This is a genomic window from Actinomadura rugatobispora (assembly GCF_055379765.1).
In genome coordinates this window covers 1,654,431-1,712,101 of the sequence record NZ_AP029191.1, presented here as the reverse complement: position 1 = coordinate 1,712,101, position 57,671 = coordinate 1,654,431, and the positions used below count along the sequence as shown (strand labels likewise).

The 57,671-nt window shown below is 73.5% G+C and carries 47 protein-coding genes (2 of these 47 cut by a window edge); 28 read left to right on the top strand and 19 right to left on the bottom strand.

The features are described from left to right. The 11 genes from ACZ466_RS07030 to ACZ466_RS06980 all read left to right on the top strand — a co-directional run. Positions 1 to 731, top strand: the 3' end of a protein-coding gene (locus ACZ466_RS07030; RefSeq protein WP_378283806.1) for an MFS transporter. Its footprint begins 829 nt before the window's first position; only the last 731 of its 1,560 coding nucleotides appear in the window; its start codon lies beyond the left edge, outside the window; it ends in the stop codon at positions 729 to 731. A gap of 16 nt (positions 732 to 747) precedes the next feature. Further along, positions 748 to 1,830, top strand: a complete 1,083-nt coding sequence (locus ACZ466_RS07025) for a serine hydrolase domain-containing protein (protein WP_378283805.1) — start codon at positions 748 to 750, stop codon at positions 1,828 to 1,830. Between the two features lie 324 nt (positions 1,831 to 2,154). Then, positions 2,155 to 2,628 (top strand): transcriptional regulator NrdR, encoded by a 474-nt coding sequence (gene nrdR, locus ACZ466_RS07020; RefSeq protein ID WP_378283804.1) that lies wholly within the window; start codon positions 2,155 to 2,157, stop codon positions 2,626 to 2,628. A 140-nt stretch (positions 2,629 to 2,768) separates the two neighbouring features. Further along, positions 2,769 to 5,600, top strand: a complete 2,832-nt coding sequence (locus tag ACZ466_RS07015; protein ID WP_378283803.1) for a vitamin B12-dependent ribonucleotide reductase — start codon at positions 2,769 to 2,771, stop codon at positions 5,598 to 5,600. Between the two features lie 200 nt (positions 5,601 to 5,800). Beyond that, positions 5,801 to 6,175, top strand: a complete 375-nt coding sequence (locus ACZ466_RS07010) for a hypothetical protein (protein ID WP_378283802.1) — start codon at positions 5,801 to 5,803, stop codon at positions 6,173 to 6,175. After that, positions 6,175 to 7,125, top strand: a complete 951-nt coding sequence (locus ACZ466_RS07005) for a hypothetical protein (RefSeq protein ID WP_378283801.1) — start codon at positions 6,175 to 6,177, stop codon at positions 7,123 to 7,125. Before ACZ466_RS07010 ends, ACZ466_RS07005 begins: the two co-directional genes overlap by 1 nt. Then, positions 7,125 to 11,882, top strand: a complete 4,758-nt coding sequence (locus tag ACZ466_RS07000; RefSeq protein WP_378283800.1) for a CHAT domain-containing protein — start codon at positions 7,125 to 7,127, stop codon at positions 11,880 to 11,882. The genes ACZ466_RS07005 and ACZ466_RS07000 overlap by 1 nt, the downstream gene beginning before the upstream one ends. A gap of 161 nt (positions 11,883 to 12,043) precedes the next feature. Beyond that, a complete protein-coding gene (locus ACZ466_RS06995; RefSeq protein WP_378283799.1) occupies positions 12,044 to 12,202 on the top strand; it encodes a hypothetical protein in 159 nt (52 codons plus the stop codon). 226 nt (positions 12,203 to 12,428) lie between these two features. Next, positions 12,429 to 13,340, top strand: coding sequence for a MerR family transcriptional regulator (locus ACZ466_RS06990; RefSeq protein WP_378283797.1), 912 nt, complete (start codon positions 12,429 to 12,431; stop codon positions 13,338 to 13,340). 69 nt (positions 13,341 to 13,409) lie between these two features. Then, on the top strand, positions 13,410 to 14,381 hold the full coding sequence (locus ACZ466_RS06985) for a pirin family protein (protein ID WP_378283796.1): 972 nt from the start codon (positions 13,410 to 13,412) through the stop codon (positions 14,379 to 14,381). A 69-nt stretch (positions 14,382 to 14,450) separates the two neighbouring features. Continuing rightward, entirely contained in the window at positions 14,451 to 15,500 is a 1,050-nt protein-coding gene (locus ACZ466_RS06980; RefSeq protein WP_378283795.1) for a lipoate--protein ligase family protein, read from the top strand. A gap of 24 nt (positions 15,501 to 15,524) precedes the next feature. Here ACZ466_RS06980 and ACZ466_RS06975 read toward each other — a convergent pair whose 3' ends face one another. Beyond that, entirely contained in the window at positions 15,525 to 16,334 is an 810-nt protein-coding gene (locus tag ACZ466_RS06975) for a DoxX family protein (RefSeq protein WP_378283794.1), read from the bottom strand. A gap of 192 nt (positions 16,335 to 16,526) precedes the next feature. Between ACZ466_RS06975 and ACZ466_RS06970 the strand changes: the two genes are divergently transcribed. After that, positions 16,527 to 17,951 carry a TerD family protein gene (locus ACZ466_RS06970; protein ID WP_378283793.1) on the top strand — a complete coding sequence of 475 codons (1,425 nt, stop codon included), beginning with the start codon at positions 16,527 to 16,529 and terminating at the stop codon, positions 17,949 to 17,951. Between the two features lie 41 nt (positions 17,952 to 17,992). Here ACZ466_RS06970 and ACZ466_RS06965 read toward each other — a convergent pair whose 3' ends face one another. Then, the gene (locus ACZ466_RS06965; RefSeq protein ID WP_378283792.1) at positions 17,993 to 18,622 is read right to left on the bottom strand and encodes an HhH-GDP family DNA glycosylase; all 630 of its coding nucleotides are present in this window, start codon (positions 18,620 to 18,622) and stop codon (positions 17,993 to 17,995) included. Positions 18,623 to 18,695: 73 nt separating this feature from the next. Beyond that, the gene (locus ACZ466_RS06960; RefSeq protein WP_378283881.1) at positions 18,696 to 19,454 is read right to left on the bottom strand and encodes a ribonuclease HII; all 759 of its coding nucleotides are present in this window, start codon (positions 19,452 to 19,454) and stop codon (positions 18,696 to 18,698) included. A 293-nt stretch (positions 19,455 to 19,747) separates the two neighbouring features. Here ACZ466_RS06960 and ACZ466_RS06955 point away from each other — a divergent pair, with 293 nt between their 5' ends. From ACZ466_RS06955 to ACZ466_RS06945, 3 genes are all read left to right on the top strand, one after another. Beyond that, positions 19,748 to 22,384 carry an AAA family ATPase gene (locus ACZ466_RS06955; protein ID WP_378283791.1) on the top strand — a complete coding sequence of 879 codons (2,637 nt, stop codon included), beginning with the start codon at positions 19,748 to 19,750 and terminating at the stop codon, positions 22,382 to 22,384. Positions 22,385 to 22,430: 46 nt separating this feature from the next. Continuing rightward, positions 22,431 to 23,534 (top strand): DNA glycosylase AlkZ-like family protein, encoded by a 1,104-nt coding sequence (locus ACZ466_RS06950; RefSeq protein ID WP_378283790.1) that lies wholly within the window; start codon positions 22,431 to 22,433, stop codon positions 23,532 to 23,534. Positions 23,535 to 23,621: 87 nt separating this feature from the next. After that, complete coding sequence (locus ACZ466_RS06945; RefSeq protein ID WP_378283789.1) at positions 23,622 to 24,329, top strand: histidine phosphatase family protein; 708 nt, start codon at positions 23,622 to 23,624, stop codon at positions 24,327 to 24,329. Positions 24,330 to 24,420: 91 nt separating this feature from the next. On the opposite strand, the gene ACZ466_RS06940 is transcribed toward ACZ466_RS06945, so the two are convergent. The 10 genes from ACZ466_RS06940 to ACZ466_RS06895 all read right to left on the bottom strand — a co-directional run bounded on the left by ACZ466_RS06940 (position 24,421) and on the right by ACZ466_RS06895 (position 34,565). Then, positions 24,421 to 25,284: a 5-oxoprolinase subunit C family protein gene (locus ACZ466_RS06940; RefSeq protein WP_378283788.1), complete on the bottom strand. Its 864-nt coding sequence runs from the start codon at positions 25,282 to 25,284 to the stop codon at positions 24,421 to 24,423. Then, positions 25,281 to 25,901, bottom strand: a complete 621-nt coding sequence (locus ACZ466_RS06935) for a 5-oxoprolinase subunit B family protein (protein WP_378283880.1) — start codon at positions 25,899 to 25,901, stop codon at positions 25,281 to 25,283. Before ACZ466_RS06935 ends, ACZ466_RS06940 begins: the two co-directional genes overlap by 4 nt. Before the next feature lie 35 nt (positions 25,902 to 25,936). Further along, positions 25,937 to 26,689: a LamB/YcsF family protein gene (locus ACZ466_RS06930; RefSeq protein WP_378283787.1), complete on the bottom strand. Its 753-nt coding sequence runs from the start codon at positions 26,687 to 26,689 to the stop codon at positions 25,937 to 25,939. A 79-nt stretch (positions 26,690 to 26,768) separates the two neighbouring features. Next, positions 26,769 to 27,137 carry a hypothetical protein gene (locus ACZ466_RS06925; protein WP_378283786.1) on the bottom strand — a complete coding sequence of 123 codons (369 nt, stop codon included), beginning with the start codon at positions 27,135 to 27,137 and terminating at the stop codon, positions 26,769 to 26,771. Then, positions 27,134 to 28,906, bottom strand: coding sequence for a TY-Chap domain-containing protein (locus tag ACZ466_RS06920; protein ID WP_378283785.1), 1,773 nt, complete (start codon positions 28,904 to 28,906; stop codon positions 27,134 to 27,136). The genes ACZ466_RS06925 and ACZ466_RS06920 overlap by 4 nt, the downstream gene beginning before the upstream one ends. A 112-nt stretch (positions 28,907 to 29,018) precedes the next feature. Next, positions 29,019 to 30,773 carry an SseB family protein gene (locus ACZ466_RS06915; protein WP_464043033.1) on the bottom strand — a complete coding sequence of 585 codons (1,755 nt, stop codon included), beginning with the start codon at positions 30,771 to 30,773 and terminating at the stop codon, positions 29,019 to 29,021. Positions 30,774 to 30,896: 123 nt separating this feature from the next. Beyond that, positions 30,897 to 32,513: a hypothetical protein gene (locus tag ACZ466_RS06910; protein WP_464044006.1), complete on the bottom strand. Its 1,617-nt coding sequence runs from the start codon at positions 32,511 to 32,513 to the stop codon at positions 30,897 to 30,899. Positions 32,514 to 32,754: 241 nt separating this feature from the next. After that, positions 32,755 to 32,982 (bottom strand): hypothetical protein, encoded by a 228-nt coding sequence (locus tag ACZ466_RS06905; protein ID WP_378285997.1) that lies wholly within the window; start codon positions 32,980 to 32,982, stop codon positions 32,755 to 32,757. A 166-nt stretch (positions 32,983 to 33,148) separates the two neighbouring features. Beyond that, positions 33,149 to 33,904 (bottom strand): cytochrome b/b6 domain-containing protein, encoded by a 756-nt coding sequence (locus tag ACZ466_RS06900; protein ID WP_378285996.1) that lies wholly within the window; start codon positions 33,902 to 33,904, stop codon positions 33,149 to 33,151. Continuing rightward, entirely contained in the window at positions 33,891 to 34,565 is a 675-nt protein-coding gene (locus tag ACZ466_RS06895; protein WP_378285995.1) for a molybdopterin-dependent oxidoreductase, read from the bottom strand. Before ACZ466_RS06895 ends, ACZ466_RS06900 begins: the two co-directional genes overlap by 14 nt. Before the next feature lie 185 nt (positions 34,566 to 34,750). Here ACZ466_RS06895 and ACZ466_RS06890 point away from each other — a divergent pair, with 185 nt between their 5' ends. The 4 genes from ACZ466_RS06890 (at position 34,751) to ACZ466_RS06875 (ending at position 41,332) form a co-directional block, all read left to right on the top strand. Then, positions 34,751 to 35,341: an HhH-GPD-type base excision DNA repair protein gene (locus ACZ466_RS06890; protein ID WP_378285994.1), complete on the top strand. Its 591-nt coding sequence runs from the start codon at positions 34,751 to 34,753 to the stop codon at positions 35,339 to 35,341. Positions 35,342 to 35,799: 458 nt separating this feature from the next. Further along, positions 35,800 to 37,917: a SpoIIE family protein phosphatase gene (locus tag ACZ466_RS06885; RefSeq protein WP_464043030.1), complete on the top strand. Its 2,118-nt coding sequence runs from the start codon at positions 35,800 to 35,802 to the stop codon at positions 37,915 to 37,917. 298 nt (positions 37,918 to 38,215) lie between these two features. Continuing rightward, positions 38,216 to 39,955 (top strand): RNA polymerase sigma factor, encoded by a 1,740-nt coding sequence (locus ACZ466_RS06880; protein WP_417281732.1) that lies wholly within the window; start codon positions 38,216 to 38,218, stop codon positions 39,953 to 39,955. A 387-nt stretch (positions 39,956 to 40,342) separates the two neighbouring features. Next, on the top strand, positions 40,343 to 41,332 hold the full coding sequence (locus ACZ466_RS06875; RefSeq protein WP_378285992.1) for a hypothetical protein: 990 nt from the start codon (positions 40,343 to 40,345) through the stop codon (positions 41,330 to 41,332). A gap of 45 nt (positions 41,333 to 41,377) precedes the next feature. Here ACZ466_RS06875 and ACZ466_RS06870 read toward each other — a convergent pair whose 3' ends face one another. The 4 genes from ACZ466_RS06870 to ACZ466_RS06855 form a co-directional block, all read right to left on the bottom strand. Then, positions 41,378 to 42,139, bottom strand: coding sequence for a YaaA family protein (locus tag ACZ466_RS06870; protein ID WP_378285991.1), 762 nt, complete (start codon positions 42,137 to 42,139; stop codon positions 41,378 to 41,380). Positions 42,140 to 42,301: 162 nt separating this feature from the next. Further along, positions 42,302 to 42,532 carry a DUF7455 domain-containing protein gene (locus ACZ466_RS06865; RefSeq protein WP_378285990.1) on the bottom strand — a complete coding sequence of 77 codons (231 nt, stop codon included), beginning with the start codon at positions 42,530 to 42,532 and terminating at the stop codon, positions 42,302 to 42,304. A 127-nt stretch (positions 42,533 to 42,659) separates the two neighbouring features. Then, positions 42,660 to 43,733, bottom strand: a complete 1,074-nt coding sequence (locus ACZ466_RS06860) for an ABC transporter permease (RefSeq protein ID WP_378285989.1) — start codon at positions 43,731 to 43,733, stop codon at positions 42,660 to 42,662. Beyond that, a complete protein-coding gene (locus tag ACZ466_RS06855; RefSeq protein ID WP_378285988.1) occupies positions 43,730 to 44,632 on the bottom strand; it encodes an ABC transporter ATP-binding protein in 903 nt (300 codons plus the stop codon). The genes ACZ466_RS06860 and ACZ466_RS06855 overlap by 4 nt, the downstream gene beginning before the upstream one ends. 284 nt (positions 44,633 to 44,916) lie before the next feature. Between ACZ466_RS06855 and ACZ466_RS06850 the strand changes: the two genes are divergently transcribed. Further along, complete coding sequence (locus tag ACZ466_RS06850) at positions 44,917 to 47,007, top strand: DNA gyrase/topoisomerase IV subunit B (protein ID WP_378285987.1); 2,091 nt, start codon at positions 44,917 to 44,919, stop codon at positions 47,005 to 47,007. Between the two features lie 330 nt (positions 47,008 to 47,337). Then, positions 47,338 to 48,699: an APC family permease gene (locus tag ACZ466_RS06845; protein WP_378285986.1), complete on the top strand. Its 1,362-nt coding sequence runs from the start codon at positions 47,338 to 47,340 to the stop codon at positions 48,697 to 48,699. A gap of 25 nt (positions 48,700 to 48,724) precedes the next feature. Here ACZ466_RS06845 and ACZ466_RS06840 read toward each other — a convergent pair whose 3' ends face one another. Further along, positions 48,725 to 49,294: a thioredoxin family protein gene (locus tag ACZ466_RS06840; RefSeq protein WP_378285985.1), complete on the bottom strand. Its 570-nt coding sequence runs from the start codon at positions 49,292 to 49,294 to the stop codon at positions 48,725 to 48,727. A gap of 97 nt (positions 49,295 to 49,391) precedes the next feature. On the opposite strand from ACZ466_RS06840, the gene ACZ466_RS06835 reads away from it, so the two are divergent. From ACZ466_RS06835 to ACZ466_RS06825, 3 genes are all read left to right on the top strand, one after another. Beyond that, on the top strand, positions 49,392 to 49,757 hold the full coding sequence (locus tag ACZ466_RS06835) for a steroid Delta-isomerase (protein ID WP_378285984.1): 366 nt from the start codon (positions 49,392 to 49,394) through the stop codon (positions 49,755 to 49,757). A gap of 376 nt (positions 49,758 to 50,133) precedes the next feature. Then, on the top strand, positions 50,134 to 50,787 hold the full coding sequence (locus tag ACZ466_RS06830) for a hypothetical protein (RefSeq protein ID WP_378285983.1): 654 nt from the start codon (positions 50,134 to 50,136) through the stop codon (positions 50,785 to 50,787). 79 nt (positions 50,788 to 50,866) lie between these two features. Then, positions 50,867 to 51,697, top strand: a complete 831-nt coding sequence (locus tag ACZ466_RS06825) for a hypothetical protein (protein ID WP_378285982.1) — start codon at positions 50,867 to 50,869, stop codon at positions 51,695 to 51,697. A gap of 192 nt (positions 51,698 to 51,889) precedes the next feature. Here ACZ466_RS06825 and ACZ466_RS06820 read toward each other — a convergent pair whose 3' ends face one another. Then, the gene (locus tag ACZ466_RS06820; protein ID WP_378285981.1) at positions 51,890 to 54,388 is read right to left on the bottom strand and encodes a DNA gyrase/topoisomerase IV subunit A; all 2,499 of its coding nucleotides are present in this window, start codon (positions 54,386 to 54,388) and stop codon (positions 51,890 to 51,892) included. A gap of 162 nt (positions 54,389 to 54,550) precedes the next feature. Between ACZ466_RS06820 and ACZ466_RS06815 the strand changes: the two genes are divergently transcribed. The 4 genes from ACZ466_RS06815 to ACZ466_RS06800 all read left to right on the top strand — a co-directional run. Continuing rightward, entirely contained in the window at positions 54,551 to 55,714 is a 1,164-nt protein-coding gene (locus tag ACZ466_RS06815) for a lactate 2-monooxygenase (protein WP_378285979.1), read from the top strand. A 17-nt stretch (positions 55,715 to 55,731) separates the two neighbouring features. Next, positions 55,732 to 56,166 carry an ATP-binding cassette domain-containing protein gene (locus ACZ466_RS06810; RefSeq protein WP_464043024.1) on the top strand — a complete coding sequence of 145 codons (435 nt, stop codon included), beginning with the start codon at positions 55,732 to 55,734 and terminating at the stop codon, positions 56,164 to 56,166. Continuing rightward, complete coding sequence (locus ACZ466_RS06805) at positions 56,120 to 56,494, top strand: ATP-binding cassette domain-containing protein (RefSeq protein ID WP_464043022.1); 375 nt, start codon at positions 56,120 to 56,122, stop codon at positions 56,492 to 56,494. The genes ACZ466_RS06810 and ACZ466_RS06805 overlap by 47 nt, the downstream gene beginning before the upstream one ends. Before the next feature lie 73 nt (positions 56,495 to 56,567). Then, positions 56,568 to 57,671, top strand: partial view of a sensor histidine kinase gene (locus ACZ466_RS06800; protein ID WP_378285977.1) — the 5' portion only. Its footprint extends 63 nt past the window's final position; 1,104 of the gene's 1,167 nt are visible here — the first part of the coding sequence; the start codon lies at positions 56,568 to 56,570; its stop codon lies off the right edge, out of view.

Below are 57,671 nucleotides of genomic sequence, written 5' to 3'. Positions count from 1 at the left end.
CGACCCTGCTGATGGGGTCGATCATGATGTTCCTCACCCAGCACCTCCAGCTCGTGCAGGGGTTGTCGCCGTTCCGCGCGGCGCTGTGGATGCTGCCCGCGCTGGCGGCCAACATGCTGGGCTTCCAGATCTCGCCGCTGCTGGCCCGCCGGTTCCGGCCCGGCCGGCTCATCGCCGCGGGCCTGGTGGTGTCGGCGTGCGGGCTGCTGGTGCTGACCCAGGTCGGGGCGGGGTACGGTCCGGTGACGCTGGTCACGGGCTGGTCGATGATCGGGCTCGGCGCCGGGCCGCTGGTCACGCTGGCCACCGACCTGGTGGTCGGGTCCGCGCCGCCGGAGAAGGCCGGGTCGGCGGCCGCGCTGAACGAGACCAGCGGCGAGTTCGGCTTCGCGCTGGGCATCGCGCTGCTGGGCAGCCTGGGCACGGCGCTCTACCGGGCCGGGGTGGAGGTGCCGGCGGGCGCCGGCGGGGCGCGTGAGGGCCTGTCCGGCGCGGTGGCGGCCGCGGCGGGCCTGCCCGCGCCCGTCGGCGAGGCGCTCCTCGACTCGGCGCGCACGGCGTTCACGGACGGGCTGCACGTGGTGGCGCTGGCGAGTGCCGTGCTGGTGGCGGGCATGGCCGTGCTGATCGCCGTCATGCTGCGCCACGTGCCGCCGATCGGCGCGCCGGCCGCGGCGACCAGTGAGGCCGCGGAGGAGCCCCGGCCCGAGACCGCCGCGGTGCGGCACTGAACTGAGAGGGATGGTCATGATGCAGAAGCGCATTCAGGAAGCCGTCGACCGGCTGGTCGAGACCGGGGCGGAGACCGGTGTGCAGGTGTCGGTGTACCGGCACGGCGAGCCGGTGGCCGAGGCGGTGGCCGGCGTCGCGGATTCGGAGACCGGGCGGCCGGTCACCCCCGGCACCCCGTTCTACAGCGCGTCCACGGGGAAGGGCGTGACCGCGACGGTGGCGCACGTGCTGGCGGAACGCGGGCTGTTCGGGTACGACACGCCGATCGTCGAGCTGTGGCCGGAGTTCGGGGCGCACGGCAAGGAGAGGGCGACCGTGCGGCACGCGCTCACGCACACGGTGGGCGTCCCGGGGCTCCCGGACGGCACCACGACCGAGGACCTGTGCGACTGGGACGGCATGTGCGCGCTGATCGCCGGGAGTGAGCCGTGGTGGGAGCCGGGTACCAAGACCGCCTACCACGCCCACACGTTCGGCTACATCGTGGGCGAGATCGTCCGCCGGGCCACCGGGAAGCCGATCTCGCAGGTGCTCCGGGAGGAGGTGGCCGGGCCGCTGGACGTGGCGGACGAGCTGTTCTTCGGCGTGCCGGAGGCCGACCTGGGACGGCTCGCCCGGATGGAGACGCCGCCGGAGGTCGCGGAGGCGGCCAGGGGCATGGCCGGGATGTTCGCCGCGCTCATGCCGCCGGAGATCGTCCCGGACGCCGCGTACGCCAACCGCCCGGACGTGCTGCGGGCCGACATCCCCGCCGGCGGCGTGCTGACCGCGCGGGCGGTCGCGCGCATGTACGCGGCGCTGCTCGGGGAGGTCGGCGGCGTGCGGCTGGTGTCGCCGGAGCGCTTCCGCGAGCTGTCGGGGGCCGCGTTCGAGGGGACCGACGCGGTGATGGGGTCCCCGGCGGTGTGGGCGCTGGGCTATTCGCTGGCGCCGCTCGGTCCGGACCGTCCAGAAGTGTTCGGGATGCCGGGCATGGGCGGCAGCGCCGCGTACGCGGACCCGGTGTCCGGGACGGCGTTCGCGATCACCAAGAACCGTTTCAACCCCCTGGAGGCGAGCGCCGTCGAGGAGATCGCGGCCATCGTCGCCGCGCACTGAGCGCCGCCGCGCGAGGGCCCCGGAGGCCCCTGCGCGCGGGGGTTCGCGGGGCCGTCCGCCGCGCCCGTTCCGGTCGTCCGGCCGGAACGGGCGCGAGTGGTTTGTGGGGGTTTGGGGGCTGCTGTGGCCGACACGCCGGAGGGGGCCCGTGAGCCTCGATGTGACCAGGGTCTTACGAGCGGGCCCTGCGATCCAGGTTGCGCAGCCCTCCGGATCCTCGTACGGTTGACCACAACATCTAGTAGTTACACGGATGTCATTAACCATAAGTTGTGTTCTTGTGGTGACTGGTTTTCCGGGTGCCGAGGGGAAGGAAGGGAACGCGTGCACTGCCCGTTCTGCCGGAACCCCGACACCAAAGTGATCGACAGCCGCGCCACCGACGACGGATCCGCCATTAGGCGCCGCCGTTCGTGCCAGGAATGCGGCAAGCGATTCACCACACAGGAGAACGTGCTCCTGATGGTGGCCAAGCGCAGCGGGGTCACCGAGCCGTTCTCCCGGGAAAAGATCATCGCCGGGGTGCGCAGGGCCTGCCAGGGCCGCCCGGTGGACGAGGATGCGCTGGCCAAGCTGGGGCAGCGGGTGGAGGAGTCGATCCGGGGCACCGGCGCCGCGGAGATCCCCTCGCACGAGGTCGGCCTGGCCATTCTCGGACCGCTCGGCGAACTCGACGAGGTCGCCTACCTGCGGTTCGCGTCGGTCTACCGGAGCTTCGAGTCGCTCGACGACTTCGCCCGGGAGATCGAGTCGCTGCGCACGAGAGGTTCCTCGGGGGAGCCCGCCCCGCCCCGGTGAGGGCGGTTCGAGCAGCACGTCAAGCAGCAGGTCGAGCAGCACATTCAGCACAGAGGAAGAGCCCGCGGCCGGGATTTTCGGGCCGCCGGGCGGGGTTGTCCTGAACAGGGCCCGGGGCGAGGGCCCGAGAGGGGGAAGGCATGACGGAGACGGTGAGCGGCTCGGCATCCCGGCGCGGCAAGGGGGGCCGCAAAGGGCTGAAGATCGAGCGCATCTTCACCACGCCCGGCGTGCATCCGTACGACGAACTGCGCTGGGAGCGTCGTGACGTCGTCATGACGAACTGGCGCGACGGCTCGGTGAACTTCGAGCAGCGCGGTGTCGAATTCCCCGACTTCTGGTCGGTGAACGCCGTCAACATCGTGGCGTCCAAGTACTTTCGCGGCGCGGTCGGAACGCCGCAGCGGGAATGGAGCCTCAAGCAACTGGTCGACCGCGTCGTGAAGATGTACGTCGACACCGGCCTGGCGCAGGGCTATTTCGCCTCCGAGCAGGACGCCGAGGTCTTCGACCACGAGCTGAAGCACGCGCTGGTCCACCAGATGTTCAGCTTCAACTCGCCGGTCTGGTTCAACGTGGGCACCAGGTCCCCGCAGCAGGTCAGCGCCTGTTTCATCCTCTCCGTGGACGACACGATGGAGTCGATCCTGGAGTGGTACAAGGAAGAGGGCGTGATCTTCAAGGGCGGTTCGGGCGCGGGGCTGAACCTGTCGCGGATCCGCTCCAGCAAGGAGCTGCTGTCCTCGGGCGGCACCGCCAGCGGGCCGGTGTCGTTCATGCGCGGCGCCGACGCCTCCGCCGGGACGATCAAGTCCGGCGGCGCCACCCGGCGGGCCGCGAAGATGGTCGTCCTGGACGTGGACCACCCCGACGTGGCCGAGTTCATCGAGACCAAGTCCCGCGAGGAGAACAAGATCCGCGCCCTCCGCGACGCGGGCTTCGACATGGACCTGGGCGGCCGGGACATCGCCAGCGTCCAGTACCAGAACGCCAACAACTCGGTCCGGGTGTCGGACGAGTTCATGCGCGCGGTGGAGTCCGACGGCGAGTTCGGGCTGCGCGCCCGGCTGTCCGGCGAGATCGTCGAGAAGATCCGGGCCAAGGAGCTGTTCCGGCTGATGGCCAAGGCGGCGTGGGAGTGCGCCGACCCCGGCATCCAGTACGACGACACGATCAACGACTGGCACACCAACCCCGAGTCGGGCCGCATCACCGCGAGCAACCCGTGCTCGGAGTACATGTCGCTGGACAACTCCTCCTGCAACCTGGCCAGCATCAACCTGCTGAAGTTCCTGCGCGAGGACGGCGCCTTCGACGTCCAGAAGTTCGTGAAGCTGACCGAGCTGATCATCACCGCGATGGACGTCTCGATCACCTTCGCCGACTTCCCGACCGAGAAGATCGCGGAGACCACCCGCGACTACCGGCAGCTGGGCATCGGGTACGCCAACCTGGGCGCGCTGCTGATGGCCACCGGGCACGCCTACGACTCCCAGGGCGGCCGCTCGCTGGCCGCCGCGATCACGTCCCTGATGACCGGCGTGGCCTACCGCCGCTCCGCGGAGCTGGCCGGGGTGGTCGGCACCTACGACGGCTACGCCCGCAACGCCGAGGCGCACAAGCGGGTCATGCGCAAGCACGCCGCCGCCAACGACGCGATCCGCACGCTCGACGAGACGGACAAGGCCGTCCACGCCGCCGCGACCAAGCAGTGGCAGGAGTGCCTCAAGACCGGCGACCGGCACGGCTACCGCAACGCGCAGGCGTCGCTGCTGGCCCCGACCGGCACCATCGGCCTGATGATGGACTGCGACACCACCGGCATCGAGCCCGACCTGGCGCTGATGAAGTTCAAGAAGCTGGTCGGCGGCGGGTCGATGCAGATCGTCAACCTCACGGTGCCGCGGGCCCTGACGAAGCTGGGCTACCAGCAGGAGCAGATCGAGGCGATCGTCGAGTACATCGGCGAGCACGGCCACGTCGTCGACGCGCCCGGGCTGCGTCCCGAGCACTACGAGGTGTTCGACTGCGCGATGGGCGAGCGGGCGATCAGCCCGATGGGGCACGTGCGGATGATGGCGGCGACCCAGCCGTTCCTGTCCGGCGCGATCTCCAAGACCGTCAACATGCCCGAGCAGGCCACCATCGAGGACATCGAGAAGGTCTACTTCGAGGGCTGGCGGCTCGGCCTCAAGGCGCTGGCGATCTACCGCGACAACTGCAAGGTCGGCCAGCCGCTCTCGGTCGCCAAGAAGGCCAAGGAGCCCAAGGCGGAGGAGGCCCCGGCCGAGGCCGCGGCGCCGCGCCCGGTCCGCAAGCGGCTGCCCAAGCAGCGCCCGGCGACCGTCACCCGCTTCTCCGTCGCGGGCGCCGAGGGCTACATGACCGCCTCGTCCTACCCCGACGACGGCGTCGGCGAGGTGTTCCTCAAGCTCGGCAAGCAGGGCTCCACGCTGGCCGGCGTGATGGACGCCTTCTCCATGGCGATCTCCATCAGCCTCCAGTACGGCGTGCCGCTGGAGACCTGGGTGGAGAAGTTCACCAACATGCGGTTCGAGCCGGCCGGGATGACCGACGACCCGGACATCCGGATGGCGACCTCGGTGATGGACTACATCTTCCGCCGCCTGGCCCTGGACCACCTGCCGTACGAGGACCGCGCGGCGCTGGGCATCCTGTCGGCCAAGGAGCGGGCGATGCAGGTCAACGGCGAGGACCCGGCCAGCCTGCAGCACGACGACCAGCTCGACCGGGAGAGCCTGGCCCAGACGGCGGAGATCACCCGTCCGGCCGCGGCGGCCCCGGCGGCGAACGCCCCGGCCGCGCAGGCCCACTCGTCGATGGAGGTCATCGAGAGCCGCCAGGGCCGTACCGCCGACGCGCCCCTGTGCCTGACCTGCGGCACCAAGATGCGCCCGGCGGGCAGCTGCTACGTCTGCGAGGGCTGCGGCTCCACCAGCGGCTGCAGCTGATGTAACGAGCACCGACACCCGTGGCCGCCCGCCGTCTCTGGACGGCGGGCGGCCACGCGCGTTTCCAGGGGCCCACCGCCGGGCGAAGCGGGCCGTTGGTGGACGTTCCCGAATGCTTCCGGGGGCCCGGTGACACCGGTTGAATGGAACGCAGCCGATATGGGGCGTTCGGGGCACCGGTGGAACGGGGTGGAAGGTTCTTGGAAGACGGGGACGTGCTGCAGGCGGCCGAGGCGCTGCGTCGGTTCCTGCCCGAGCTCGCCGGGGACGCGGCGCCCGGGCTCGACCGTGAGCTCGGCGAGCTGCTGGAGCGGGGGCGGGCGGGGGAGTCCGTCAAGGTGCCGCTGCTGCGGTTGCTGTCGGGCCATGAGGCCACGCGGGACTGGATGCGGCGGGCCTTGGAGGTTCCCCAGAAGTATCGGACGTTCCAGCCGCAGGCGGGGCGGGTCCGGCTGTCCGCCGTCCGGTACGCGTGCCCGCGCTGCGGCACGGAGTGGTACCGCTTCAGCGTGCTGGACGAGGTCCCCTCGTGCCCGGACGACGAGGTGCCCTTCGAGCCGGTCACAGACCGCTGATGCTGTCGAAGGTCTGGGAGAAGGCGGGCGAGAGGCTGGCCGGGGAGGCCACGGCCCGTCTGCTGACGCCGGTGGCGGTGTTCTGGTTCGCGGGGCTGGCGGCCTGGGCGTGGCGGCAGAGCCAGGACCGCTCCGGCGGCCTGGCCAAGGTCGGCGCCGATCTCGCCAGGCTTCCGGCCGTGCTGCAACTGGCGACCGTTCTGGTGGCGGGGCTCGCGATCGTCGTGTCGGCGCTGGTCACCCAGCGGCTGTCGGTGCCGCTGCTGCGACTGCTGGAGGGCTACTGGCCGCTCGGCCGGGGTGACGGGCGGCGGCGCCGCCTGCACGGTCGCCGCACCCGGGATCAGGAGCGGGCCGGAACGCTGGAGGCCCAGCGGCTCGCCGACGGGCGGCTGCCCGCCCGGGAGGCGGACGAGCTGGCCCGCCTCCAGCTCAAACTGCGCAACGCCCCCGGCACGCTGGAGCAGACGATGCCGACCCGGTTCGGCAACCGGCTGCGCGCCGCAGAGATGCGTCCCAGCGCCAAGCACGGGCTCGACATCGTCGCCTGCTGGCCGCACCTGTGGCTGCTCCTGGACGACCGCGTCCGGTCGGAGCTGGCGCGCGGCCGCGCCGAGATGGACATGGCGGCGCACACCGTGTGGTGGAGCCTGGCGGTGGTCGTCTGGACCCCGCTGGCCTGGTGGACGCTCCCGCTGGGCCCGCTGCTGGCGGCGGCGGTCTACTACGGCTGGTTGCTGCCGGCCGCGCAGACCCACGGGGATCTGGTGGAGGCGGCGTTCGACCTCTTCCGTCCCCGCATCTACCAGGCGCTGCGCTGGCCGCTGCCCGTCGGGCCCCAGGCCGAGCAGGCGCAGGGCGCGGAGCTGACCCGGTACGTGTGGCAGGGGCTGGCCCCGCGGCACCTGCTGTTCGAGACGAACGTCGAGGGCAAGGGGACGCCTTCCTGATGTCGTGCGGCACGGGGGCCGAGGTCATCGGCGGGTTGCGGCATCTGGTGCTCGACCTGTGCGTCGTGGGGAGCTGGCGCGCCACCGGGCGGCTGGTCGAGCGGCATCCGGTGCTGCTCGGCGACGAGGCGCTGCGCGTCCTGTCCGGTCTGATCGAGGAGGCCGGGCCCGGCGACCCCGCTCGCGCCGCGTTCGAGGACCACCGCGACCTGCTGATCCGCGTCCGCGACGACGACGCGGACGATCCGCGGGTCCGCTTCGACCGCGCGCTGCTGGGCTGCGAGATCTCCAAGACCCCCGACGGGCTGAACGAGGACGTGGGATACGTCGTCCGGCAACTCGCCGAGTTCCTGGGCACGCCGCGCCCGGACTGGGTGCGGGCCGTCGAGGAGCGTCCGCTGCTGCTGCACCACGGCATGCCGCAGGTCGTCGAGGAACTGGCCGCGCTGCAGGACGAGGAGGGCGCCGCGGGCGTCCGGCGTATGGCGCCGTTGCTCGCCCGGTGCCGCGAGGCCGGTCCCGTGCGCGCGCTCATTGAGGAGGCCGCCCACGCGTACCTGTCGGCCGACGGCGACGAGGCACGGGCCTCATTGCTCCACTACCGCCCGGAAATGCGCGAGCCCGTGGCCGACGAGGTGCTGCGCGCCGTCGCGCGGGAACGCGGCCTGGACGAGGAGTCCGCGGACGCCGCCCGTGCCTTCCGCCGCAGGTTCGTCGAGGAGAGGGCCGCGGGCAAGGTCCTCGACCTGACCACCCTCGCCCCGCTCGTGAAACCCGGCATCCAGCCCCGCGTGGACCGGCTTCTGGCGGCGGACGGCGAGGACGAGCTGATCGAGACCCTCACCCGCCATCCCGAACTGGCGTCCCAAGACGCCGGGTTCGGGTTCGCCCACCGCATGATGTCGGCGCGCTCCGCCGGGGACGACCTGGCCGCCGTACGAGCGGCGCGCCGGCAGCTTCTCGCCCGGTGGGCGGCCGAGAAGGGCGCGGCGTCCGCCGTCGCCGAGGTGGAGGCCGCGTTCCCGGAGGAGGAGGTGGCCGAGGTCGTCGCGGCCTTCCTGAACGTCGCCGACATGGGCGGCGCCTGGGCGCTCATCGAGGCGCAGCCGCTGCTCGCGGAGCCCGGCGTGGCGGAGATGCTGGAGATGTTCGGATTGTCCGGCGCCAGTCACGCCGAGCTCCTGCGGCACGTCCACGAGCGGGGAACCGCTGAGGTGTTCTCGTCCATGGGTGCCCTCGACGACGCGGTGGACGCCCTCTCCGAGTCGGCGTCGGAGGCCAGCGCGCGGTTCCGTTCGGGCGGGACGCTCTCGGTGTACGCGGTCGCGGCCGTCGTGGCCGAGTCGGTGGCGCGGCTGCGCGGCCCGTCCGACCTGCGCGCCGGAGCGTCCGGTTTCGCGGCCGAGCTGCGCGGCGACCTGAGCCGCAGGACCGGGGACGAGCGGCATTTCCAGCGCGCCCTGCGGCATTTCGAGACCGCGCTGTCCACCGGAGAGCCCTACTATCGGCGCTCCATCGACCGGTTCAACTTCGCCGGGCTGCTGTACGAGCGCGCGCTCGTGAGCGGTGGGAGCACCGAGCTGCTGGAGCGCGCCGCCGGGCTGCTGGAAGAGGTCATCGAGCACGGCCCCGCGGAGGAAGAGGAAGCACCCGGTCTACGTGCGATGGCCGCGATGCTGTTCGGTGAGACCGTCGCCGAACGTGCCCGCCGCACCCGATCGGTGGCGGTGCTCGACCAGGCCCTGGACCTGACCGGTCGCCTGCTCCCCGGCGGCGACGAGGTCGGCGCCACGCTGCGGCTGGTGCGGGGACACCTGCTGGTCGCCCGATGGGATCTGACCCGCCGGTCCGCCGACCTGGAGCGCCTGCTGGAGTTCTGCGACGAGAGCGTGCGCGCCGAGCCCGGCGACCTCGACCTGCGGTTCCTCCTGATCGACGGCCTGGTCGCGGCCATCCCCGACTTCTCCATGGACTTCGACCGCGCCGAGACCGCGATCCATGAGGCCGCGGAGCTGGCGGGCGACGACGACGAGCGGCGCGGCCGGCTGGCGCTGCAGCTGGCCGAGCTGGCGTCCAAACGCAGCCGCGCCGGTGCGGCGAGCGCAGAGGTCGCGCTGGCCGCCGCGTACGGGGCCCAGCGGTACCACTCGCGCGGCGACGCGGACCACTACGCCCATACCCTGGTGCTGATCGGCCGCGCCTACCGGGAACGTCACCACACCGGCGGCCATCCCAGCGACCTGCGCCGCAGCCTCGACGCGCTTGAGGAAGGCGCGGACCTGGAACCGTCCGAACAGGTCCGCACCGCTCTCGACCTCGACCTGGTGACCACCCTGCGGCAGGTGTACGAGCTGACCGGCGACCGGACGGCGCTCGCCCGCGCCCTCGCGATCGCCGAGGGGATCCCCGCCCGGGGCTGGGTCGGCCGGGCCTACCTCCTCCAGCAGCTCGCCCTCCTCTACGGCGACCGCTATGTCGCGGCGGGCGAGCTGGCCGACCTCGACCGGTCCATCGGCTCCGCCGAGCGCGCCCTCGACCTTCTCGTCCCCGGCAGCCACAACTGGCGCACGGTGGCCATGAGCCTGGCGAACCGGCTGATCGTCCGCTCCAGGGCCACCGGGGAGGCGCGCAGCGCCGACCTGGCGGTGGCGCTCCTCGAACGGGTCTCGGAGCAGGAGACGTTCGACCTCCACGACGAGAGGGCCGCCGACCAGCGCGCGCGCCGCCTCACCAACCTCGGCAACGCCCTGTTGCAGCGGTACATGCTCCTGAACGACGGCGCCGGAGGGGACGACCTGGACCGCGCCGTGACCGCGCTGCGCGAGGCGTCCGAGGCGACCCCCGATTCCTCGCCCTACTGGCCCCGCCGGGTCTTCAACCACGCCAACGCCCTGCAGGCGCTCGGCGATGCCCGCGGTGACGCGGCCGTCCTGGACGAGGCGGTCGCGGCCTTCTCCCGCGCCCTCGAACCCGTGACCAACGTGGTGCTGCGGGCCATGTACACCGTCCCGATGTGCTCCACGCTGCTGGCCAAGCACCGGCTGACCGGCGAGGCCGGTCCGCGCGAGGAGGCCGTGCGGATCCTGGAGGACCTGCTGGAGGCCGACCCGCCCTCGCGGGAGACCGTGCTGGGAGCCAGGCTGCTCGGCGACGCCCACGCCGCCGGCGGCGCCTGGGAACGCGCCGCCGCGGCCTATGTCCGCTGCATGGGGGCGCTGTCGATCGTGCTGCGCGGTGAGCGGCTGCGCGGACACAAGGAGGGCTGGCTGCGCGAGGCCGTGGGCGTCCCGGCGCGGGCGGCCGTCGCCCATGTGCTGGCCGGGCACCCGGCGCAGGCCGTCGCCGTGCTCGAACGGGGCCGGGCCGTGCTGCTGGCGCAGGCGCTGGAACTGGCCGGCGCCGACGTGGACGAGTTGCGCGACGCGGGCCGCGACGACGTCGCGGGCCGCTGGGAGGAGATCACCCGGCGGATCGCCGTGCTGGAGGCGGGGGAGCCCGGCGCGGACGACGTCGTGTCGGTCCGCATCGACCTGGTGGAGCGGCTGGGCGTCGCCCATCGCGAGCTGGAAGAGGTCCTGGACGAGATCCGCGCCGACCCGCGCCACCGCGACTTCCTCCGCATGGACGCGGCGGACCCGGCGGTCCCGGACGCCGCCGGCCCACCGGTGATCTACGTGACGGACACGGGCGAGCGCGGTCTGGCGCTCATCGTGCGCGGCCGGGACGACGTCACCCCGGTATGGCTGCCGGACCTGACCGAGACGGAGATGGCGGTCCGCGTGTCGGCCCTGCTCGAAGCCTCCGGCGCCGAGCACGCTCCGGACCACCGGGCCGCGGCCGTACTCGTCGGCGAGATCGTGGACTGGCTGCGCACCACGGTCTTCGACGTCCTGGCGCCCCAGCTGGACGGTGCCGCCCGCGCCGTGCTCGTCCCCGTCGGCCACCTGGCCCAGCTCCCGCTGCACGCGGCCGCGGCGATGAGCGGCATCACCGCCACGTACGCCCCGAGCGCCCTGGCGCTGCGCGCGGCGACCGGCCGTGCCGCCGGGCGGGGCACCGCGCACGCCCTCGCGGTCGCCGACCCGGCGGGCACGGGCCTGCCGCCGCTGGAGGCGGCGCGGCTGGAGGCGGACACCGTGGCGGCGCTGTTCGGCGACGCCGGCGCGACGCTGGAACGGGACGCGGCGACCCGCGAGGAGGTCCGGCGCCGGGCCGCAGACGCCGGCGTGCTGCACGTGGCGTGCCACGGGCGGGCCGAGCCGCTGTCCCCGCTCGACAGCGGCCTCGTCCTGGCCGGCGGCGAGACGCTCACGGCGCGGGACCTGCTGGCCGACCGGCTGGCCGCGCGGCTGGTGGTGCTGACGGCCTGCGCCAGCGGCGTCCCGGGCGTGCGGCTCCCCGACGAGGTCGTCGGCCTGCCCACCAGCCTCCTGCACGCCGGCGCGGCGGGCGTGCTGGCGACGATGTGGCGCGTGCCCGACGACGGCGCCCTGCTTTTCAGTATCGCCTTCTATGACGCCTGGCGGAACCGCGGACGGGAACCGGCGGACGCGTGGGCGGCCGCCGCCGAGTGGCTGCGGACCACGACCGACGGAGCCAAGACCGAACACTTCTCCCGCCTGATGGCCGACCCGCGCGCATGGCTGCCGCGCCCGGTCGCCGAACGCTGCTGGGAACGCCTCGTCCTGCGCGCCCCCGGCGGCCGCAGCCATGGCGACCCGTATCTGTGGGGAGCGTTCGCCTACCACGGCGCCTGACACCACCGAAGCCCTGGCGCGCACGGGGGAGGGGAGCGGCGCGATGCTCCCCCCCCCGTGGCGGGATCCGCGCGCCTGCCGTTCGCGGAAGGACCGCGGGCGGCGGGCGTTCGGTGCGAAGGGCGGGGCCAGGTGATGGACGGGCGGTCGGTGTGGAGCCCGTGCGGGCGGGGAGCGCCGGTTCGCGGTGGAGCGCGGCTCGCAGGGCCGGGGGGTATGCGGCGGCGCTGGCCATGTCCCTCTACCTGGTGGTCAAGGTCGTGGCGGTCGGTCTGGCGCTGGCCCGGCCGTGGGGCCGGCGGCTGCCCGCACGCCCCTGATCTTCCTCGCCTGGACGGGCTGCGGCTTCCTGGTGCCGATGCTTCCCTTCGCGGTGCTCAGCGCCGTTCTCGATGCCGCCGGAGTCGACTGCGGCGGGGACGCCTCCAGCACTCCGCGGGCATCGGCGCGGGGCTCGCCCTCTTGGCCGCCGCTCTGGCGGCCGTTCCGAAGGGCGGCGCGGCGGCGGGTTGAGGTTGCAGCGGGTGGAAGGTGCACAGTCGTCGCATGAGCACGAGCGCGGAACTGTTCACGATCGGGCAGCTGGCCGATCGGTGCGGTGTCCCGGCCCGGACGATCCGGTTCTGGTCGGACGAAGGGCTGGTCCCCACGGCGGGCCGGTCGGCCGGCGGCTACCGCCTGTACGACGCCGAGGCGGTGGCGCGGGTCGATCTCGTCCGGACACTGCGCGAGCTGGGGATCGGGCTGGAGGTGACGCGGGCCGTCCTGGCCCGCGCCGCCACGCTGTCGGAGGTGGCGGCCGCGCAGGTCGCCGCGCTGGACGCCGAGATCCGCACGCTGCGGCTGCGCCGCGCGGTGCTCAGCACGGTCGCCGAGCGCGAGAGCACGATCGAGGAGACGCTGCTGATGCACAGACTGGCCCGGCTGTCCGCCCGCGAGCGGCAGCAGATCATCGATGACTTCGTCCAGGAGGTCGTGGACGGCATCGCCCCGGACGCGCCGGCGATGGGCGTCGCGGAGAGCATGCGGCGGCTGCCCGCCGAACTGCCCGACGACCCGGCGCCCGAGCAGGTCGACGCGTGGGTCGAACTCGGGGAACTGGTCGCGGACGAGGACTTCCGCCGCCGCGTCCGCGCCATGGCGGTCGCCTCGGGCGGCTCGGACGAACTCTCCGTCGAGCTCGACTACCACGCGGTCGCGGAGCTCGCGGGGCGGGCGCTGGCGGACGGCGTCGCCCCCGGGTCGCCCGAGGGGCGGGCCGTCCTGGACCGGCTCGTCGCGCCGGCGGTGACCGCGGAGCAGCGGGCCCGGCTGGCCGGGGAGCTCGAACTGTTCGCCGACGAACGGGTCGAGCGGTACTGGCGGCTGCTGGCGACCATCCACGGCCGCCCGCCGCAGCCGCCCGCCGTCCCGGCCTACGCGTGGCTGATCGCGGCCCTCCGCGCGCACGCCGCCTGACGCCCGCGACCGCCGCGGCACGGCACCCCCGGACGGCGCCGTACAGTCGGGGTGGGAAGGGGTGGCAGGGTGAGCGATCTTCAGTTGCGGCCGGAGCCGGTGGTGTGCGGGGGACGGGACGGCGTCGCGGGCGCGCCGGTGCACGAGCTGCTGGCGCCGCGCCGGGTGCCGCTCGGGGAGAGCACGGTGGTGCGGAGGCTGCTGCCGAGCCTGGGGCGCCGGATGGTCGGCGCGTGGTGCTTCGTCGACCACTACGGGCCCGACGACATCGCCGGCGAGCCGGGGATGCAGGTGCCGCCGCACCCGCACATCGGGCTGCAGACGGTGAGCTGGCTGCACGCCGGGGAGGTGCTGCACCGCGACAGCGTCGGCAGCCTGCGGACCGTGCGTCCCCGGGAGCTCGGCCTGATGACGGCGGGCCGGGCGATCTCCCACTCGGAGGAGTCGCCGCGCGAGCACGGCCGCCTCCTGCACGGCGCGCAGCTGTGGGTGGCCCTGCCCGACGGGCACCGGCACGCGGAGCCCGCGTTCGAGCACCACGCCGGCCTGCCCGTCGTCACCGGCGGCACCGGGTTCGAGGCCACCGTGATCCTCGGCGAGCTGGACGGGGCGGCCTCGCCGGGCACCGCCTACACCCCGATCGTCGGCGCCGACATCGCCCTTCGGGCGGGCGCGGACGCGCGGCTGCCGGTCGAACCCGACTTCGAGTACGCCGCCCTGACCATGGCGGGCACCGTCGAGGTCGACGGCGAGCGGGTGGAGCCCGGCTCGATGGTCTACCTGGGCTGCGGGCGGCGCGAGCTGCCGCTGCGGGCCGTGGACGGGGACGGCGGGCTGGTGCTGCTGGGCGGCGAGCCGTTCGCGGAGAAGCTGGTCATGTGGTGGAACTTCGTCGGCCGGACCGGCGAGGAGATCGCGCAGGCCCGCCGGGACTGGACGGACGGCGACCGGTTCGGCGAGGTGCACGGCTACGACGGCCCGCCCGTCCCCGCCCCGCCGCTGCCGGAGACTCCGCTGAAGGCGCGCGGCCGCGTCCGCTGACGCCGCGTCCGTCGCGTCCGGGCGCGGCGCAGGAATCGGGGCCGCGGGCCGGCGGTTGGCATGGACGTGATGCACGGTGAGTACAAGGTGCCCGGCGGGAAACTGGTGGTCGCCGACCTGGAGGTGGCGGACGGCCTGCTGCGGTCGCCGCGGATCAGCGGCGATTTCTTCCTGGAGCCGGACGAGGCGCTGGAGGCCGTCAACGCGGCGCTGGACGGGCTGCCCGCCGCGCTGGAGGCGCACGACATCGCCGCCCGCGTCGAACGCGGCCTGCCGCGGGGCACGGTGATGCTGGGCGTGTCCGCGGAGGCGGTCGGGATCGCCGTCCGGCGGGCCGTGGCGCACGCCTCGGACTGGCACGACCACCCGTGGCGGCTCGTCCACGAGGGGCCGCAGGACCCGGCGCTGCACATGGCGCTGGACCAGGTCCTGGCGGAGGAGGTCGGGGCCGGGCGGCGGCCCCCGACGCTGCGGGTGTGGGAGTGGGCCTCGCCCGCCGTGATCATCGGCAGCTTCCAGTCGCTGCGCGACGAGGTGGACGCCGCGGGCGCCGCCCGGCACGGGGTGCGCGTGGTCCGCCGGATCAGCGGCGGCGGCGCGATGTTCGTCGAGCCCGGGAACACCATCACCTACTCGCTGTACGCGCCCGCGTCGCTGGTGGCGGGCATGTCGTTCGCCGAGAGCTACGCCTTCCTGGACGACTGGGTGCTGGGCGCGCTCGGGGACCTGGGCGTCAGGGCGTGGTACCGGCCGCTGAACGACATCACCTCCGACCAGGGCAAGATCGGCGGCGCCGCGCAGAAGCGGCTGGCGGCGGGGGCGGTGCTGCACCACGTGACGATGGCCTACGACATCGACGCCGCCAAGATGCTGGAGGTGCTGCGGATCGGCCGGGAGAAGCTGTCGGGCAAGGGCATCGCCAGCGCCGCCAAGCGGGTGGACCCGCTGCGCCGCCAGACCGGGCTGCCGCGCGAGGAGATCATCGAGCGGATGATCGGCCACTTCCGCGGCCGGTACGGGCTGTCCGGCGACGCGGTCACCGGCGCGGAGCTGCGGGCGGCCGAGAAGCTCGTCGCCGAGAAGTTCGGCACGCCCGAGTGGACGGCCCGCGTCCCCTGACCGCTGTTACGCCGGTCCGAGGGTTCAGGACGTGCCGCTGCCGCTCTGGTCCCGCTTCATCGGCTGGGTGTCGGACGAGCCGCGCCGCCGCGGCTTGCGGCGCCCGGCGACCAGCGTGTCGTCCTCGGTGCCCGTGCCGCCCGAGACGATGTCGGTGGCGAGGCGGGCGTCGCCCTCCGCCGGCGTGGACGGCGTGGACGAGGACCGGGACGAGGATTTCGGCGAGGTCTTTGACGAGGTCTTCGACGAGGAGCTCTTCGCGGCCTTCGGCGCCCGGGGCTTCTCCAGCGCCGGGGGCGGCGGCTCGTCGCCGGCGCCCCTCAGGGCCTCCACGAACTTCTGGCCGTCGTCGTCATCGTCCTCGTCGTCGACGCGAGCGCGTTCCGAGCGGCGGAGCCCGCGCCCGCGGCTCGTACGGCCTCCCAGCAGCCACTGGTCGGCGGTCAGCCGTCCCCCGGCCCCGGCGGCGAACAGCAGCCCGGCCAGCCCGAGCACCAGGACCAGCTCGTAGCCGTTGCGCGCGGTGCCGCCGTCCACCAGGAACAGGCCCTCGCCCGCGTGCACGAACACGAACGCGCCCGCCATGTCCACGAACAGCAGCACCCCGACGACCGGCAGCCCCAGCCCGAGGGCCAGCGCGGCGCCGCCCAGCAGCTCCGCGAACGCGGCGTACACCGCGGCGCCGGTCGGGAACGGGACGCCCAGCTGGTCGAACGAGCGTCCGGTCGCGGTGATCCCGGCCTCGATCTTCTGCCAGCCGTGCGCCATGAAGACGGCGCCGAAGCCGAGCCGCGCGAGCAGCGCCGCGATGTCGTACAGCGGCCGAGAGCGCATGCCGTCGACTCCTTTCGCGCGTGCGGGCCCGGGGTTGCCCGCACGTGAGTATGACGCTCGGCGCGAGCATCGCGCGAGCGTTCCAGGTGGGGGCGGGGGCGGGACGCGGGCGCCGGGACGGGGCGGCGCGGTCGCCGGGCGCGTCCGGAGGGCCATAGGTTGGGGGACGTCGGACGAGGAGGAGGAGCGTTCATGTCCATGCAGAAGGGCGCCAACACGCCGGTGCCGGTGCCGTCGGTCAGGGTCGAGCTGGGCTGGCAGGGCGGCCCCGGGGTGCCCGACGCCGACGCCTCCGCGCTGCTGCTCGCGGGCACCGGCAGGGTGCGGTCGGACGATGACTTCGTGTTCTACAACCAGCCGGCGCACGCGTCGGGCGCCGTGCGGCACGAGGGCAAGCAGCCAGGGCCGACCGTGCGGGACGTGCTGGCGGTGGACCTGAACGGCGTCGAGGCCGGCATCGAGCGGATCGTGATCGCGGCGTCCTCGGACGGCGGCTCGTTCGGCAAGTTCCAGGGCCTGTACGTGCGGGTGGTGGACGCGGCGGCCGGAACGGAGGTGGCCCGGTTCGACAACCCGGGGGCCACGACCGAGACCGCGTTCGTGCTGGGCGAGCTGTACCGGCGGCAGGGCACGTGGAAGTTCCGCGCGGTCGGCCAGGGCTACGACTCGGGCCTGGCGGGGCTGGCCACCGACTTCGGCATCTCCGTCGACGACGCGCCGGCGCCCGCTCCCGCCGCGCCGCCCCAGGCGCCGCCCGCGCCGCAGGCACCGCCTGCGCCGCCCGCTCCCGCCGCTCCCGTGCCGCCGCCGGCGCCCGAGCACCAGTTCGCCCCGCCCGGCCAGACCCCGATGCCCCCGCCGCCCGGCCAGTACGCGCCTCCTCCGCCCGGCCAGTTCACCCCGCCCGGGCAGCCGCCCGTGCCGCCGCCGCCCGCTCCCGCGGCGCCCGTGCCGCCGGTGGGCGGGCAGCCGCAGCAGGGGGCCGGCGGGACGATCTCGCTGACCAAGAACGCCCCCTCGGTGTCGCTGACCAAGCACGGCGCCACCGGCGGCAACATGCGGGTCAACCTCAACTGGTCCGCCAAGGAGGGCGCCGCCAAGGGCCTGCTCGGCAAGCTGCGCCGCGGTGTCGACCTCGACCTCGACCTGTGCTGCCTGTGGGAGCTCCAGGACGGCCGCAAGGGCATCATCCACGCCCTCGGCGACTTCGGCGCCCTGGACCGCCCGCCCTACGTCCTGCTCGACCGCGACGACCGCTCCGGGACGGTCAGCACCGGCGAGAACCTCACGATCAACCTCGACCACACCGCCGACTTCAAGCGGATCCTGGTCTTCGCCGAGATCTACGACGGCGCCGACGACTTCCGCGGCCTGGACGCGATCGCCACCCTGTACCCGCTGGGCGCCCCGCCGATCGAGATGCGGATCAGCGACTGCGTGGACGCCTCCCGCGACGCGGTCCTGGCGCTGATCGAGAACGTGGGCGGCGAGCTGGTGGTGCGCCGGGAGGGCCGGTTCGTCCTGCCGCCGCCCGGCCGGCCGCGCTGGGGCAAGATGTCGGTCGACCAGGCCTACGGGTGGAACCTCGAATGGGTGGCGGCGAAGGGCAAGGACTGACGGCACCCGGCCGTTCGGACCGGGGCCGGGCGGCCCCCGGTTCATCCCTTGACGGCGTCGGCGAGCTTCTTGTCGCGGGCCGTGCGGACGAGCGCGGCGGCGAAGCGGGCGATGTCCCGGTCGGGAACCTCGTCGGCGAGCCGTTTGGGGTCGGAGGGCAGGCCGAGCCTGTCGGCGCCCTTGCGGGCCTGGTCGTCGAAGTAGGGGCGGAGCCACGGCCAGACCTGCTGCGCCTCGCGGCAGAAGATGTCGACGCCGGTCGGGCCGATGCCCTTGAACTCCTTGAGCAGCTCGGCGGCCCGGTCGACGTCCCGCCCGGCCTCGATGGGCAGGCGGCGCAGGTCCCCGTTGTACTTGTCCTGGACGAGTTCGGCCATCTCGCCCAGGCGGGTCGCGGTGCTCTCGTCGTAGCGCACGTAGTGGCCGCGGCCGAGCGCGTCCACCCGCTGCTGCCAGGTGAGCCTGTTCATGCCGCGGGGGGTGCCGCCGCCGGCCTCGAACAGTTCCCGGGCCGCGGCCATGGCGATGTCCGCCGTGATGCGGGCGCTCATGAGGTTGGCCAGGACCAGCAGCTTGAACAGCGCCGCGGGTTGGTCCTTCAACGGGACCCCGGCCTCTTCGGCGTAGGTCTGGCCCGCTTCACGCATCAGCTTCTTCACGACGGCTTCCATGGAACGCACCTCCCTGTCTCCGGCGACGTACCCCCGGAGAGGGGGATGACTCCAGGGGCGCGACCTGGCCGTCCTAGAGGAGACTGAGCTGGCCCTCGCCCGCCGCCGGATCGCGGTGCTTCTTCAGGTGCCGCCAGCGGGGCAGGTCGTCCAGGTAGGACCACGACATGCGGTGGTGGGGCGTCGGCCCGTGCTCCTCCAGCGCCTTCTGGTGGACGGGGGAGGGGTATCCGGCGCTGTCGGCGAAGCCGTAACCCGGGTACTCGCCGTCCAGCGCCGCCATCAGCCGGTCGCGGTGCACCTTGGCCAGCACGGACGCGGCGGCCACCGTGACCGAGCGCTGGTCGGCCTTGATCTCGCAGCGGACCCGCCACGGCCCGCGCAGGAAGTCGTGCGCGCCGTCCAGGATCACCACGTCGGGCGGCTCGGGCAGCGCCTCCAGGGCCCGGACGGCGGCGCGCCGCAGCGCCGCGGTCATCCCGATCTCGTCGATCTCCTCGGGGGACGCGGCGCCGATGGCGTGCCCGGCCAGCCAGCCGGGCAGCATCGCGGCGAACCCCTCCCGGTGCGCCGCGGTGAGCAGCTTGGAGTCGGTGAGGGAGACGGTCCGCTTGCCGCGTCCGGGCAGTTCGGGGGGCGGGCCGAGGTCGGTGACGGCGGCGCAGACGACCACGGGGCCCGCCCAGGCGCCGCGCCCGACCTCGTCCACACCGGCGATCCGCGGCGCGCGGCGGCCGCCGCGGCCGAGGGCGGCGCACAGGTCCTCCTCGATCGCGTACCCGGCCGCTCGCCCCGGCCCGGCGGGCGGCGCCGCCGCGGGGACGGCCTCCACCTCCAGTCCGGGAAGCGCGCTCACGTCACTCGGGTGGCTCACGTCACTCGGGGCGCCCGGGTCGCTCGGGCGTGTCTCGTCGCTCAACGGGTCTCCGTGGGAAGCTCGCGGTCCCGTCGATGGTAGGGCCGCGGGGAGGCGGGAACGGCGGGAACCGCGGCGGTGGCGGCCCGGTGAATACGCGGTGACCTGCCGCGGCTCCGGGTGATCTTCGTGTCGCCGCCATGTCACGACTCGACGAAGACGCTCGGGGGAGTCCCGTAATCACGGTCACTGCGCTTTACTCGCCTTGTATGCCTGCGTTCCGGAGATCCCGTTCTCGCCCCGCGGTCGCCACCGCGGCGCGGGATCTTTTCGAGCGCCTGCGGTGGCGCTACTTCCAGATCCAGCCCGGCCTGCGCCTGCTCGGCGGGCTGCTGCTGGTCGCGCTGGTGGCGGCGGGCGCGGTGCTGCTGGAGACGCCGGTGGCCGGCACCGCCGTCGCCGCCGCGTTCACCCTGATCCTGCTGGTGGTCGTGCATCTGGTGCTGCGCTCCCCGGCCGGCATGGCCGTGGTGTCGGTGCTCGCGTGCTGGCTCGGGGCGTCGGTGCCGCTGGGGCGGCTGTACCCGCGGGACGCCGCCGGGCTCCCGGTGGACGCCGCGCCGCTGCTGGCGCTGCTCGCGGTGCCGGTCGCGTTCGTGGCGCTGCGGCTGCGCGGGTACGCGCCGTGGCGGACGGCTCTGCTGGCCCTGGCCGCCGCGGGCCTGCTCACCGCGGCCGTGGCGCAGCCGCTGCCCGTCCTGCACGTGGCGCCCGCCTGGGTGGCGGCGCTCGCCGTCCTGGCCTATCGCTGGGACCAGGCGCGCCGCTCGGTCCCGGCGGAGGCGTACGACACCGGCTGGGTCCAGGAGCAGCAGGCCGACGCGAAGGCGGACTCCAAAGGGGGCGCCATGACGGTTCCCGGTAAGCGCCCGTTCTCCGACCGCCCGCGCCGTCCCGACAACGCCGGGCCCAGGCCGGGCTCGGGCCCGGCGGCCGGGGGTGAGGGTGAGCCCGAGGACGATCCGGCGATGGCCGGGGGCGTCCCGGCGGCCACCCAGGCGGCCTACGAGCAGCGCGTCGCCGCCCAGACGGCGGAGCCCGCGACCGCACCCGCCGCGGCCGCGGCCTCGGGCGGCAAGGACGCGCCGGGCGGCGGCGGGGAGGCCCCCGAGCTCTCGGTCGCCGAGGCGCTGGCCGAACTGGAGGCGATGATCGGGCTGGAGCCGGTGAAGCGGCAGGTCCGGTCGATCGCCGCGTCCATCGAGGCCGCGCACCTGCGCGCCGCCGCCGGGGTGCCGACCGAGAAGCCGATGCGGCACTTCGTGTTCGTCGGCCCGTCCGGCACCGGCAAGACCACCGTGGCCCGCGTCCTGGCCAAGATCTTCTACGCGTTCGGGCTGCTGCCCACCCCCTCGGTCGTGGAGGCGCACCGCGCCGACCTGGTCGGGGAGTACCTCGGCGCCACCGCGATCAAGACCAACCAGCTGGTCGACTCGGCGCTGGGCGGGGTGCTGTTCGTGGACGAGGCGTACGCGCTGGTCAACGCCGCCGAGGGCCAGCCGGACCGGTTCGGCAACGAGGCCGTGCAGACGCTGCTCAAGCGGGCCGAGGACGACCGCGACAACCTGGTCGTCATCCTGGCCGGGTACGAGGCGCAGATGGGCGAGTTCCTGGCCTCCAACCCCGGCCTGGCCTCGCGGTTCGGCACCCGCGTGCACTTCCCGTCCTACCGGCCCGAGGAACTGCTGCAGATCGCCGAGTACCACACCTCCCTGCGGGACGACCGGCTGGACGAGGCGGCCCGGGAGCGGCTGGCCGCCCGGTTCCACGACGTGGAGCGCCGCGGGATCGTCGACGAGCTCGGCAACGGCCGGTTCGTCCGCACGCTGACCGAGGCGGCGGCCCGCGCCCGCGACGTGCGGGTGGTCGGGGGCGCCGCGGCCGCGCCGACCGGGCGGCGGCCCACCGCCGACGACCTGGTCACCATCCGCGCCGAGGACGTGGAGACCGCCTTCGCCGAGGTCACCGAGCGCTACCGCGGCTACGCCGAGACGCCCACCCTGGACGAGGCGCTCGGCTCGCTGGACGCGATGATCGGGCTGGCCCCGGTGAAGCGGCAGGTCCGGGAGATCGCCGCGCAGCTCCAGGTCGCCCGGATGCGGCAGGAGCAGGGCCTGGTCACCCGCCCGCCGACCCGGCACTTCGTGTTCACCGGGCCGCCGGGCACCGGCAAGACCACGGTGGCGCGGGTGCTGGGCCGGATCTTCGCCGCGCTGGGGCTGCTGGCCCGCCCGTCGGTGGTCGAGTGCCAGCGCGCCGACCTGGTCGGCGACCATCTGGGCGCCACCGCCCTGAAGACCAACAAGGTGGTCGACTCGGCGCTGGGCGGGGTGCTGTTCGTGGACGAGGCGTACGCGCTGGTCAACCCCGGTTACAGCGGCGGCGACGCGTTCGGGTCGGAGGCGGTGCAGACGCTGCTCAAGCGGGCCGAGGACGACCGCGACCGGCTGGTCATCGTGCTGGCGGGCTACGAGGCGGACATGGACCGCTTCCTGTCGTCCAACCCGGGCCTGGCCTCCCGCTTCGACTCCCGGGTCGACTTCCCCTCCTACGGGCCCGACGAGCTGCTGCAGATCGCGCAGCTCATCGCCGAGGAGAGCGGCGACCACTGGGAGGAGGCCGCGCTGAACGACCTGGCGCTGCTGTTCCAGCGGGTCTGCGGCCGGGGCCGGACCGACGAGCTGGGCAACGGCCGCTTCGCCCGCTCCGTCTATGAGAAGGCGTGCGCGTCCCGGGCGCTGCGGGCGGCGCAGCTCGGCTCGGCCGCCACGGCCGCCGATCTGACCGTCCTCACGGCCGACGACGTGCACGCCGCGTCCTCCGAGCTGGCCCACCGCCTGGCCTGAACCCCTTCCGGCGGGAATGTCGGCCGGGTGTGATGGGATGCCGCCCATGAAGGCGGTGACCTGGCCACAGGTGCTGGCATGGCGGATGCGGCGGCAGTTCCTCGAGCCGGCCGGCGGTGCCCCGGCGGCGGACGTCCCGGTCGCCGAGGTCGTGCGGCGGCTGGCGGGCGTGCAGGCCCAGGTCGCCTCGGCGGCCGCGCTGGCGGTGGCCGTCCGCCGCGCCGGGCCCGTCCCGGGCGAGGTGGCGCGGGCGCTGTGGGAGGAGCGGTCGCTGGTCAAGACGTGGGCGGCGCGCGGCACGCTCCACCTGCTGCCCGCCGCGGAGGCGCCCGCCCACCTGGCGCTGTGCGCCACCGCCCGGCACTGGGAGCGGCCGAGCTGGCAGCGGACCTTCGGCGCGACGCCCGCCGACCTGGAGGCGATCGCCGCGGCCGCCCGCACCGCCCTGTCCGGCGGTGCGGCGCTGACCAGGGAGGAGCTCACCGCCGCGATCGTCGAGGAGACCGGATCCGGCCATCTCGCCGAGGTCCTCGGATCCGGCTGGGGCACCCTCCTCAAGCCGCTGGCCTGGTGGGGCGTGCTCTGCTACGGCCCCTCCCGGAGCACGCGGGTGACCTTCGCCGCGCCCGAACGCACCGTCCCCGGCTGGACGGCGCCGCCCCCGCCCGAGGAGGCCGCGCGCACGGTCCTGCCCGCCTACCTGGGCGCGCACGGCCCCGCCACGCCCGAGGCGTTCGACAACTGGCTGACGCGGAAGGTGAGCCGCAAGAAGGACCTCAAGGGCTGGTTCGCGGCGGTGGAGGACCGGCTGGCGACGGTCGAGGTCGAGGGCGTCCCGATGCAGGTGCTGCGCGAGCACCTGGACGAGCTGCTCGACACCCCGCCCACGCGTTCGGTGCGGCTGGTCGGCGGGTTCGACCAGTACGTCCTGGGCGCCGGGACGGGCGCCGCGTACCTGGTCCCGGCCGGCCGCCGCGCCGAGGTCAGCCGCACCGCCGGGTGGATCTCGCCGGTCGTCCTGTACGAGGGCCGGGTCGCCGGAGTATGGGCGGCCGAGGACGGCGACATCGCGGTCACGCCGTTCGAGGACGTCCCGTCGGGCCCGCTGGCGGAGGAGGCCGCCCGCATGCGCGCGCTGCTGGCCTCCTGAGCGCGCTGACCGCGTTCCGGGGCGTCGGCCGCCGGTAAAACGGCCCCGGCGAAATACGGCGGACGGCCGCTGGTTAGGGTGCGAGCCGTGGCAGACCAGGAAGAGACCCCCGAAGGTCAGACCTCCTACAAGCAGCAGCCCTACAGAACCCCCGCGGGAGCGGTCGAGATCCTGCTGATCCGGCACGGCGCCTCCGCGGTCTTCTACCCCGGCAAGCCGTTCGACCTGGTCGACGGGCAGAGCGATCCCGACCTCGCGCCCGAGGGGCGCGAGCAGGCCGAGCTGGTCGCCGAGCGCCTCGGCAAGGAGCGGATCGACGCGATCTACGTGACCACGTTGCGCCGCACCGTCCAGACCGCCGCGCCCCTCGCCCGGCGCCTCGGCATCGATCCGGTCGTGGAGCCGGCGATGCGCGAGGTGCATCTGGGCGAGTGGGAGGGCGGCCTCTTCCGCGTCAAGTTCACCGAGAACGATCCAGTGGCGCTGCGGGTGCGCACCGAGCAGCGCTGGGACGTCATCCCCGGCGCCGAGCCCGCCGAGCGGTTCGAGGCCCGGATCCGCGAGGGCATCGACCGCATCGTCGCCGCACACCCGGAGGGGCGCGTGGCGGTGTTCTCGCACGGCGGCGCCATCGGGCAGGCGCTCGCCTTGGCCACCGGCTCGCAGCCGTTCGCGTTCGTGGGGCCCGACAACTGCTCGATCTCCCGGCTGGTCGTGCTGAACGGAACCTGGTCGATCCGCGGCTACAACGACATCGCCCACCTCCCGCACGCGTCCCCCGCCCCCCTCACCTGAGCCCCGCCGCTCCCGGCTCCGCCGCGCCGCCCCTCGGCACGGCGAGCCGGGAGCGGCCCGGACAGGGAGAACGGCCGGCAGGAACGCCGGCTCAGCGCGCGCCAGAGCGGGCGCGGAAACGGATGCGCTGGCCTGGACGGAGCTGCGCCGCCACCGGGATGTCCGACGCGGCCAGCACGGCGACCACCGGGTAGCCGCCGGTCGTCGGATGGTCGGTCAGGAAGAGGATCGGCAGCCCGTTCGGGGGCACCTGGATCGCTCCCGTGACCATGCCCTCGCTGCTCAGCTCACCCTGGCGCACCCGGGTGAGCGCGGGCCCGTCCAGGCGCACCCCCACGCGGTTGCTCTCCGAGGTCACCTCGTACGGGCGCGTGGTGAGCGTCGTGAGCGATCCGGGCGTGAACCAGTCGTCCCTAGGGCCGGGCAGGATGTGCAGCAGGGGGACTTCGAGCAGCTCTGGGGAGGGCGCGACGTCCACCCGGATGTCGCCCAGTCCCTCGGACGGCCCCACGGGCAGCCGGTCGCCCGTAGACAGCGGCGCGGGCCCCAGGCCCGACAGCAGATCCGTGGAACGGCTCCCCAGAACGGGCTCGACGGCCAGACCGCCCCGCACCGCGAGATAGCTCCGCAGCCCCCGCTCCGGCATGCCCAGCTCCAGGACGGCGCCCGCGCGCACGTGGCACGGCGCGTTCATCCCGAAAGGCCGCCCCTCCACCCCGAACGGGACAGACGCGCCGGTGACCGCGACCCAGGCCGCCTCCTCGAACCGCAACGCGCCCCCGCCCAACGTGAACTCGACCGCCGCGCTCCCCTCCGGATTGCCGACCAGGCGGTTGGCCAGCCGCAGCGCCCGCCCGTCGGCGGCGCCGGAGCACGGCACGCCCAGGTGCGCGTGCCCCGGACGGCCGAGATCCTGCACCGTCGCCAGCGGCCCCGGACGCACGACCTCGATCACCGATCCCCCTCCCGGACCACGAACCGGACCCGCGTCCCCGGCCGCAGCAGCGACGGCGGATCGCGCTCGACGTCCCACAGGGACAGGTCCGACCGGCCCAGGAGCCGCCAGCCGCCCGGCGACTGCGACGGGTACACCGCCGCGTACGGTCCCGCGATCGCCACCGACCCGGTGGGGACGGCGGTGCGCGGCGAGTCGCGGCGCGGCACGTGCAGCGCCGGGTCCAGGCCCGTCAGGTACGCGAAGCCGGGGGAGAAGCCCAGGTAGGCCACCGTGTACGAGGCGGCGGCATGCCGCGCGACCACCTCCTCGCGGGACAGGCCGGCGAGGTCGGCGACCACGTCCACGTCCTCGCCGTCGTACACCGTGGGGATCTCCACCGGGGCCGCCTCCCCGGCCGCCGCCTCCGGCAGCGGCAGCCCGGGGAGCCGCGCGGCCAGCCGGTCCAGATCGCACACGGCCGGGTCCGCGGTCACCAGCACGGTGTGCTCGCCCGGCACGACGTCCACGACGCCGGGGATCGCGGCGCCGCGGACCGCCGCGTCGAGCCGGTGCGAGGTCGCCAGGTCGCCGGTCTCCACCAGCAGCGCCGCGTCCCCCGCCCGGCGGACCCGCATCCGCGGCCCGCCGGCGTCCCGCTCCGCCGGACCGGTCATGCGAAGGGCGCCGCTTCCACGCCGGCCTCGGCCAGCGCCGCGCGGACGGCGCGGGCCAGATCCACCGCGCCGGGCGTGTCGCCGTGCACGCAGATCGACCGGGCGCCGAGCGAGATCTCGCTGCCGTCCACCGCGACGACCGTCCCCTCCACCGCCATCCGCACGGCGCGGCCCACCACCGCCTCCGGCTCGTGGATCACCGCGCCCGGCTCGCGCCGCGAGACCAGCCGCCCCTCCGGGGTGTAGGCGCGGTCGGCGAAGCACTCGGCCACGACCGCCAGCCCCCCGGCGGCCTCGTACATCGCCGAGCCGGGAAGGGTCAGCAGCGGCAGCGCGGGATCGTGGGCGCGCACCGCCTCGGCGACGGCGCGGGCCTGCACCGGGTCGCGGGCGACGCGGTTGTAGAGCGCTCCATGCGGCTTCACGTACGCCACCCGGCCGCCCTCGGCGCGGGCGATGCCGTCGAGCGCGGCGATCTGGTAGAGGACCTCGGCGGTGAGCTCGGGCGCCGCCACGTCCATCTCGCGGCGGCCGAACCCGGCCAGGTCCCGGTACGACACCTGCGCGCCGATGGTCACGCCGCGCTCCACCGCGCCCGCGCACACCCGCCGCATGATCAGCGGGTCGCCGGCGTGGAAGCCGCAGGCCACGTTGGCGCTGGTGATCACATCGAGCAGCGCGGCATCGTCGCCGAGCGTCCAGTTGCCGAAGCCCTCGCCCAGATCGGCGTTGATATCGATGACCGCCATGGCCCAGATCTACCACCGTCGCCGTCCGCCGCGCCGACCGGCGCGGCCCCGAAGGCCCCCTCGGCGCGGGCGGCGCGGCTCATGACGCCTCCTCGCGCAGGTCCTCGACGTCCGTGCGGGGGGCCCACGCCTGGTAGACGCCCCGGTCGAAAATCTCCAGCCCCAGCCGCTCGGCCACCGTGGCCTTGCCGCCCACGTACTCCACCCGCAGCCAGCCCTCGTACTCGCCGAGCACCACGAACCGCTCGCCGCGCCAGGTGCAGAACGTGTTGATGTACGCCAGCCGCTCCACCTCCGCCGCGGCCACCACCCGGACGTGCCGGTCGGGGGTCGCCGCGGTGAAGCCCTCGGCCGGACGGGGCAGGTAGAGGCGCACCTGGGAGCCGTCGGGGCTCGCCTCGTACTCGGTGCCGCGCCAGCGCGCGAAGTAGCCCTGCCGGACGCTCACGTCCAACCCCCGTCCCGCACCCCGGGCGCCTTCTCCGCCACCGGCGCGGACCCTGCGGCCGGACGCCCCGTCCCGGTCGCCGGGTCGGCCTCCGCCCGGCGGGCCGCCGGGACCGGACGGGCGGCGCCGGGCGGGCTCACGCCGGGACGCAGCAGCCAGCGGCGCAGGTCCGCGTCGTAGCCGCCGAGCAGCGTCTCCCGGCCGGACCGCTCGATCCGGTACATCTCCGCGCCGTGCGGCAGCCGCTGACTGTCGATCTTGAACTCGGGGATCGCCGGGCCCTCGCCGGGCGCGTACCCCGAGCCGGGGAACGGCGCCTTCTCGATCACCCAGCCGCCCGGGACCAGGCCCATGCTCCACTCGTCGATCCCGCCGAGCGGCTTGCGGAACAGCGCCGGCGTGATCGCCGGCCAGCGGATCACGTGCACCGAGTCGTCCACCGGCCGGAACGGCGTGCCGTCGTACACGAGCCCGAGCCCCCGCACCAGCTTGGCCGGGGTGTTGAGGTCGCGGACGTCCTGCAGCCGGTGGACGTAGCCGGCGACCAGGTCGTAGCCGCCCTCCAGGTAGTGGGCGACGTGCTCGGGCCGGATGACCTTCTGCATCACGGCGATCTCGGGCGGGGCCGCCGGTCGCGTCTCAGGGCCCTCAGGACGCCCGGGGGCGTGCTCGGGTGCGGAGACCCGGGGCGGCCGCTGCTGGGGTGGCTGTGGCCGTTCTGGGGGCGCTTGTTCGGGTTTGTGGGGAGTCGGGTGCCCGTTGTCCCGGCCCAGCGGCTCCGCGGCCGGCTCCCGGGACGGCTCCGGCGGCTTCTGCGGCATCGGCGGCTGCGGCTGGGGCTGCGGCTGGGGTTGCGGGACGGGGCGCGGCGCCGTGGGCGCAGGCGGGAGGGCGGTCGCGTCCAGGTACGCGGCGCTGGGCAGCCCCGGGTTGATCGCGAGCTGCCATTCCGGGTGGGGCCACTGCCGGACCAGCTCCTCCAGGAACGCCCGCCGGTGGTGCACGGCCTGCCCGCGCAGCGAGCGGCCCATCGCCTCGGGCGAGGTGAACGCCAGCACGAACGTGTCGTCGCCGAACCGCGCGGTCGCGAACTGGTGACCGTCGCCGTCGTCGTAGGTCGGGTCGGTGGGGGAGGGCAGGTAGAGCACCGTGCGCGCGAGCAGGCCCAAGTAGGCGTTCTGGTCGCCGTGCTCGCGCGCGGCCGCGAGAGCCGCCTCGAGCCTCCCGGCGGCCGCCCCGGACGCCGCGGACGCCTCGTACCCGGCCGGGGGCAGGCCCCCCTCGAACCCCGGGGCGGCCTCCTCACCCTCCAGGGCGGCGCGCGGGATGCCCAGGCCGGGCAGCGCCAGCGGGCCGCCGTCGCTGTAGCTGGCCTGGTGGACCAGGTCGAGCGGGGAGCCGACGCCGTACACGTCGCGGAACGCGGCGACCATGCGCCCCGCCAGGGCCGCGCACCGCTCCGCCTGGTCGGGCACCGTGCGCCCGGACCGTTCGACCAGCGGCACGTGCGACCACCAGTTCTGCGCCGCGGGGTCCTCGGGCGGCTCCCAGCCGATCACGGTCAGCCGGCGCTCCTGGCGCGGCGCCAGGGGGCGCGGCAGGAAGGCGCTGCCGACCGCCTCGGCCTCCAGCGCGTCCCGTGACCGCAACGCCTGGACGTACGGCAGCCCGCCGGTCCCCTGCACGATCAGGAACGCCTGGACCGGCAGCCGCATCAGCTCGATCGTCAGCCGTTTGGCGAAGTCGTTCCAGTCCAATCGCGGGCCCAACTCTCGCGTCCGTGGTGGTGTGCGTACCCGACGGTAGCCGTCCCGGCGCGCGCGTGCCGGGCCGACCGCGGTCAAGCGGAGGTCGAACGGGGTCGAACAGGGGCGTACCGGGTCAGTCGCTGCGCGGCGCCGGGAGCGCGTCGGCGCGGACCGTGGTCCAGGAGCCGGTGACGGCGTCGAAGACCGCCACCGGGACGGCGGCCTCGGTCTCGTCGCCCTCGCCGTCCCAGCGCCACAGGCGGGTGCCGGGCGCGGGCCGCAGCGGGATCCCCGAGGAGATCTTCGGGACCGCGGGCGGCGGCGGAGCGGGCCGCGCGTGCTCGGCCGGCGGCGGCACGGGCTCCAGGGGCACCGGCGGCCGCGGCGCGGCGGCTGGCGGCGGCGGCGCGGGAGCGGGCGGCTCTGCCGGCGGTACGGGCGGCGCCACCGGAGGCGCGTCCTGCCCCGGCGGCGGGCCCTGCACGGGCGGCGCGGCAGGCGGTACGGGCGGCACGGCCGGAGGCGCGTCCTGCCCTGGCAGCGGCCCCTGCGCGGGCGGCACCGCAGGCGGTACGGGCGGCGCGTCCTGTCCAGGCGGTGGTCCCTGTACGGGCGGTGCGGCAGGCGGTACGGGCGGCGCGTCCTGGCCCGGCGGCGGCCCCTGCGCGGGCGGTGCGGCAGGCGGTACGGGCGGCGCGTCCTGTCCTGGCGGTGGTCCCTGTACGGGCGGCACTGCAGGGGGAATGGGCGGCGCGGCCGGAGGTGCGTCCTGCCCTGGCAGCGGCCCCTGCGTGGGCGGCGCGGGCGGTGGGGGCGGCGGGACGGCCGGTGGAGGGCCCTGGGCCCCCGGCTGGTGGCTGAGGGCGCGCTGCGTGGCGTCCAGCCGGATCACGGCGGCCGCGTCGAGATGGACCTCGCTGGGCAGCCCCGGGTTGATCGCCAGCTGCCAGGCCGGATCCGGCCAGCCCCCCGCCAGCCGCGCGAACGACGTGCGCCGGTACAGGCCCGGCCGGTGCCCCGACCGCACCAGCGCCTGCGGCGAGGTGAACACCACCACGTACGTCCCGGCCCCGATCGAGGTGGTCGGGAACTCGGCGGCCTCCGGGTCCTCGACCGCCGGGGCGCTCGCCGGAAGGACCAGGTCGGCCGACAGCAGCAGCTCGAAGTAGGTCGTGTGGTCGCCGCGCTGCTTGGCCTCGGCCAGCCGCGGCTCCAGCTCGTCGGGCGCGTCCGGGACGTGCGCCTCGGGCGGCCCGCCCAGTGGCCCGGGACCCGCCCCCGGACCCGGCACCGGGGCGGCCAGCAGCGGCGCGGCGGCGTCCGCCGGGACGCCGGCGGGCCCGTTCGGGACGGCCCCGTTCGGCGCGGCGCCGTTCTGCGCGGCCCCGCCGGCCCGGTCGGCGACCTCGGCCAGTTCCGCGGAGGTGCGGCGCTGCTTGGTGACCCGGCTCGGGTCGGCGGCCTCGATGCCGAAGTCGAGCAGCTCGATCAGCCCGGTGCCGTGCCGGTGGAACGACTCGTACACCAGGTCGGAGGGCCGCCGCACGCCCTGCACGTCGCGCAGCGCGGTGACCATGACGTCCGCCAGCCGGCCGTGGTCGTCGACGGTGGCGTAGGCGGGCAGCTCGGTCCACCAGTTGCGCGGGGCGGGGTCGGCGGGCGGGCGCCAGCCGGCGTCGCTCATGACCTCCTCGTCCGCCAGGGTGAGGAGAAGCGGGCCGTCGAGGAAGTTGTTGCTGACCGCTTCGGCGTAGAGCCGGTCGGGCTCCCGCATCGCCTGGACGTAGTGGCGGCTCTCCTCGCGCTCGCGCACGATGAGGATGGTGTCCCTCTCCAGACCCGCCAGCTCGCGTCCCAGACGCCGCGCGAACTCGGACCACTCCAACAAGATCACTCCCTATCACCCGGGGAAGGGCCGCGACCCCCGCGCGACCGGTACCCGAGACCCCGATGATTGTCGCCCCGATCGCCGCTGGCAAACCGGGAGTTCACTCAGGTCGTCCGGATCCGCTCACTCGGGCGGCGCCGAGTGCCGCAGAACCCCCAGCGCCCTCCTCAGTTCCGCCGGATCGCCGGCGCAACCGTCGATCACGTCCATGAGCCGGTGCAGGATCTCGTGCCGCTCGAAGCCGACGTCCAGCATCGCCTGCGCGGTCTCCCACAGCTGCGGCGGGTCGCCGTTCCACAGCCGGCCGGCGAGCCGCTCGTGGGCGTCCAGGTGCGCCTCCGTCGCGCCCGGGTGCTCGAACTCCAGCAGGATTCTACGGTCCGCGGGATCGGCGGGGTCGAGCGTGGCGAGGTCGATCGAGCCGTGCCGCCCGGACAGGCGGTGCCGTCCCGACAGGAACGGCAGCGCGAAGGCGCGCCGGGGCAGCGCCTCCAGCTCGCCGTCGGGCAGCAGCCGCGCCACCAGGTCGCGGTCGAGCCCGAACGCCGACGGGTCGCGGTAGGCCTCGGCGAACTTGGCGGTGGCGTCCCAGACCGCGTCGAGGGTGGCGCGCACGCCCTCCTCCGGCAGCCCGGTCCGCCGTCCCGCCCAGCGCACCCAGGCGGCCAGCACGTGCGGCACCGCCTCCTGCTCGGTCGGGGACAGCAGCACCTTGCGCGGCAGCCAGTCCAGCAGGAACATCTCGCACTTGATCGGGCTGACCCGCAGCGGGCGGCCGAAGTCGTGCGCGCAGCCGTAGTCGATGATCCGGTCGACGCAGCGGCCGGCGGCCGACCGGTCGGAGAGGTCCTCGGCCTCGTCGGAGGCCAGGAAGCGGATGGCGATCTCGGCGCGCCGGTCGCGGCCGTACACCGGGGGCTGGGGGAGCCGGCCGCCGGGCGGCAGCGAGCTCACCCGGGCCCGCACGAACGCGTGGTAGGCCCCGAACTTCTCGTTGACCGGCGGGTCGGGGGTGTCGTCGGTGAAGTCGAGGGCGCGCTGCAGCACCGCCCGCGTGTCGCGCGGGTCGAGCTGCTCGAACCGCATCAGCGGGTTGCTGCGGCCCTCCCGGCGGCAGTGGTCGAGGAGCCGGTCGACCTGCGAGGAGACCCAGGCGTCCCGGACCATGCCGCCGGCCGGCGGGCGCGTCCGGCCCTCCGCGGCGGCCGGCGGCTCAAGCGACCGCGTCGGCGCCGGGCCGCCGCCGCCCGCGTGCAGCACGGCGCCCTGCACGCCGCCGTAGACGCCGCCCTGGGCCATGCCCTGGACCGCGCCCGCCCGGTTGCGGTCGACCAGGACGACCAGGGCGTGCCGGTCGCGGCCGCCGTAGGTGTACGTGCAGATGATCGAGTCCTGGTCGCCGTAGACGTCGCGGGAGACGTGGCACTCCTCGGGGACGACCATGCCCACCCGGTCGGCCCAGCCGGGACGCGCGACACCGCGCTCCATCAGGGCCAGCGCGGCCCGCTCGGCCTTGGCGGCCTGCCGCGGAGTGCCCAGGTAGGCCATGCCCGTCAGCAGCGCCAGCGCGGCCGGGGTGCCGACGCCGGCGGCGTGGTCGACCAGCGCCTCGCCGATGATCTCCTCGACGTCGCCGCCCGGCACCCGCCGTCCCCACCAGGAGCCCAGGATCTCGCTGACGATCAGTTCGGCGTCCAGCGGGCTGCGCACCGCCAGCAGCTCGCGCGCGTGGCGCAGCATCCCGTCGAAGATCGCGGAAACCTCGTCCGAGGGCGGCGGTCCGTCCCCGGCGGGATCCCCGGAGGAACGGCGGCGGCTGCGGGGACTCACGTCACTAGCTTCTCAGATCCGGCGCCGGTCCTCGTCCAGGACATCGCGGGGAGGCCGAAATGGGACGGAAGGCAACCGCGGACGGTCTTCCATCCGTAGTACAAAAGGCCCCGAACCGCAACGGCGCCCCGAATCCGCCCCGCCGGCCCGGTCAGGGCCCGGCGACCCGTCCCGAGGGCGGTTCGGACTTGACCATCCCGACCAGGTGCTCCCTGGCCATCCGCTCCACCAGCGCGGGGGTGGGCTCGAGGCCCAGGTGCGCCACGCACGCCTGGACGTCGGCGACGCAGCGTTCGACGGTATCGGGAGTGACGGTGGCGAACTCCGCGGCGAGCCGGCCGGAGAGAAGCCGGCGGACCTCGCCACGCCGTTCGGTCATGACAGCAGGCATCAACGCGCCTCCGAGCCCGAGGGTCCGGCGGTACGGGGTGACCGCCGGGGGCGGGCGGGGCCCGGCCGGGCACGCGCCGGTCCGTTCCCGGCCCGGTGGGACGTGCCGCCCGACCTCGCCTCGATGTCTCATTCCAGCGCTTCTGCCGTGAGTGTCAAGACCCGTCCGGCCCGGTCCTCGCCGGATTCGCCGAGGATTCGCCCGCGCGTTCCGCGGCCGTCCGGTTCCGGCGGTCGAGTTCGTCCAGCCAGCCCGGATGGTGGCGGGCCGCCCAGGCGCGGTCGACCCGCCCGGTGACCATGGCGCCGAGCGCGCCGCGGTCGCGCAGCGCGTACCAGAGGTGGCCCAGCGTCACCACCACGATGATCAGGAACAGCCAGTCGTGGACGAAGGTCGCGCCGGTCCGCCACCGGTCCGGCCAGGGGTCGGGGAAGGTCAGGATCGTGCCGGTCCCGAGCATGACCAGGATCGCGCCCGCGGTGAACGCGGCGTTCAGCTTCTGCCCCGGGTTGAACTTGCCCACCGGGATCACCCCGCGCGGGAGCGCGGCCTCGGAGCCCGCACGGGGAACGGCGCCGGTCACGGCGCGGCGGTCGCCGCGGCGCAGCCACTCCCAGTCGTGCGGGCCGAACCGGTCGAGCCTGCGCAGGTCGGCCCGGAAGGCCCGGGAGAGCAGCCCCAGCAGCACCGGCACCGGCAGCGCGTACCCGGCCCAGATGTGCAGCGGCTTGATCAGGTCGCGGCGGCCCACCGCGGACGCCAGCGCCGGCACGTACAGCAGCGCCGCCGTGACCAGGCACACCAGCATCAGCAGGGCCGTGACGTGGTGGATCGACCGCTCCGCCCGCGAGAACCGGTCCAGCAGGCCGCGCCGGGGCATCTCGCGCCGGGGCATGTCACGTCGGGGCATCGTCGCGTCCGTTCGACCGGCCGACCCAGGCGTCCACGTCGTAGCCGCGCCGCTCCCAATACCCGGTGACGACCCGGTCGGTCAGCTCGATGCCGCCCAGCCACTTGAGCGACTTGTAGCCGTACATGGGGCCGACGAACAGCCGCACCGGGCCGCCGTGGTCGTGGGTGACCGGGGCGCCGAGCATCTCCGTGGCCACCAGCACGTCCCGCCTGCGCGCCTGGTCCAGCGTCAGCGACTCGGTGTAGACCCCGTCGAAGGAGGTGAACCGCACGGCCCGGGCGCGCGGCGAGACCCCCACCGCGTCCAGCAGGTCGGGCAGCGCCACCCCCGCCCACATCACCTCGGGCACCCGCCACCCGGTCACGCACTGGAAGTCGCGGGTGAGGCGCGTCTGGGGGAGCGCGGCCAGGTCGGCCATGCTGAACGACCGCTCGCCCCGCACCAGCCCCGTCACCGTGACCCGGTACTGCGCCGGCGGGCGCGGCCGCACGCTGCCGACGACCGAATAGAACCGGAACCCGTTCCCGGCCGCGGGGAGCACCCCGCCGATCTGCCCGATGGGCGCCAGCGCCCGGTTCACGCCCTTCTGCAGCGAGGCCCCGACGGCGACCCCTGCCACGCCCAGGCCCAGCATGCCGAGCACGACACGCCGTCCCACCGGTGTGCCGTCCGCGCGCGTCTCCGGTGTCCCGGGAGTCTCCCGCGTCCCCGGAGTCTCCGCGTCTTCTGCGGCGCCGTCCGCGGCGCCTCTTCGCTTCACCCCTCCATTCGAGCACCGCCGCGGCTTGACCACCATGCCCGGGACGCCCGCGTAAGGAATCGGTGAGATCTAAGCTGGGGCGCATGGCCATCACGCTTCACCTCGCGCAGCGTCCCGAGGCGAACGAGCTGCTGGGACGCAGCCCGCTCGCCGCCCTGATCGGCATGCTGCTCGACCAGCAGATCCCGATGGAATGGGCCTTCTCCGGCCCGTACACCATCGCCGAGCGGCTCGGCGCCACCGACCTGGACGCCGCCGAGATCGCCGCCCAGGACCCGGAGCGGTTCGCGGCGCTGCTGTCGGAGAAACCCGCGGTGCACCGCTACCCCGGCTCGATGGCCAAGCGGGTGCAGCAGCTGTGCCGGTACCTGGTCGAGCACTACGACGGCGACGCCGAGGCGATCTGGCGGGACGCCGCCGACGGCAAGGAGCTCTACAAGCGGCTCAACGCCCTCCCCGGCTACGGCAAGCAGAAGGCCCAGATCTTCGTGGCCCTGCTCGGCAAGCAGTACGGCGTGCGCCCCGAGGGCTGGCGGGAGGCCGCCGGCGACTACGGCGAGGAGGGCTCGCACCGCTCCGTGGCCGACATCACCGGCCCCGACTCCCTCGCCGAGGTGCGCGCCTTCAAGCAGGAGACGAAGGCCGCGGCCAAGGCCGCCAAGGCGAAGAAGTAGGCGTTCGCCGGCCACCGCCCACCCCGATGCGTCATGAATGTTCTGTCCGGAACTCGCCGAACGGGCGCGCCGTCCCCGCGTCCGGCGCCCCGGAGCCGTAACATCACGTACTCGCCGTCCGCCCGGACGCCTCCCGGCCGCCGCCGTTTCCGGCGGGAGCTCCGACGGTACGGCGGCCCAGTCCGGGAACGCCGCCGGGAATCGCGGGCCGAGGTTGCCCCGGGTCTTCCGTCGGCGGCGAACCATCGGGATGATGAGTACTTGACTCCGACCGGTGTTGTGATGGAGGCGGGAGCGTTAGCCTGCTCCCATTCACTCATAGTGATGAAGACTTGCCGCGCGGTACGGGACCCCCTGGGGCGGAGGTGTTGCCGATGAGCACCGATACGTCCGTTCCGCATCCCCGGATCTCCGGGGTGGAGGGCCAGCCCATGGAAGCGACCGATCGACCGGCGGATATGGAAGCGACCGACGCAGCGCTGTACGCCACCCTCATGAGGCAGGCCCCGGCGGGCCTGGCGTTCTTCGACACCGGGCTGCGCTGCCTGCGCGCCAACGCCGTGCTGCCCGAGCTGCTCGGCGTCCCCGGGGCCGATCCGCGGCAGCGCCGCCCCCACGAGTTCCTGCCCGACGACCTGGCCGGCGCGTTCGAGACCGCGCTGCGCACCGTGCTCGCCGAGGACAGGCCCATCCCCGAGGCCGACCTGACCGTCCCGCGGCCGCGCCAGGAGAACCCGCCCGCGCCGGTCGTCGAGCCGCCCGTGCCGGTCCCCGGCCCGCCCGCCACCACCGTGGCCGCCGGAACCCGCGTGCTGTCGTGCGCCTGGCTGCCCGTCCGCGGCGCCGACGGCGGCCCCGCCGGGGTGGTGCTGACCGCGCTGGACGTCACCGAGCGCCGCCGCGCCGAGGAGGTCATCCGGCGCAAGGAGCAGCGCTACCGCTCGCTGGTGGAGGCCAGCTCCCAGGTCGTCTGGGTGGCCTCGCCGGACGGCGGCGTGATCGACGACGCGCCCGAATGGCGGTCGATCACCGGGCAGACCCCCGACGACTACGCGGTCGGCGGCTGGCTGGCCGTCGTGCACCCCGAGGACCGGCCCCGGATCGAGGCGATCTGGCGCGAGTGCGTCGCCGACAACCGGGTCTTCGAGACCAACTACCGGATCCGCACCAAGAGCGGCCAGTACCGGCACTTCGACGTGCGGGCGGTGCCGATCTGGCGGGCCGACACCGTGATCGAGTGGGTCGGCGCCAACACCGACGTCACCGGCCAGCGCGAGGCCGAGGAGATGCGCGGGCGGCTCACCGAGCAGCTGTCGGCGGCGGCGCTGCGCACCGCGCGGCTCCAGCAGGCCACCTCCATGCTGGCCGAGGCGCTGACCGTCAGCCAGGTCGTCCAGGTGATCACCGAGGTGGGCCGGTCGGCGATCGGCGCCGACTACTCCGCGGTGGCGCTGCTGGACGACGACAAGCTGCGGCTGAGCGTGGTCACCCCGTCCCCGCCCGGCGGCGAGAGCCGTCCCGAGTCGCGCCCGTCCTCCCGCGACGAGATCAAGGTCAGCGACCAGACCGTCATGTCGGTCGCGGTCCGGGAGAGCCGGCCGTTCCTGGCCGAGCACCCCGACAGCCTCCGGCTCCAGCTGGGCCGCGACGAGGCCGGGCTGTTCACCCAGCACACCGAGGAGCGCGCCTGGGTGGGCCTGCCGCTGCTGGCCGCGGGCGCCCCCATCGGCGCCCTGCGGTTCTCCTTCACCCGGCCCCGGGAGATCACCGAGGAGGAGCGGGTCTTCCTGGAGGCCCTGGCCGGCCAGTGCGCGCTGGCGGTGGAGCGGGCGCTGCTGTTCGAGCGCGAGCACAAGACCGCCGAGGAGCTCCAGCGCAGCCTGCTGCCCAGCGACCTGCCCCAGCTGCCCGGCATGGTGCTGGCCGCCCGCTACAACCCCGCCACCCGGCACGTCCAGGTCGGCGGCGACTGGTACGACGTGTTCCGCCTCCCCGACGACCGGCTGGCCGTGGCCGTCGGCGACGTCATGGGCAAGGGCGTGCTCGCCGCGGCCGGGATGGGCCGCGTCCGCAACGCCCTGCGCGCCCTGGCCCTCAACGACCCCCGCCCGGCCGCCGTGCTGGCCGGGCTCGACCGGCTCTTCTCCGCCACCGAGGACGAGGAGCAGTTCACCACCGTCGCCTACGCGGTCATCGACCCCGAGACCGGGCACGGCGCCTTCAGCAACGCCGGCCATCCGCCGCCCCTGCTGATCTCGGCGGACTCTCCCGCCAGGGTGAGCGGGCTCGAGCCGGGGACCCCGCTCGGCTGGCCCTCCCAGCGACAGCAGACAAGTTTTTCCATCGAGACCGGCAACACTGTGGTCTTCTATTCCGATGGACTTGTGGAGAACCGTAGGCGTGGGGTGGACGCCGGTCTGGAGGAACTGGTCGCGGTCGCGGCCGACGCCCCACCTGAAGTGGTAGGAGATCCGGAGAGACTCGTCGACTTCCTGGTCGATCGGATGCTTGCGGGATATGAGCAAGTGGACGATGTGACCGTGCTTGCCCTGCACGTCCCGCCGAAGCCCGTGTGACCCGTGTGAAGACCGCCGGGGCGGCGCCGAGGCCGGCCCCGGAAGGGCCGGAAGAGGTCCCGAAGACGGCACCGTCCGTACGAAGGACAGCCCGGCGCCCTCTAAGGTGGTGTGTTACCGGGCAGGACATCGAATGCGGAATGCGCAGCAGTGCCAGAATGCTTGACCCTAGTAAGAAGCGGGTACGCTGCGGTCCCGCACAGGGTGGCCCGCCCAGTGTGTGGTCCCACCCCGTGTGAGGCCGGGCCCGTCAGGGCACTTGGGTCAACCAAGCCACACGTTCGTTCGAGAGGTATTTGTGTCGCCTGCTAGCTCGACCTCGAAAGCGTCAGATCTGCACGAGCACGTCATCGCGCAACTGATCGAGCGTGGACGGTCCCAGGGTTACCTCGACGCCGACGACGTACGACGTACGTTCGAGGAGGCCGACATCCCCGTGTCGAAGGCCTCCAGCATCCTGCGGAGCCTCAGCAAGGAGGGTGTGACCGTCATGGTGAGCGCTGCCGACTCAGCGGCGCCCAAGCGTTCGCGCAAGCGCGCGGCGCCGGCGGCGCGCAAGCCCAAGACGGCCGCGGCGGCCAAGGAGCAGCCCACCACGGTGACCGCCGTCGTCGACGACGGTGCCGAGGAGGCCCCGGCCCGCCCCGCCGCGCCCAGTCCCGCCACTCTGGCCCGTAAGGCCGAGGCCCGCAAGGGCGCGGCCGCCGGCAAGCCGAAGAAGCCGGAGCCGGCCCGCGGCGAGGCCGCCAAGGGCGAGGCCGCCAAGTCCGAGCCGCGCAAGCCCGCGGCCAAGAAGGCCGCCCCGGCCGCCGCCAAGGGCGCCGGACCGGCCAAGAAGGGCCCGGTCAAGGCCGCCGACGACCCCGAGCTCGAGGACGACGTCGACGTCACCGACCTCGACGACCTCGAGGAGCTCGACGAGGGCGACGACCTGGTCGTGGTCGAGGACTCCGACGACTCGGCCGCCGACGCCGAGGAGCCGGCCGAGGAGGAGCCCGCCGCCGCGACGACGGTCCGCGCCCCGGTCAAGGGCCCCAGCGGCAAGCCGTCCGGCACCGACGAGGAGGCGTTCGTCCTCGGCGACGACGACGAGGACGCCCCCGCCCAGCAGATCGCGGCCGCCGGCGCCACCGCCGACCCGGTCAAGGACTACCTCAAGCAGATCGGCAAGGTCCCCCTGCTCAACGCCGAGCAGGAGGTCGAGCTCGCCAAGCGGATCGAGGCCGGCCTGTTCGCCGAGGAGCGGCTCGCCTCCGACGGGCACGCGATGTCGGAGGAGGACCGCGACGACTTCGAGTGGATCGCCGAGGACGGCCGCCGCGCCAAGAACCACCTGCTGGAGGCCAACCTCCGGCTCGTGGTGTCGCTGGCCAAGCGCTACACCGGCCGCGGCATGCTGTTCCTGGACCTGATCCAGGAGGGCAACCTGGGCCTGATCCGCGCGGTCGAGAAGTTCGACTACACCAAGGGCTACAAGTTCTCCACCTACGCCACCTGGTGGATCCGGCAGGCGATCACCCGCGCGATGGCCGACCAGGCCCGCACCATCCGCATCCCGGTGCACATGGTCGAGGTCATCAACAAGCTGGCCCGCGTCCAGCGCCAGATGCTCCAGGACCTGGGCCGCGAGCCCACCCCGGAGGAGCTGGCCAAGGAGCTCGACATGACCCCGGAGAAGGTCGTCGAGGTCCAGAAGTACGGCCGCGAGCCGATCTCCCTGCACACTCCGCTGGGCGAGGACGGCGACAGCGAGTTCGGCGACCTGATCGAGGACTCCGAGGCGATCGTCCCGGCCGACGCGGTCAGCTTCACGCTGCTGCAGGAGCAGCTGCACTCGGTGCTGGACACCCTCAGCGAGCGCGAGGCCGGGGTGGTCTCGATGCGGTTCGGCCTGACCGACGGCCAGCCCAAGACGCTCGACGAGATCGGCAAGGTCTACGGCGTGACCCGGGAGCGGATCCGCCAGATCGAGTCCAAGACCATGTCGAAGCTGCGCCACCCGTCCCGTTCGCAGGTGCTGCGCGACTACCTCGACTGAGGTGGACTGATCGGCAGGCACGGCGGGAACGTGCGGTAGGAGACCACTCCGGCACAGGCCGGGGTGGTCTTCTCCTTTTCCGGGGCATTGGCCGTTTGCGGTCAGGAGCGTGGCCGCATCCGGACGCTCGCGGGACGGGTGCGGAGGAGGCCCGCCGGGGACGCGGGAAGCGCTAAACACGGCCGTGTTTCGGGAATGTTCCCGCAGGCGGGAAGGGGCCCCCGCGCCCGCCGTCCGGTTTCTTTGACTGGAAGAAAATATCCAGGTCAAAGATGCTTCGGGGTATGTAACACACTATTTACATCCAGGTAGCGCGCGCCGCCGTGCCCCTTCCTACGCTTCCGCAGCATGGGACTCATGGAGCTTGACCGGGCACATGGAGGTTCGGTGGAGCAGCACAGGCCCGGCCGGGCGCCCACCGCCGTCCGCGCCCGCACGACACATGTGATCGGCGGACGTCCCTGGTCGGATCCCGTCCTCGACCAAGCCGTCGACGCCGTCCACGACCGCTACCTGAGAGTCGGCGCGCGCGCCCTGGCCGAGGCCCGCGACGACCCCGAGCTGCGCTCCCTGCGCGTCGAGGCACTGGCCAAGGCCGCCGTCGGCTCCGGCTCCTACATCGAGGCGCTGCTGGCCGAGGACTCCTCCAACCCGGACCTGTGGCTGTGGCTGGGCCGCACCCGGATCGAGGAGGCCTGGCGGATCCGGCCCGACGCGCGGGCGCGGGCCGTCCAGGCCGCCGGCTACACCGCCTACACCAAGACGATGCAGAAGGCCCGCGACCCGCTGCTGAACGCCTCCAGGCTGTGGCCGGGCGATCCCGTCCCCTGGGAGGCGATGCTCTGGCTCGCCCTGGGCCTCGACGCCGACCGCGAGGAGAAGGACGAGCTGTGGCGGCAGGCGTACCGGCGCGGTCCCACGCTGTACGGCTCGCACGTTGCCCGCGTGGTCAGCCTCTCCCCGCAGTGGGGCGGCCTGCCGGAGGAGATGTTCGACTTCGCCCGGGTCGCGATGAGCACGGCGGGCCGCGAGGATCCGCGGTCGGCGCTGCTTCCGCTGGCCTACTTCGAATATTTCGTCCAGGAACGCCAGGGGATCATCCGGGGTTCGTCCCGGTGGTTCTCGGCGGAGGAGTGCCGGGACGTCGAGGCCGCCGCCCGCGGCTGGTTCGAGGGCCCCCGGCCCCATCCGCGCACGATCGAGGCGCACAACATCTTCGGCGCCGCGTTCCACCTGGCCGACTCCCGCCGGCCCGCCCGCCAGCATCTGCTCCGCACCTTCGGCCGTCCCAGCAGCCTGCCGTGGAGCTATCTCGGCGGGAACGAGGTCGGGCAGTACATCAAGGCCTGCCGCCACCTGAACATCACCACGGTCTGAGGACGCCCCTGCGCGAGACCTCCCGCCTCAGGGACCTCCCACCCCTCAGGCGTGCAGGATGACGTCCAGGTTGTCGCCGTTCAGCTCCGCCGTGTGACCGAGCCCCGCCACGATCTTCAGCAGCTCCTCCGGGCTCTCCGGAGCCGCGCCGGCCTCCAGCAGGTCGTGCGCCACCCTGCCGCGCGTCGCCTTCGCCATGTGGCTGACCACGGTGCGCTTGGGCACGCCCCCCAGCATGCGCTCCCGGAAGACCCGCACCGTCACCGCGGGACCCTGCCCCCGCGCCGGCCTCCACGCCGCGACGTACGGCCCCGAGCGCATGTCGACGATCAGCCGCCCCGCGCCCGCGACGGGCTCCAGGGCCTCCCGCAGCGCCGGACGCCACAGCGCGGCCAGCTTCCCCGCAGGGGGCAGCGTCACGCTCATCGCCAGCCGGTAGGGCGGGATGCGGTCGGTGAGCCGCAGCGCCCCCCACAGGCCCGAGAACACGATGATCTGGTCGGCCGCGCGCTCCGGATCGAGCTCGTGCAGCGCCAGGTTGTCGTACAGCACGCCGGTGTAGAGCCGCGCGACCGGCAGCGTCGGGGCCCGCCGCAGCGCCAGGTTGCGGGTGAGCGCCTCCTCGGCCTGGCCGGCCGGGAGGGCCAGCAGCTCGGGCGCGTCGTCCCGCAGGCACGCCTCGCCCAGCGCGTTCAGCACCCGTTCCCGGACGGGGTTGAGCGAGGGGAAGGCCAGGCCGCCGAGGTCGAGCGGCGGCCCGTCCCCCGGGGCGGCCTTGCGTTCCGACGGCGGCAGCAGAATGAGCACCTGTCCTGGATCTCCTCAACATTGACCACGTTGCGTGATTTCACGATCGCACACGGCGATCGAAAGTGCGCCCCGCACGGTTTCGGGGCTTATCCCGGAATGGGTGAACGGCGGCCACCGTCGCCGGTGACCGCCGTTCCGGGATTCTTTTATTTCGAGGGCTTACCGCTCGTCTGCGGGTGCGGTGGCCGGGGTTTCGTTGAGCCTGTCGGTCTCGTCGTGAATGTCGGCCCCGTTGGCGCGGAGGGCCTCTGCGTACTTACGCCCGTGGTGGGCGCAGAACAGAAGGTCGCCGCCGCCTACAAGGACTGCACGGACGTAGGCCTGGGCACCGCAGCGGTCGCAGCGGTCTGCGACGGACAACGGCTTGGTTGGGGCAAGGGCTCCAGTCACGGCACCTTCCTCATGCTCGGGGTCGGTACTTAGGACAACATCTAACCCGACGCTGACGTTCCCAACCTGTTTCTTCGTACGCCCACAGCAGAATGGGCCAATTAGTGACCGACATCACAGCGCCGGCTCACGCATCGTCCCATCTGAACAGCCTGACCGCGAGGAATGTTCCCGCGACCGCGATCCCCAGCAGCACGCCGATCTCCGGAAGGACCGCGGAAGGCCCCTGGTCACGGGCCATGACGTCCAGCATGCTCTCGTTCAGATAGCGCAGCGGGAACGCGTACGACACGGCCTGCATCCAGCCGGGCGAGGCGTCCAGCGGGAAGAACGAACCGCCCAGGAACGCCATCGGGAGCACCACCAGCTGACCCACCGTCTGCGCCGCCTCCTGCGTCTTAGCCCACGCCCCGATGACCGTCCCGATCGCCAGGAACGCCAGCACGCCCGACACCACCATCGGCACGCACATCCACCACGACCCCCGCAGCTGGAGATCGAACATCGGCAGCCGCGCCACCAGCAGGAACAGCGCCAGCTGCACCAGCGCGATTCCCACGCTCACCGTGACGCGCGCCCCGAACACCGCCGAGACCGGGGCCGGCGACAGCCGCAGCCGCCGCAGGATGCCCTTGGTGCGCCAGGTCACCAGCGTCTGCGCGGCCCCGAACACCCCCGCCGACGCCAGCGCCCACCCCAGCAGGCTCGGCGTGAAGAACTGGATCGCCTTGAGCGACTCGTCCTCCACCTGCTCGACCGTCAGCCGGTACGCGGCCGGCCGCCCGCTCGCGGAGATGTTCGCCGACTGGACGATCGAGTTCATCAGCCCGCGGACCGTCCCGGACTTCACCGTGTCGGCCGCCGAGTAGCGCACCACCAGCTCGCCGCCGCGCTGCTCCACCACCGCGGCCGCGTCGCCCTTCGCGACCTCCTCCAGCGCGGCCGCGCGGTCGGTGCTCCGGGTCACCTCCAGGACCTTGGCCAGCTCGCCGCCGCCCCCGGCGACGGCGCCGTCCAGGATCGCCGACGGCCCGACCTGGATCACCTCCACCTTCGAGGTGGTCTGGCTCCCGAACACCCCGCCGAAGATCACCAGGAACATCAGCGGGAACAGGATCGTGAAGAACAGCGCCCCGCGGTCGCGGGCGAACCCGAGCGCCATCGCCCGGGACAAGCTCCGGAAGCTCTGCAGGCCGGTCATGCGCGGTACTCCCGTCCGGTGAGCTCCAGGAAGACGTCCTCCAGCGTGGCGCCGCGGATCTGCACGCCGTCCAGCGCGTTCCGGGCCGCCATCGCCGCCACCACCTCCGAGGGCGCGCGGGTGGAGATCACCAGCGACACGCCGTCGTCGGAGACCTCGTCGGCGCCCGGCAGCGCCCCGGCGTCCCCGGCGGCCAGGGTCCCGCTGGCGACGCTGATCCGGGACGGCGCGTCCAGGTCGCGGACCAGCGCGGCCGGCGCGCCCAGCCGCAGGATCCGCCCCGCGTCCATGATCGCCACCCGGTCGCAGAGCAGCTCGGCCTCGTCCATGTAGTGCGTGGTCAGGACGATCGTGCGGCCCTCGGTGTTGATGGCGCGCAGCACGTCCCACAGGTTGCGGCGCGCCTGCGGGTCCAGCGCGGCGGTCGGCTCGTCCAGGAAGACCAGCTCGGGGTCGTGCACGAGCGCGCACGCGATCGACAGGCGCTGCGCCTGCCCGCCCGACAGCTTCTCCACCCGCACGTCGGCCTTGTCGCCCAGCCCGACGGTCTCCAGCATCGCGTCCGCCTTGGCGGGCGGCACGCCGTACAGGGAGCCGAACGTGCGCAGCTGCTCGCGCGCGGTCAGCCGCTCGAAGAACGAGGACGCCTGCAGCTGGACGCCGATCCGCGGCAGCAGCCCGGGATTGCGCGGCCACGGCGGCAGGCCCAGCACCGACACCGCGCCCTCGTCGGCCTCCCGCAACCCCTCGACGATCTCCAGAAGGGTCGTCTTGCCCGCCCCGTTGGGCCCCAGGATGCCGAAGAACTCGCCTTCGGGGACCTCGAACGAGACCCCGTCGACGGCCCGGACGTCCCCGTACCGCTTCCGGAGCCCGTCCGCGCTGATCGTATGTGTCATGCACACGACGGTAGAACCGGGACGGACCGGGGCGGCACCTCCTAAAGTCGGAGATGCGCACCGGCGTGTCGCTGCCCGCGGACGTGGACGATCCTCCAGTTCAGCCCCGGATCGTCCCGCGGCCGCGAGCGACACGTCCGGGCGAAAACGCGTACCGTGACGATCGTCTTCGATAGTATGTTCGATCACGGCTCGCACAGACGGGCGGCGAGCCTGCCCGTGGGCCGTCGGCGGATGGGGGTACCCTGCTGCCGAATGTCCTACCCCCGAGGAGCACACGCACGTTGACCGCCGCGACCGCTGAAGCGACCACCGACGATTCGCACGGCTACTCCGCCCGGCACCTCTCGGTGCTGGAGGGCCTGGAGGCCGTGCGCAAGCGACCCGGCATGTACATCGGGTCCACCGACAGCCGTGGGCTCGCCCACTGCCTCTGGGAGATCGTCGACAACTGCGTCGACGAGGCCCTCGCCGGCTACTGCTCCCACATCAACGTCGTGCTGCACGCCGACGGCTCCTTCGAGGTGGGCGACAACGGCCGCGGCATCCCCGTCGACATCCATCCCAAGACCAAGCTGTCGGGCGTCGAGCTGGTGATGACCCGGCTGCACGCGGGCGGCAAGTTCGGCGGCGTGTCCTACACCGCCTCCGGCGGCCTGCACGGCGTGGGCGCCTCGGTGGTGAACGCGCTGTCGGCCCGCCTCGACGTCGAGGTCGACAGCAACGGCGCCACCCACGCCATCAGCTTCCGCCGCGGGCTGCCCGGCGAGTTCGCCGAGGCCGGCCGGCCCAACGCCCGCTTCAAGAAGCGCTCCGGGGTGCACCAGGTGCGCAAGGTGGCGCGCACGACCACCGGCACCCGCGTCCGGTTCTGGCCGGACATGCAGATCTTCCTCAAGGGCGCCACCGTCGACCAGGCCCAGGTCCTCGACCGGATGCGGCAGACCGCCTTCCTCATCCCCGGCCTGACCATCGACGTCCGCGACGAGCGCGGCGAGGAGGTCCTCGAGGAGACCTTCCGCTTCGACGGCGGCATCAGCGAGTTCTGCACCTACCTCGCCAAGGACGCCGAGCTCGTCGACGTGCTGCGGATCCAGGGCCGCGGCCACTTCACCGAGACCGTCCCGGTGCTGGACGACCAGGGCCACCTGGTCCCCACCGACGTCGAACGCGACCTGGAGGTGGACGTCGCGCTGCGCTGGGGGAGCGGCTACGACACCATCACCAAGTCGTTCGTCAACGTCATCGCCACGCCCAAGGGCGGCACCCACGTGCGCGGCTTCGACCGCGCGCTGATCCGCGTGATCAACGACCAGCTGCGCGCCACCAAGCTGCTCAAGAACGGCGACGAGGACGTCATCAAGGACGACGTCCTGGAGGGCCTGACCGCCGTGGTCACCGTCCGCCTGCCCGAGCCGCAGTTCGAGGGCCAGACCAAGGAGGTCCTCGGCACCTCCGCGGCCGCGCGGATCGTGTCCCAGGTGGTCGGCCGCGAGCTCAAGGCCATCTTCGACAACCCCTCGCGCGGCCGGAAGCAGCCGCTGCGCGCGGTGCTGGAGAAGATCGTCGGCGCCGCCAAGACCCGGATCGCCGCCCGCACCCAGCGCGACAACCAGCGCCGCAAGAACGCCCTGGAGAACTCCGCCCTCCCCGCCAAGCTGGTCGACTGCCGCACCACCGACGACCGCAGCGAGCTGTTCATCGTCGAGGGCGACTCCGCGCTGGGCACCGCCAAGCTGGCCCGCGACTCCGAGTTCCAGGCGCTGCTGCCGATCCGCGGCAAGATCCTGAACGTGCAGAAGGCGTCCGTCGCCGACATGCTCAAGAACGCCGAGTGCGCCGCCATCATCCAGGTGATCGGCGCCGGCTCGGGCCGCACGTTCGACCTCGACTCGGCCCGCTACGGCCGGATCATCCTGATGGCCGACGCGGACGTCGACGGCTCGCACATCCGCTGCCTGCTGCTCACGCTCATGTACCGCTACATGCACCCCATGCTGGAGGCCGGCCGCGTCTTCGCCGCCGTGCCGCCGCTGCACCGCATCGAGCTGATCAAGCCCAGGAAGGGCCAGGACAAGTACGTCTACTGCTACAGCGACGCCGAGCTCCGCAAGAAGCTCGTCGAGTTCGAGCGCCGCGGCATGCGCTGGAAGGAGCCCGTCCAGCGCTACAAGGGCCTCGGTGAGATGGACGCCGACCAGCTCGCCGAGACCACCATGGACCCGCGCCACCGCATCCTGCGCCGCATCCGCATCGAGGACGCCGAGGACGCCGCCAAGATCTTCGACCTGCTCATGGGCAGCGAGGTGGCCCCGCGCCGCGAGTTCATCACCGCCGGCGCCGCCGAGCTGGACATCGAACGCATCGACACCTAGAAGCCGCCAGAAGCCGCCGCCGTGAGGCCCCGTTTCCCGGGGCCTCACAGCCATGCCCTGTGAGCGCCGAGCACCCCACACGCTGAAGGCGCCCATACGCCTGCCCTCAACCCGGGCCACGTCCGCCCGCACCCGGCGGGAACCCGTCCCACGGTCGCTGAGGCCCCTGAGCGAGCGGGCCCGCACACCGAGTTCGCCCTGACCGCGGCCGCGGAGCGCTCCCGAGGACAGCCGTTGGTCGCGCGGAGGCGGGGGGAGGGTGTCACCGAAGGTGATGATAAGTACGCGCTTCGTGGGTACTGCACGTTCCAATCGGACGAGGGAGCGTGCATGACGCAGACGGAAGTCGATCCGAGGCAGCTCGAGGGCGGGCTGCGCCGGGTCATCGGGCGCAAGGTGCTCATGCTCTTCGTGGTCGGGGACATCCTCGGAGCGGGCATCTACGCGCTCGTCGGGCAGGTCGCGGGCGAGGTCGGCGGAGCGGTGTGGATCCCGTTCCTGGTGGCGTTCGTGCTGGCGGCGCTGACCGCCACCGCCTACGCGGAGCTCGTCGGCAAGTATCCGCAGGCGGCCGGGGCCGCGCTCTACACCAACAAGGCGTTCGGGATCCCGTTCGTGACGTTCATCGTCGCGTTCACGGTGATGATGAGCGGGATCACCTCGGCGAGCGCGGCCGCGCGGGCGTTCGGCGGGAAGTACCTGGCCGAGTTCGTGTCGCTGCCGACGCTGGTGGGCGCGCTGATCTTCCTGGCGCTGGTGACGCTGGTGAACCTGGCCGGGATCTCCGAGTCGATCAAGGTGAACGTGGTGCTCACCCTGATCGAGGCGTTCGGGCTGCTGGTCATCATCGTGATCGGGGTGTTCGCGCTGGTCAGCGGGGACGGCGAACCGAGCCGGGCGCTGGAGTTCCACCCGGCCAACGGCGCCTTCCTCGGCGTGCTGGGCGGGACGGCGCTGGCCTTCTACGCGCTGCTGGGGTTCGAGGACTCGGTCAACCTGGCCGAGGAGGCCAAGAACCCGCCCAGGGACTTCCCCGCCGCGCTGTTCGGCGGCCTGGCCATCACCGTGGTGATCTACGTGGCGGTGGCGTTCACCGCGACCATGCTGGTCGACGCCGAGACGCTGCGGACCTCGACCGGGCCGCTGCTGGAGGTCGTCAAGGTCGCGGGGCTGAGCTTCCCGCCCAAGCTGTTCGCGCTGATCGCCCTGCTGGCGGTGGGCAACACCGCGCTGATCAACATGATCATGGCGTCCCGGCTGGTGTACGGGATGGCGCGGGAGCGGATCGTGCCGTCGCCGTTCGCGATCGTGCACCCGACCCGGGCCACGCCCTGGGTCGCGATCGCGTTCACGGTCACGATCGCGGTGGTCCTGGTGAGCACCGGCGACGTGGGCGGGCTGGCCGACACCACCGTGCTGCTGCTGCTGTGCGTGTTCGCGCTGGTGAACGTGTGCGTGCTGGTGCTGCGCCGGGAGCGCGTCGAGCACGCGCACTTCCGCGCCCCGACCTGGATGCCGGTGGTGGGCGCGGTGAGCTGCCTGTTCCTGACGCTGCCGATCACCGGCCGGGAGGGCGAGGTCTACCTGCGCGCCGCGATCCTGCTGGCCGTCGGGCTGGTGCTGTGGGGGGTCAACCGGCTCGTGGTGGGACGGGTCGACGCCGTCGACCCGGGCGGGATCGACAAGAACTGACGGGAGGGCGGTCCGGCCGGGTCCGTCAGCCGGGCTCGTTGCCGGGCTTCCACTTGATGCCGCAGCCGAGGCTGGGCGCGTGCGGCTCGGGAACGGCCTTGCCCGCCAGGACGAGGTCCAGAGCCGCACGCAGGTCGGCGCCGTCCGAGGGCACCTCGTTGCGGGGACGGGCGGCGTCGAACTGGCCCCGGTAGGCCAGGCGGCGGCCGGCGTCGTACAGGAAGAAGTCGGGCGTGCAGGCGGCCCTGTAGGAGAGCGCGACCTCCTGTGACTCGTCGACCAGGTACGGGAAGGCGAACCCGGCCCGTTCCGACTGCTCGCGCAGGTGGGCGGCGTCGTCGTCGGGGTTGCGTCCGGTGTCGTTGCTGCAGACGGCGATGGTGACCAGGCCCTTCGCCGCGTACTCGGCCGTGACCGCGCCGAGCGCCGCCTCGATGCGGCGGACGTACGGGCAGTGGTTGGACAGGAAGGTCACCAGCAGCGCGGGCGCCCCGGGGAAGTCGCCGGGGGACACGGCCGGGCCGCCTCCGGCGGGCGGCAGCGAGAAGCCGGGAGCGGGCGTGCCGAGCGGCACCATGAACGATGAGATCGCCATGCCGCCATTGTGTCCCGGGGCCCGGTAACCGCTCACTTCGGTCAAGCAATCGTTTGTTAGGCTCTGCCGATCTGCCGGAACGAGCGATGGGCGGGACATGCCGGAGCAGGAACGCATGAAGCAGGTGCTGCAGGCCTACGTCGACGGCTTCGCCGAGGGGGACGCCGCGGCGGTCGCGGGGCTGTTCGCCGACGACGCCACGATCGAGGACCCGGTCGGCAACCCGCCGATCTCCGGACGCGCGGCGATCGACGAGTTCTACGCCAACGCGGTCGGCAGCGGCGCCAAGCTCTCGCTGGACGGGCCCATCCGCGGCTCGCACGGGAACAGCGCGGCCATGGCGTTCACCATCGAGGTGCCCGGGGTGGTGCGCATCCGGGCCATCGAGGTGATGACGTTCGACGACGACGGCAAGGTCACCGAGATGCGCGCCTACTGGGGTCCGGACGACGTCGAGCAGTAGGCGGACGGCGTCCCGCGCGCGGCGGCCGGTTCCCTGGGGGAGCTGGCCGCCGTCGTCGTGCCGGTGGGTTTGTGAGGCGATGACAAGAACAGGAGCGCGGTCCGCCGGTTCATAGGCATGAAGTGCGTGTCTCTCGCAAGGCAACGCCCAACTTGGCCGCTCTCGGCCAATCTTAACCATGCAAGCGCTTGCTTACGCAGCTGAGGTGGTCTTAGCTGGCGGGTGCGAGCGTACAGAGGGCGGGCGTCACCTCCGGATCCGGGGCGCACCGCCACTCGGGGGCCGGCGCGGAACGCGCGGCCGGGGCTGATCATCCCGCGGCGTGCCACCCCACCCGCCGGAAGCACGGACATGGGCCACTACCCGAGGAGAGAATGTGAAGGCCCTCGTCAAGCTCGGCACACCCGCCATCGCGGCCGCCACGGCGGTCGGCCTCCTGGCCGGCACCGCCTCCGCGGCCACCACCACGGTCCTCAGGGAGGACACGAGGACGCCCTACGACGGCGGCTACCAGATCCTCAACGTCGGCGCCCTCACCTTCAGCGGCACGGGCTTCACCGCCAGCTGCTCGAGCGCCGACCTGCGCGGCACCCTGACCTCGTCCGGCTCGGGCACGCTGGACTCGGCGAACGTCACCGGCTGCACCAGCAACCTGGGCAACCCGACCGTCACCTTCCGCAACCTGCCCTACACCGATGGCACCCTCGCCTACGGGCCCAGCGGCAACTACGACGGGACGCTGACCTTCACCGACACCGACCTGGAGATCCAGGCGAGCTTCGGCTTCCTCACCTGCGTCTACGGGTTCGACGCGACCCACACCAGCCTGACCTTCCAGGTGCGCAACTCCGACAACCCCGCCAACTCCACGGGCCAGCTGGCCGGGACGATGAACAACGTCTCCCTCGGCCTGAAGTCGGGCAGCTTCCTGTGCCCGAGCGGCGTCACCGCCAACGGCACCGGCAAGGCCCTGGGCAAGGTCAACCCGAGCGACACGACCTACACCCAGAAGCTGCACATCACCGCCTGAGAGTCCCCCCGCCCGGCCGTCCCGCTCCCGCACGGGACGGCCGGGCCCCTTGCTTCCCGTAGAGAAGGCGATTCGTCCCGTGAAGATGTCGTTCCGCAAGGGGCTCGCGGCCGCCGCGATCGCGTCCCTCGGCCTGGCCGCCCTCCAGCCCGCGACCGCCTCCGCCTCCCCCGCCGCCGCGCCGTCCTCGGCCGCCGCGCCGTCGTTCGACCTGAAGGCCGACTGCCCGAAGCTGCCCGCCGGCGCCGATCCGGCCCGCTGGGAGTGCCTGGTGATGGTCGTGGACGGCGGCTCGCTCAAGCTGGGCGGGCTCAGCCAGCAGATCACCGAGCCCATCACGATCGTCGTGCAGTCCGGCCCGCCCGCCGGCGGCGGACCCAACGAGCTCAAAGAGATCAGGATGGACGCCGACCCGATGAAGATCCCGGGCGGCGTCCTGGGCCTGCTGGGCCTGCCCAGCGTGCCGTGGCTGGAGGACCTGCCCGGCTTCAAGGTGGAGGTCGAGGCGAGCTACGCCGGGGGCTTCTCCTTCGCGCTGCCGGTCGCCAAGGTCGACATGCGGGTGCGGATCATCAACCTGCTGCTCGGCGACGCCTGCTACATCGGTACCCAGGCCGAGCCCCTCAAGTTCACCCTGGTCGCCGACATGTCCACGATCAGGGTGGTGAGCCCGGGAGACCCGTCCGACCCGCTCGCGCACCCGTTCGTCATCGCCGCCACGGCGGCGGACAAGACCTTCACCGTGCCCAGGTCCAGCTGCGGCATCTGGGGCGCGGCGATCGACTGGAAGGCCGCGCTGCCCTCCCCGTCGGGCAGCAACGAGGCCGCGTTCGAGACCTTCATCGCCGTCGCCACCTACCAGGGCACCGGCACCCCGCTCCGCGACCCCCGCACCCTCAAGGTCGGCTGACCTCCGGGCGATTCCGCCGGTGAGAGACGGGATCGCCCACAGCCGCCGGTTGGCACAGGGCCGTCGGGTGGATGGTGGCCGTCGATGAGAGTCCGGACGTCCGGACGTCCGCTGGGAGCGGCCGTGGGCGGAAGACGCGGCGGCCCCCGCACCCTTGCTCGGTGCGGGGGCCGCCGCGTCAGCGTGCTGCGATCACTGGGGTGATGCGTCGTCGGGGGTCGGCGCCTGCTCCGGTTCGGGGGTGGGGGCGGGGTGGAGGGGGCCGCCGAAGGCGGCGACCTCCGCGGTCAGCCGTTCACCGGAGCCGTCGCGGCGCCCGATCTCGACGTCCACCAGCAGCGGCTTGCCCGTGGACGAGGCCGCCCGCACGGGCGCGGGGCCGGCCCACGCCATGATCAGCGCGTCCTCGCCCTTGAGGAAGCGGTGCGACCGGACGCCGCCGGTCGCGCGGCCCTTGGCGGGGAAGTCGGCGTAGTCGGCGAGCTTGACCGCGCCCTGCTCGGTGCCCGGCAGCGCCGAGGACGAACCGGAGATCGTCACCACCCGGGACTCGCGGTCCGGGTCGAGCGCGCCGAACCAGATGACGGTGGCCCCGGCCGCCAGCTTGATGCCCGCCATGCCGCCCGCCGCCCGGCCCTGCGGCCGCACGTTGGACGCGCTGTAGTGCAGCAGCTGGGCGTCGCTGGTGATGAAGACCAGATCGTCCTCGTCGGCCACGGTGACGGCGCCCACCACCTGGTCGCCGTCCTTGAGCGTGATGACCTCGAAGTCGTCGCGGTTGGGCGGGTAGTCGGGCACCACCCGCTTGACCACGCCGTGCGCGGTGCCCAGCGCCAGCGAGCCGTCGAGCGAGCTCAGCCCCACCACCTTCTCGTCGGGGTCGAGGTCGACGTACTCGGTGATGGGGGCGCCGCCCGCCAGCGACGGCGGCGAGGCCGAGGCCGGCAGCATCGGCAGGTCGATGACCTCCACCTTGATCATCCGTCCGGCGGAGGTGACCACGCCGAGCTGGGCGCGGGCGCTGGCCCGCACCACCGACACCAGCACGTCGTGCGGGGAGCGGGCGCCCTCGTCGGCCAGCGGCTCGGCCGAGCCCGTACGGGCCAGCAGGCCGGTGGAGGACATCAGCACCAGGCACGGGTCGTCGGCGACCTCCAGCGGCACCGCGGCGGTCGCGGTCTGGCCGGACGACTCCAGCAGCACCGTGCGGCGCGGGGTGGAGAACTCCTTGGCGACCTCGCCCAGCTCCTTGGAGACCACGCCGCGCAGCTTCTTCTCCGACTCCAGGATCGCGGTCAGCCTGGCGATCTCCTTGGCGAGCTGCTCCTTCTCCTTCTCCAGCTCCAGCCGGTCGTAGCGGGTCAGCCGGCGCAGCGGGGTGTCGAGGATGTACTGGGCCTGGATCTCCGACAGCTCGAAGATCTGCATGAGCCGCTGCTTGGCCTGGGACGCGTCGTCGCTGTCCCGGATGATCTGGATGACCTCGTCGATGTTGAGCAGCGCGACCAGCAGGCCGTCGACCAGGTGGAGCCGGTCCTCGCGCTTCTTGCGGCGGTGCGCGCTGCGGCGCCGGACGACCTCGATGCGGTGGTCGACGTACACCTGCAGCATGTCGCGCAGGCCGAGCGTGCGGGGCTGGCCGTCGACCAGCGCCACGTTGTTGATGCCGAACGACTCCTCCATCGGCGTCAGCCGGTAGAGCTCGGCCAGCACGCCCTCGGGGTTGAAGCCGTTCTTGACCTCGATGACCAGCCGCAGCCCGACGTTGCGGTCGGTGAGGTCCTTCAGGTCGGAGATCCCGTTGATCTTCTTGTTGTTGACCAGTTCCTTGATCTTGGCCTTGACCCGCTCCGGGCCGACCGCGTACGGCAGCTCGGTGACGACGATGCCCTTGCGGCGGGGGGTGACGTCCTCGATGTGCACGGTGGCGCGGGTGCGGAAGGTGCCGCGGCCCCGCTCGTAGGCGTCGCGGATGCCGTCCAGGCCCACGATCCGGCCGCCGGTGGGCAGGTCGGGGCCGGGCACGAAGCGCATCAGCTCCTCGAGCGAGGCGTCGGGGTTGTCGATCAGGTGCCGGGCCGCCGCGATGACCTCGCCGAGGTTGTGCGGCGCCATGTTGGTGGCCATCCCGACCGCGATCCCGGACGAGCCGTTCACCAGCAGGTTGGGGAACGCGGCGGGCAGGACCTCGGGCTCCTGCTCCTGGCCGTCGTAGTTGGGCCGGAAGTCGACGGTGTCCTCGTCGATGGAGGCGACCATGAGCATCGCCTCGCGGGTCAACCGGGACTCGGTGTACCGCATGGCGGCCGGCATGTCGTCGCCGCCGAGCGAGCCGAAGTTGCCGTGCCCGTCGACCAGCGGCATCCGCATCGCCCACGGCTGGGCCATCCGGACCATCGCGTCGTAGATCGCGCTGTCGCCGTGCGGGTGCAGCTTGCCCATCACCTCGCCGACCACGCGGGCGCACTTGACGTGCCCGCGTTCGGGGCGCAGGCCCATCTCGTTCATCGAGTACAGGATCCGGCGCTGCACGGGCTTGAGGCCGTCGCGCGCGTCGGGCAGTGCCCGCTGGTAGATGACCGAGTACGCGTACTCGAGGAAGCTGCCGCGCATCTCCTCCGAGACATCGACGTCGATGATGTTCTCTTCGAAGTCCGGCGGGGGAGGGGCCTGGGATCCACGACGTGCCATGTGGGACATTGTGGCGGGTCCCTGAGACAGATTCGCACCGCACCACCCCTCGGCGCGCCGAAACCGCCCCCTCCGGGCGTCCGTATGGCCGCCTCCGGCCGTGTCCGGCCCGGTCGCCGGGGCGCCGGTCGGCGGGCGGATCGATCGCCGAGGAGGTTTCCGATGAGCGCGCTGGCCGACTTCCAGAACGAGATCTACCTGAAGGGGCTGGGCGACGTGCTGCCCGAGCTGCCCACCGACCTGACCCGGCTGGAGGGGCTGGCGGAGCGGAGGCTGTCGTCGCGGTCGTTCGGGTACGTGGCGGGCTCGGCGGGCAGCGAGGCCACCGCGCGGGCGAACCGGGCGGCGTTCGACCGGGTGCGGATCGTCCCGCGGATGCTCCGGGACGTGGCGCGGCGCGACCTGTCGGTGGAGGTGCTGGGCACGGCGATGCCCGCGCCGGTGCTGCTCGGGCCCATCGGCGTCCTGTCGATCCTGCACCCGGAGGGGGAGCGGGCGGTGGCGCGGGCCGCGGCGTCGTGCGGGCTGACGATGGTGCTGAGCACGGCCGCGTCGTACTCGATGGAGGAGGTCGCGGAGGCGGGCGGCGAGGGGCCCCGCTGGTACCAGCTGTACTGGCCCAAGGACCGCGAGATGGCGGTGAGCTTCCTGGAGCGGGCCAAGGCGGCGGGCTACTCGGCCCTGGTCGTCACCCTCGACACGTTCACGCTGGCGTGGCGGCCGCGCGACCTCGACCAGGCGTACCTGCCGTTCCTGCGCGGGATCGGCGTGGCCAACTACTTCTCCGACCCGGTCTTCCAGAAGGCGGTGGGCGGCCCGGTCACCGGCGCCAACCGCGACACCGCGCTCCTGCACTGGGTGGCCAACTTCGGGAACCCGTCGCTGACCTGGGACGACCTGGAGTTCCTGCGGGACCACTGGGACGGCCCGATCGTGCTCAAGGGCATCCAGCATCCCGATGACGCCCGCCGCGCCGTGGACGCCGGCATGGACGGCGTGGTCGTCTCCAACCACGGCGGGCGGCAGGTGGACGGAGCCATCGCCTCCCTGGACGCGCTCCCGGGCGTCGTGGAGGCGGTGGGCGACCAGGCCACGGTGCTGTTCGACAGCGGCATCCGCACCGGGTCCGACATCGCCAAGGCGCTGGCGCTGGGCGCCCGCGCGGTGCTGGTCGCGCGGCCGTACGCCTACGGCCTGGCCCTGGGCGGGGAGGCCGGGGTGCGGCACGTGCTGCGCTGCCTGCAGGCGGAGCTGGAGCTGACGATGGCCCTGTCCGGGCACCGGAGTCCGGATGAGCTCGGCCCGGAGAGCGTCCACCGGAGTTGAGCGCGGGGTGCCCGGTGATGACCCGTGACGGATGTCATGGGTCGGCCCCGCGTTTCTCCCGGGGTGCTCCTGACGCCTGTGACTGCAAGTCTTCGCAGGGTGGCGGCGAGCATGGGGGCATGGGCGTGAACGTGATCGAGGTGTCCGGGGCAGGGGTCTGTTTCGGCGGGCGGGACGCCGTGCGCGACGTCTCGTTCGGCGTCGCCGAGGGGGAGGTCTGCGCGCTGCTCGGCCCACCGGGCGCGGGCAAGACGACGCTGCTGGAGATCGCCTCGGGGATGCGGCGTCCTACGTCCGGGCGGGTGCGGGTTCGGGGGGGCCGACCCGTACGAGGACCGGGCGGGGCTGCGCACCGGCGCCGTCTGGCGGGAGGGCGGGCTGTTCCCCGGCCTGACCGTGGCGGAGGTGGTCGACACGTGGCGGCGGTGGACGCTCGACCCGCTCCCCGGTGACGAGGCGCTTCGCCTGGTGGGCCTGGGCGGCTGCGAGGGCGTGCCCTTCGAGAGGCTGACCCCGTGTGCACAGCGCCTGCTCGATCTGGCGCTGGCACTGGTCGGGCGTTCTGACGTCCTCTTCCTGGACGAGCCCTCCGCCGGCCTGGACGTGGCGTCCTCCCGCCACGTCGGCTCGGTCTTGAGAGGGTTGGCCGAGGACGGGGTGACGATTCTGCTGGCGACGCGGGATCCGTACGAGGCGTGGTGCGCGGACAGGGTCGGCATCCTCGACAGGGGGCGGCTGGTGCCCGGCGGCGATCCGGCCTGGCCGCGGCGGGCCGCTTGAAGGCGGCACGTACGTGAGGGCGGCACGTACCCTGGGCCGTGCCATAGCCGGCCCCCCGCGCGGAGGCGGAGAGGTGCAGCCCAGGATTCCGCGTCCCACCGGCATCGCCGCGATCATCGTGGCGATGACGCTCGTCACCTTGGCCGGGCTCCTGCTGCCCGCCGTCTGGTACGAAGTGCTGGACCGGCGCGACCCGGGCCGGATCGTCCTGGGCCTGGTGTGCGTCGCGGCCGTCTTCACCCTGTACGGGCGGCTGCTGTGGCTCAATCTGATGCGCCGCACCGTGCCCGCCCACGGGATCGGCCTGGCCGCCATAGCCGCGGTCTGCTGGACCCTCCCGGCTCTGATGGGCGCCCAGGTCGGCTGGGGGAGCGCCCTGGTCGTGCCGGTGGGCCTCATCGCGGTTGTGCTGCCCTTGCGCGCGGCGGTGCTCGTGACGGCGGCGGCCACGGTCCTGACCCCCGCCTACGGGCTCGTGCTGGGGCTGCCGGTTCTCAACGTCCTGTACCAGCTGGTGGGCGTGCCGGTGGGGGCGTTCTCGGGGTACGTGACCGTGTGGCTGTTCCATGTCGTCCAGGAGTTGCGGGAAGCGCGCGCGGAGCTGGCCCGTTCGGCGGTGGGCGAGGAACGGCTGCGCTTCGCCCGGGACCTGCACGACGTGCTCGGCCACAGCCTCCAGGCCGTCGCCCTGCGCGCCGAGGTCGCCGAGCGCTTCGTCGAACGCGACCGGGAGCGGGTCCGCGGGGAGCTGGTCGAGATCCAGCGGATGGCGCGGGACTCGGTACGCGATGTGCGCGAGATCGTCCGCGGCTACCGGGCGACCTCGCTGCGCAGCGAGCTGCAGGGCATGTCGGCGGTGCTGCGCGCGGCGGGGATCCGCTGCGACGCCCCCGAGGTCTCGCCCGACCTGCCCGCGCACGCGCACGAGCCGCTGGGATGGGCGGCCCGGGAGGCGGCCACCAACGTCCTGCGGCACAGCGGCGCCACCTGGTGCCTGATCACGGTGCGGTCCGACGACGCGCACGTCCGGCTGGAGATCTCCAACGACGGCGCGGGCCGGCGTCCCGCGCCCGCCGCCGGAGCCGCCGCCGGGGCCGGGCTGGCGGGCCTCGCCGAACGGATGGCGGCGGTGGGCGGCGAGTTCACCGCGGGCCCGGCCGGGGACGGCACGTTCCGG

Coding starts and splice junctions, on each gene's coding strand:
- ACZ466_RS06840 (WP_378285985.1), bottom strand. CDS start 49,294: ATGGCGATCTCATCGTTCATGGTGCCGCTCGGCACGCCCGCTCCCGGC.
- ACZ466_RS06810 (WP_464043024.1), top strand. CDS start 55,732: ATGACCCGTGACGGATGTCATGGGTCGGCCCCGCGTTTCTCCCGGGGT.
- ACZ466_RS07000 (WP_378283800.1), top strand. CDS start 7,125: ATGTCGTGCGGCACGGGGGCCGAGGTCATCGGCGGGTTGCGGCATCTG.
- ACZ466_RS06845 (WP_378285986.1), top strand. CDS start 47,338: ATGACGCAGACGGAAGTCGATCCGAGGCAGCTCGAGGGCGGGCTGCGC.
- ACZ466_RS06930 (WP_378283787.1), bottom strand. CDS start 26,689: ATGGCGGTCATCGATATCAACGCCGATCTGGGCGAGGGCTTCGGCAAC.
- ACZ466_RS06965 (WP_378283792.1), bottom strand. CDS start 18,622: ATGGAAGCCGTCGTGAAGAAGCTGATGCGTGAAGCGGGCCAGACCTAC.
- ACZ466_RS06860 (WP_378285989.1), bottom strand. CDS start 43,733: ATGACCGGCCTGCAGAGCTTCCGGAGCTTGTCCCGGGCGATGGCGCTC.
- ACZ466_RS06970 (WP_378283793.1), top strand. CDS start 16,527: ATGTCCATGCAGAAGGGCGCCAACACGCCGGTGCCGGTGCCGTCGGTC.
- ACZ466_RS06815 (WP_378285979.1), top strand. CDS start 54,551: ATGAGCGCGCTGGCCGACTTCCAGAACGAGATCTACCTGAAGGGGCTG.
- ACZ466_RS07005 (WP_378283801.1), top strand. CDS start 6,175: ATGCTGTCGAAGGTCTGGGAGAAGGCGGGCGAGAGGCTGGCCGGGGAG.
- ACZ466_RS06855 (WP_378285988.1), bottom strand. CDS start 44,632: ATGACACATACGATCAGCGCGGACGGGCTCCGGAAGCGGTACGGGGAC.
- ACZ466_RS06950 (WP_378283790.1), top strand. CDS start 22,431: ATGAAGGCGGTGACCTGGCCACAGGTGCTGGCATGGCGGATGCGGCGG.
- ACZ466_RS06955 (WP_378283791.1), top strand. CDS start 19,748: ATGCCTGCGTTCCGGAGATCCCGTTCTCGCCCCGCGGTCGCCACCGCG.
- ACZ466_RS06975 (WP_378283794.1), bottom strand. CDS start 16,334: ATGCGCTCTCGGCCGCTGTACGACATCGCGGCGCTGCTCGCGCGGCTC.
- ACZ466_RS06835 (WP_378285984.1), top strand. CDS start 49,392: ATGCCGGAGCAGGAACGCATGAAGCAGGTGCTGCAGGCCTACGTCGAC.
- ACZ466_RS06990 (WP_378283797.1), top strand. CDS start 12,429: ATGAGCACGAGCGCGGAACTGTTCACGATCGGGCAGCTGGCCGATCGG.
- ACZ466_RS06910 (WP_464044006.1), bottom strand. CDS start 32,513: ATGCTGCGCCACGCGCGCGAGCTGCTGGCGGTGCGCAGCCCGCTGGAC.
- ACZ466_RS06905 (WP_378285997.1), bottom strand. CDS start 32,982: ATGACCGAACGGCGTGGCGAGGTCCGCCGGCTTCTCTCCGGCCGGCTC.
- ACZ466_RS06900 (WP_378285996.1), bottom strand. CDS start 33,904: ATGCCCCGACGTGACATGCCCCGGCGCGAGATGCCCCGGCGCGGCCTG.
- ACZ466_RS06885 (WP_464043030.1), top strand. CDS start 35,800: ATGGAAGCGACCGACGCAGCGCTGTACGCCACCCTCATGAGGCAGGCC.
- ACZ466_RS06935 (WP_378283880.1), bottom strand. CDS start 25,901: ATGCGGGTCCGCCGGGCGGGGGACGCGGCGCTGCTGGTGGAGACCGGC.
- ACZ466_RS06890 (WP_378285994.1), top strand. CDS start 34,751: ATGGCCATCACGCTTCACCTCGCGCAGCGTCCCGAGGCGAACGAGCTG.
- ACZ466_RS06980 (WP_378283795.1), top strand. CDS start 14,451: ATGCACGGTGAGTACAAGGTGCCCGGCGGGAAACTGGTGGTCGCCGAC.
- ACZ466_RS06820 (WP_378285981.1), bottom strand. CDS start 54,388: ATGGCACGTCGTGGATCCCAGGCCCCTCCCCCGCCGGACTTCGAAGAG.
- ACZ466_RS07025 (WP_378283805.1), top strand. CDS start 748: ATGATGCAGAAGCGCATTCAGGAAGCCGTCGACCGGCTGGTCGAGACC.
- ACZ466_RS07015 (WP_378283803.1), top strand. CDS start 2,769: ATGACGGAGACGGTGAGCGGCTCGGCATCCCGGCGCGGCAAGGGGGGC.